Source organism: Novosphingobium sp. (assembly GCF_019748365.1).
Lineage (GTDB): Bacteria > Pseudomonadota > Alphaproteobacteria > Sphingomonadales > Sphingomonadaceae > Novosphingobium.
The window spans coordinates 1-45,070 of the sequence record NZ_JAIEPN010000101.1; the positions used below are offsets into that span (position 1 = coordinate 1).

Below are 45,070 nucleotides of genomic sequence, written 5' to 3' on the forward strand. Positions count from 1 at the left end.
TTGGTGACCAGCGAGATCGACTTGAACCCCGCCGCATTGAGCGCGCCCATCACCGCCACCACGCGGCCATAATCAAGGCTGCGGTCCGCGCGCAGCGTCACCACTGGCGGCTGCCCGCCCGGACCCGCGGTTGCCAGCCCGGTCAGCCGGTCAGACAGTTCGCCCGGCGCCAGTTCCTGATCATCAAGGAAAATGCGCCCCTCGCCGTCCATGCTGACGGTGATGGCTTTTTGATCGGTCTTGAGCGCCTCGGCCCGGCTGTCCGGCAAGTCGATCGGCACGCCCGCAGTGAGCATCGGCGCGGTCACCATGAAGATGATCAGCAGCACCAGCATCACGTCGACCAGCGGCGTCACGTTGATCTCGCTCATCGCCGCGCCGCGCCCACGCCCCCGCCGCCCGCGCCGGCCGCCTCCGCTGGAGCCCATGCTCATCGCCACGGCCTTACTGCTCCAGCTCGCGGCTCAAGGTTGCGTGAAAACGGTCCGCAAAGCGGAACAGCCGCGTCTCGAAGCGGTTCACCCGGTGCGAAAAGCGGTTGTAGGCAATCACTGCCGGGATCGCGGCGAACAGGCCGATGGCCGTGGCGAACAGCGCTTCCGAAATGCCCGGCGCCACCACCGCGAGCGAGGAATTCTGCTGCGCGCCGATGTTGAAGAAGCTGTCCATGATGCCCCACACCGTGCCGAACAGCCCGACGAACGGCGCCACCGAACCGACCGTAGCGAGGAAATTGAGCCGTCCTGCCAGCCGGTCCGCTTCTGCCGTCACCACGCTTTCCATCGCCGAATTGAGCCGCTGGCGGGTGCCTTCGCGGTCGATCGTCTTGCCCGAGGTGGAGCGCCGCCATTCCGCCAGCGCCGCCGTCACGATCCGTGCGCTCGGCACGTCCTTGCCGCCGTTTTCCTTGTGGAAGGTGTCGACATCGCGGGCTTCCCAGAACGCGGTCTCATACTTGTCGCACTTGCGCTCGGCCCCGCCCATGCGCAGCGAGAAGGAGACGATGATCATCCACACCCAGACCGAGGCAAGCACCAGCGCGCCCATCACCACCTGCACCACGATATCGGCGTGGAGGAACAGCGCGACCGGGTTGAGCCGGGTCGGCATGCCCGCGGTCGCCCCGGCGGCGACAGGCACGGCGGCAGCGGCAAGAACGGAAAGCATCATGGATGGACAAACCCTTCAGGGGGAGGCGCCAGGAGCGCCGTGAAAGCGGAATGGAACTGCGCGGGCAGCCGCCGCGCGCGGCCAAGCGGAGCGACAAACGCGACACGCACCCGGCCCTCGGCCAGCAGGTCTGCGCCGCGCCAGGCTTTCTGGGCCAGACTGCAGGTGACGCGTGTAACTTCGGAGACGGTGCTCTCGATCACCACATCGTCATCAAGCCGGGCCGGACGCAGATACTTGAGCGCGAGGTCCGTCACCGCAAAGGCGCCCTCCCCCGCTTCCTGCGCGGCGCGCTGGTCAATGCCGATCAGGCGCAACATGTCCGATCGCGCCCGTTCGAACCAGCGCAGGTAATTGGCGTGATAGACCACGCCCGAAAGATCGGTGTCCTCAAAGTAAACGCGTACCGCATAAAGATGGCGCGCGGCATCAAAACAGCCGGAGGGAGGGAGCGGATCGGGCATGGGCCGCCTGTCCTAGCCTTGCCGCGACTCGCGAGGCAAGATCAAACGCGGCAATTTGTTAACCCATTGCGGTGGAAGCCCACCCCCCAGCCCCTCCCGCAAGCGGGAGGGGAGCAAGTTGCGCCTTCAACTCCCCTCCCGCTTGCGGGAGGGGTCGGGGGTGGGCTCTCTCGTCAGTCCACCCGCGCCAGCAGCGGGCCAAGCTGCCGGCCCGCAAACACATGCACATGCAGATGCGGCACTTCCTGATGGGCATTCGTGCCGGTGTTCGCCAGCAGCCGATACCCCGGCGCGACCAGTCCCGCCGCGCGCGCGACATGGCCCACGGCCCGCACGAACCCGGTGATCTCGGCGTCCGAAGCCTTGGCCGAAAAGTCGTCCCAGCTCACATAGGCGCCCTTGGGGATCACCAGCACGTGCGTCGGCGATTGCGGGTTGATGTCGTGGAAGGCGAGGCTCCACTCGTCTTCATAGACCTTCCGGCACGGGATTTCCCCACGCAGGATTTTCGCGAAGACGTTCTGGTCGTCGTAAGGCTGGGTGGCATCGACCGCCATATCAAGAGCTCCTGCTGGCTTTCTCGGCAATCCCGGACGTACCCTCGCGCCGCTCCAGTTCCGCGGTCACCTGCTCAAGCGAAACCCCGCAATCGCCCATCAGCACCAGCAGATGAAACAGCAGGTCCGCCGCTTCGCCCACCAGCGCTTCCGGGCTGCCGGTCAGCGCGGCGATCACCACTTCGGTCGCTTCCTCGCCCACTTTCTGCGCGATCTTGCCGCGCCCCTTGGCGTGGAGACGGGCGACATAGCTGGCATCCGGGCCAGAAGCACCGGCGCGGCGCGCGGCGATGGTGGCTTCGAGCCGGGACAGGATGGTGGTTTCGTCCATGGGGCCGGGCATGGCGCGCCGCCCGGACGAGGTCAAGCGGGGACGCTCAGTCCTCTTTGCGCCGCGCGACCCGGCGACCGATGATCAGGCCGGCCAGCCCGATGGCGAACAGCGCGCCGTCGGTCGGTTCGGGAATGGCAACGCCGCCAGTCGCCTGCGCAAACGCGGTTCCGGCGCTGGTCGCAAGCGAGACAAAGGCAAAGGGAATAAAGCGGAGCACGCGGGGGATTTCCAAGACAGGACCTTGCCAAAAGGTTAATGCAATCCCTGTGCCAAGACCCCGAAAATCAAGGAAATAAGCGCAACTGACTGGTTAACGCAGGCGGCGCCCACACAGCGTTTGTCAAGAATTCCGACAGTTTCGCGCCTTAGCCGCGCGCCGGAATCCCCGCAGCGCGCAAGGCCGCATGCGCCTCGGCAATCGAGTGCGTGCCGAAGTGGAAGATCGAGGCCGCCAGCACCGCGCTCGCATGCCCCTCGCGCACACCGGCGACGAGGTGATCGAGGTTGCCGACACCGCCGCTGGCAATCACCGGCACCGGCACCGCATCGGCAATCCGCCGCGTCAGTTCGATGTCATAGCCGGCCTGCGTGCCGTCCCCATCCATCGAGGTTACAAGCAGTTCGCCCGCCCCCAGCTTTGCCAGGTTCTCCGCATGCGCCAGCGCATCGATCCCCGTCGATTTCCGCCCGCCGTGGGTGAAGATTTCCCACGTGCCGGGGCCAGTCCGCCGCGCATCGACCGAGCCGACCACGCACTGCGCGCCAAACCGCTCGGCAATATCGCGCACCAGTTCGGGCCGCGCCACGGCTGCGGAATTGACCGCCACCTTGTCCGCCCCCGCCAGCAGCAGCGCCCGCGCATCCTCTGGCGTCCGCACGCCGCCGCCCACCGTCAGCGGCATGAAGCACACCTCGGCCGTGCGCGCGACAACATCGAGCAGCGTCCCGCGCCCCTCATGCGTCGCCGAGATATCGAGAAAACACAGCTCGTCCGCACCCGCCTTGTCATAAGCCCGCGCCTGCTCGACCGGATCGCCCGCATCGCGCAGATCGACAAAATTCACACCCTTGACCACGCGCCCATCGCGCACATCAAGGCAGGGAATGACGCGGACGCGAACGGTCATAGCATTCCTCCCCGGCACGGGGAGGGGGACCACCGAAGGTGGTGGAGGGGTCGATAGCGTGGCGCCGCCATCACGCCTCAGCCATCGCAATCGCCGCAGCCAGATCCAGCCGCCCCTCGAACAGCGCGCGGCCTGTAATCACGCCCTCGATCCCGTCCGCCTCGTGGATCTTGAGCATCCGGATATCGTCGATGCCCTTCACCCCGCCGCTGGCAATCACCGGCAGCCGCGTCGCGCGCACAAGGTCCAGCGTCGCGTCGATATTGCAGCCCTTGAGCAAGCCGTCGCGCCCCACGTCGGTAAACAGGATCGAGGCCACCCCCGCATCCTCGAACCGCCGCGCCATATCCACAATCGAAACGTCGGAAACTTCGGCCCAACCCTCGGTCGCGACCATCCCATCACGCGCATCAACCGCAACCACGATTCCACCCGGATATGCCTTGGCCATATCCTTCACGAACTGCGGGTCCTTCAGCGCCGCCGTGCCGATCACAACGCGGCTCACGCCCAGATCGAACCAGCCATCGACGGCAATCGGATTGCGAATGCCGCCGCCCAGCTGCACGTGCCCCGGAAACACCTTGAGAATGCCCTCGACCGCAGTCCGGTTCACCGCCTCGCCGGCAAAAGCCCCATCCAGATCAACGACATGAAGGTACTGCGAACCCGCCTCGGCAAACAGCATCGCCTGCGCCGCCGGATCATCGCCATAAACCGTCGCGCGCGCCATATCGCCCTCGGCCAGCCGCACGACCTGCCCGCCCTTGAGGTCAATTGCCGGAAAAACGATCATCGAACAGCACCACCCACCGACAGAAGCCTCGAAAGCCCCTCCCCGTTGGGGAGGGGTTGGGGAGGGGTATCCCCCGCCCGCGTCGCAGCACGGCTGATCACGGCTTCCACTCCAGAAAACGCCCCAGCAAGGAGAGCCCGTAGTCCTGGCTCTTCTCCGGGTGAAACTGCACGCCCAGCACATTGTCCCGCCCCACCGCCGCGACCAGTCCGCCGCCATGGTCGGTCATCGCCGCGATGCTCGCGCCCTCTTCCGGCACGAAGTGGTAGGAATGCAGGAAATAGGCCTCGCCCGGCACGATCAGTTCATTGTGGTGCATCGGGGCGACATCGTTCCAGCCCATATGCGGCACCTTGATGCTCGCGTCGCCGGGTTCAATCGCCCGCACCTCGCCGCCGATCCAGCCCAACCCCTCGGTCACGCCGAATTCGATGCCGCGGTCCGCCAGCAGCTGCATCCCCACGCAAATGCCCAGAAACGGCGCGCCGCCCACCAAGACGCGCTCGCTCATCGCCTCGACAAGGCCCGGCACGCCCCGCAGCGCCTCGATGCAGGCCTTGAAGGCGCCGACACCCGGCAACACGATCCGGTCCGCCGCGCGCACCACATTGGGGTCCGCCGTCACGGAAACGCCCTCTGCCCCCGCCGCCTTCAGCGCATTGGCGACCGAGCGCAGGTTCCCCGCGCCGTAGTCGACCAAGGCAATCACTTCAGCCACCGAGGATACCCTTGGTGCTCGGCACGGCATCGCCCTTGCGCGGATCGATCTCCACCGCGCTGCGCATCGCCCGGGCAAAGCCCTTGTAGATGCCCTCGATGATATGGTGGTTGTTCGAGCCGTAGAGGCATTCGATGTGCAGCGTGATGCCCGCGGCCTGGCTGATCGACTGGAACCAGTGTTCGAACAGCTCGGTATCCATCTCGCCCAGGCGTGGCTGGGTAAACTGCGCCTTCCACACCAGCACCGGCCGCCCCGAGATATCGAGCGCCACACGGGCCAGCGCCTCGTCCATCGGCGAATAGGCCGTGCCGTAGCGGGTGATGCCCTTCTTGTCGCCAAGCGCCTGCGCAATCGCCTGCCCCAGCGCGATCGCGCTGTCCTCGGTCGTGTGGTGCTGGTCGACGTGGAGGTCGCCCTTCACGTGGCACGTCACGTCGATCAGCGAGTGGCGGCTGAACTGCTCGATCATGTGATCGAGAAAGCCGATCCCCGTGCTGACGTCGAAAGTGCCGGTGCCGTCGAGATTCACCGAAACCTGAATGTCGGTTTCGTGTGTGGTGCGGGCGATCGATCCGGTGCGCATGAACGCCGCCTATAGGCCACTTCCGGGCAGAATCAATTGCCTGCACCTCGCACCCTCTTGACCGGCGCGCGCTGCCAAGCCACCCTAGCAAGGATGAGTGATGCACCCGACAGCCTGATCCCCTACGATGAAATCGTGCAGGAAGCCCTGCGCGCGGTGGTCGGCCGTGTCCTCGGCCAGGTGGAAAGCTCGGGCGGCAACCTCCCCGGCGCGCATCATTTCTATATCACCTTCAAGACCGGCGCGCCCGGCGTGGCGATCCCGCCGCGCCTGAAGGAACGTTTTCCGGACGAGATGACCATCGTGCTCCAGAACAAGTTCTGGGATTTGAAGGTCACCCCTGAAGGCTTCAGCGTCGGCCTCTCGTTCAACCAGATCCCCTCCACGCTGGTGATCCCGTTCAGCGCGATCACCGCCTTTGTCGATCCGGCGGTCGATTTCGGCCTCCAGTTCCAGACGACGGGCGAGAACGAGGACGAAGACGAAACGCCGCACGATGCGGAAAACGATTCGCCCGATGGCAGCGGCCCTGCGGCCCCGGATGATGGCTCGAACGTCGTCACCGTGGATTTCGGCCGGAAGAAATGACCGTCCCCGCCGAAAAGGCGCCGGAAACCCCAGCAAGCGAACCCGCCGCTGATTCGCCGTCCGATCCGGTCGGCCCCGTCACCCGCGCGATCCTTGCCGGCGTCGCCATGCGCACCGGCTCCACCCTGCTGAAGCGCAGCGTCGATCGCGGCATCCTCGGCGCGGCACCCGAAGCGCTCAAGGCCGCCGCGAAAGCCGCCGGTGCCAAGGCCGCAAAGGCCGCCAAGCCCAAGCGCAGCCTAGGCGCCCGGCTCGTCACGGCCGCCGCCACGCGGATCGCCACGCGCTCGGTACCCGGCGCGATCATCGTCGGCGGCGCGCTGCTGGCGAAAACCCTCCACGAGCACCGCAAGAACCGCAAGACTTGACCATTCGGCCCCCCATGCGCCAACAGCGCGCATGGTCCAGCCGAGTCTCCCATCGTCCGACGCGCTCCATCGCCGCGGCCTGATGTTCATCCTGTCCTCGCCCTCGGGCGCGGGCAAGACGACGATCTCGCGCATGCTGCTCGAAGGCGATCCCGCGATCCGCCTCTCGGTCTCCGCCACCACGCGCCCGATGCGCCCCGGCGAGGTCGACGGGAAGGACTACCACTTCGTCACCCAGGCCCGGTTCGACGAGATGGTCGAGCAGGAAGAATTCCTCGAGTGGGCGCACGTCTTCGGCCACAGCTACGGCACGCCCAAGGCGCAGGTGAAGGCAGGCCTGCGCGCCGGTGAGGATTTCCTCTTCGACATCGACTGGCAGGGCACCCAGCAGCTCTACCAGAAGATGGAAACCGACGTCGTCCGCGTGTTCCTGCTCCCCCCCAGCATTGACGAACTGCGCCGCCGCCTGACCGGACGCGGCACCGACTCCGCAGACGTCATCGCCGCCCGCATGGAGCGCGCGCGCGCCGAGATCAGCCACTGGGACGGGTATGACTACGTGGTGGTCAACGACGATATCGACCAGTGCTTCGCCAAGGTGCGCGAAATCCTCCACGCCGAACGCATGAAGCGCGCCCGCCAGACCGGCCTGATCGGCTTCGTCCGCGAACTGATGCGGCCTTAGGGCGCAACTCCATTCAGCTGGAATCGTCGGCCCGTGCTTGACACGGGCCTTGGCTTTTCTTGCCCCAACGCCGCGCCACAAAAGCAGCCGAACCCCGTGTCAAGCACGGGGTGACGGATAAGGGATCAAGGCAGGTGCCTCAGGTCCTCAGGGCAACCCCGCCCGGCCCGCATCCACTTCGGCCACCAGCACCACGCCCTTGGCGGCACTCCGCGCCACCTCGGCATCGCTGCTCGGCGCGCAGAGCATGAACAGGTGCCGTCCATCCGGCCCGCCCAGCATGCAGGCATAGCAGGGCATTTCACCAGTCGAGACGACTTCCAGCACTTCGCCGCCCTCGGCAATCCGCGCGCATTCGGGCGCAATCGGGTTGGCGATCCACACCGCGCCTTCGGCATCGAGCGCAATCCCGTCCGGCACGCGCGGCATGGTATCCGCCCACAAGCGCCGCCGAGAGAGCGCCCCACCTTCACCGATATCAAACGCCGTCAGCCGCCCGCCCAAGGTCTCACCGATGATCAAAGTCTTGCCATCGGGCGTGATCACCGTCCCATTGGGAAAGCTCATGTCGGGGGAGGCGACCGAGACGCTGCCATCGGCCTGCACCAGCACCAGATTGGCCCTGGGATGATCGGCCAGCACCGCTGGCACACCCCGCGCCCGCAGTTCTTGATCAAGATCGAACCCGAAGTTGCCGACGTAGGCCCGCCCCTCGGCATCGACCACCATATCGTTGCACAGATGCGCGGTCAGGTCCGCAAGATCGGCATGCATCGCCAGCCTTCCATCCGGCCAGCGCCGCCACACCTGCCGCTTGCGCATGGAAACATAGATCAGCGCGCCATCGGGCATCCAGCCCAGCCCCGAAGGCTGGTCATCCACTTCCAGCTCGATCCGGTGATTCCCCGCAAGGTCCACCGAACGGATCGTGTGGCTGTAGAAGTCGCTGAACCACAGCCGTCCCTCATGCCAGCGCGGCCCCTCGCCGAAATGGAACCCATCGGCGAGTTGGCGGACCGCGCGGCTCATGGCTTTACTCCCCGAGCGGGTTGATATGGTTTTCGGGGATATAGGCGTTCACGATGCCGCCATCGATCGGCAGCGGCGTGCCGATCACGTAATCGCCCGCGCGGCTCGCAAGGAAGATCGCGCCGCCCGCCATGTCTTCCAGATTGCCAATGCGCTTCAAGGGGATACCCTTCGCTGAAGCCTCGGGGTTCTTCGCCGCTGCCTTGTTCATTTCCGAAGCAAACGCGCCCGGGCAGATCGCATTGACGATGATGTTGTCCTTCACCAGCCGCGCCGCCATGCGCCGCGTCAGGTGCACCAGCGCCGCTTTCGAGGCCTGATAGCTGTAGGTTTCCCACGGGTTGACGCGCAGGCCATCGATTGAGGCGATGTTGATCACCTTCGCCGCCTGATCCACCGCGCCCGCTTTGAGCAGGCCGTGCAGCTTCTGCGTCAGAAAGAAGGGCGTCTTGACGTTAAGGTTCATCACCTTGTCCCAACCCATTTCCGGGAAATCGTCGAAGTCCGCGCCCCAGGCCACCCCGGCATTGTTGACGAGGATATCGATCCGGCTCTCGCGCTGCGCCAGATCCTCGGCCAGCGCCTCGATGCCTGCGAATGACGAGATATCGCCCGGCAGCGCGATGCAGCGCGGCCCGAGTTCGGCGGCGGTCTCTTCCACCACTGCGGCCTTGCGCGCCGTGATATAGACGCGCTCGCAGCCCGCCGCGATGAAGCCCTCGGCGATCATCCGCCCGATCCCGCGCGAACCGCCCGTCACCACCGCAACGCGGCCTTCGAGGCTGAAAAGCTTGGCAAAATCCATCTGTCTGATCCTCAGTAACCGCTGAGCTGCGCAACGCGCTCGGCATGGTAATTGGCATCGCCCATGAACTCGGTCAGCGCGCGCTCGCGCTTCATGTAGAGCCCGATGTCGTATTCGTCGGTCATGCCCACGCCGCCGTGCATCTGCACGCCTTCGCGCACCGCAAGGTTGCACGCCCGCGCCGCCTTGGCCTTGGCGACCGAGACCATCAGCTCGGCCCGCTCGGACCCGCCGTCGAGCAGCTGCTGCGCCTTGATCACCACCGCCTCGGCAATCTCAAGCTCGGAATAGAGGTGCGCCGCGCGGTGCTGCAGCGCCTGGAACTCCCCGATCAGCTTGCCGAACTGCTTGCGCGTCTTGAGGTAGCCCGTCGTCATCGCGAAGGCCCCGCCGGCAACGCCGGTCTGCTCCGCCGCCGCGCCGATACGGCCCGCGCTCAGCACCTTGCTCAGCACTGCGCGCCCGCCATCGACTTCGCCGATCACGCTCGAACCATCGAGCTCCACGCCATCGAAGCGCACATGACTCGCGATAGAGCTATCCACCAGCCGCACCGCATTGTGCCCGATGCCCGCCGCATCCTTCGGCACGGCAAACAGCGTCACGCCATCGGCATCGCTGTCGCTGCCCGAAGTGCGCGCCGCGACGATGATCGCGTCCGCTGAGGTGCCATGAATGACGAAATCCTTGGCACCCGTCAGGCGGAAGCCGTTGCCCGCCTTCTCGGCACGGCAGGCGATTTTTTCGGGCTTGTGCTTGGCGCCTTCATCGATGGCCATGGCCAGCACCGTCTCGCCCGCGATGATGCCCGGCAGCCAGCGCCCGCGCAGATCGTCGGAAGCCTCGTTCAGTGCCGTCACGCCCATCACCGAGGTCGTCAGAAACGGCGACGGCGTAAGGTTGCGCCCGATCTCGGCCAGCACGATCCCCGCCTCGACATGGCCCATGGAGAGCCCGCCATCGGCTTCCGCCGCCAGCATCCCGGTGAGGCCCATCTCGGCGAACTGCTTCCACAGGGCGTGCCCGAAACCGTCCTTGCAGTTGGTGTCGCGCCAGTGGCGCAGCTGCTTCTTGATCCCGCCTTCATCGGCCATGAAGCCGGTGACGCTTTCGGCCAGCATGGCCTGATCTTCGGTATGGTACAGCGGCATGGGATCAGGCCCCCGGCAGTTCGAGAATGCGCTTGGCGACGACGTTGAGCATGACCTCGCTCGTGCCGCCCTCGATCGAGTTGGCCTTGGTGCGCAGCCACGAACGTGCCGGCGCTCCGCCGCGCGTTTCCTCGCTTTCCCACTCCAGCGCCGTGCTGCCGCCGGCCGCCATCAGCAGTTCATGCCGCCGCTTGTTGAGCTCGGTCCCGGCGTACTTCATCATGTTGGGCTTGGCCGGATGCGCCTTGCCCACCTTGATCTCGTCAAGGAACTTCTCGCCGCACGCGGCAAACGCCAGCGCGTCGATATCGAACTGCGCCAGCTCCGCCCGCAGCATCGGATCATCAAGACCATTGCGCGTCAGCACCTTGCCGATCGTGCTGGTCTGCTCGCCGCCGCCCGCGCCCGAGATCATCTCGCGCTCGTGGCCGAGGAGGTACTTCGCCACGTCCCAGCCGCGATTGAGCTGGCCGACGATCTGGTGCTTGGGCACCACCACGTTGTCGAAGAACGTCTCGCAGAACGGCGAATTGCCGCTGATCAGCTTGATCGGCTTCGTCGTCACGCCCGGCGTGGTCATGTCGAACAGCAGGAACGAAATCCCCTGATAGACATTGGTCTTGTCGGTGCGGACGAGGCAGAAGATCCAGTCGGCCTTGTCGGCATACGAAGTCCAGATCTTCTGGCCGTTGACCACCCAGTGGTCGCCCTTGTCCTCGCCATAGGTCTGCAAGGACACGAGGTCGGAACCCGAACCCGGTTCCGAATAGCCCTGGCACCAGCGGATCTCGCCGCGCGCGATCTGGTTCAGATAGAGCACCTTCTGCTCTTCGGTGCCGAACTTGAGCAGCGCGGGCCCCAGCATCCAGATACCGAAGCTCGAAAGCGGCGGCCGCGCCCCGGCGCGCGCCAATTCTTCGCGCCAGACCTTGGCTTCCTGCGGGCTCATCCCCGCGCCGCCATAGGGCTTGGGCCAATCAGGCACGGTGTAACCCTTGGCCGCACAGACCTCCATCCACTGCTTCTGCGCCGCGCTCTTGAACACGAAATTGCGCCCGCCCCAGCAGATGTCGTCCTCGCCCTGCACGGGCCTACGCATCTCTTCCGGGCAGTTCGCTTCAATCCACGCGCGGATTTCCGCGCGGAAGGTCTCCAGCTCTGACATGGCTTTTGCTCCTCTCTTAATCGAGAGGTTAAGGCGAGTCGGCGCACGCTGGCAAGCGCCGATTTTGTCACGGTTTTCCGCCAATCGCGCGATCCCATGCATGCCGTAGCGTAAAGCCGTTCGGCATTGACGGAGCGCCGCTTGGGCCTAAGCTCGCGCCAAAATCAGAACAACGGAGAGGTTCCCATGCGATTCCACAACAAGACCGTCGTCGTCACCGGCGCCGCCTCCGGCATTGGGCGGAGCGCGGCGATCCTGTTCGCTGCCGAGGGCGCGAAAGTCTACGCCGCCGATATCGACGAAGCAGGCCTCGCCGCCACGGCTGCCGAATCCAACGGCGAAGTCCACACCGTGCGCTGCGACGTTTGCGTCACCGAGGATATCAAGGCGCTGATGGACCGCGCCGCCGCCGAAACCGGCGGGATCGACGCCGTGTTCAACAACGCGGGCGCAGGCGGCGACATGGCCAAGATCGACGAGATCGAGCCCGAGGGCTGGGACCGCACGATGCACTTGCTGCTTCGCTCGGTCGCCTTCGGCATCCGCTATGCCGTGCCGCACATGATCGGCCGTGCGGGCGCCGCCATCGTCAACACTTCGTCCGTTGCCGCCGTCGGCCCCGGCTACTCGCCCAATGCCTATGCCGTCGCCAAGGCTGGCGTGCTCCACCTCACCAAGACCAGCGCTGCCGATCTCGCCCGCCACCAGATCCGCGTGAACGCCGTCCAGCCGGGCTTCATCAACACCAACATCTTCACCACCTCGCTCGATGTGCCCGCCGAACTCGAAGCCCAGGCCAAGGGCGCCATCGCGATGATGAGCCAGGCCGCCCAGCCCGTCGCCCGCGGCGGCCAGCCGCGCGATATCGCCGAGGCGGTGCTCTTCCTCTGCAGCGAGGCGGCCAGCTTCGTGAACGGCACCTCGCTCATCGTCGATGGCGGCCTCACCATCGGCCCACGCCATTCGTGGGATCCGGAAATGCCGGACATGTTCGAAGCGCTGCGCCAGATGAAGGCCGCCGCCGAAGCGCAGGCCTGAAAATCGAGCCAGATCAAACTGCACGCTTGATCTGGCGCAAGGTTTAACCGACAGATTAAATCAAGAGACAAGAACGGTGCCACCAAGCCGCACCGCAGGAGAGCCAACATGGATTTCGAACCCACCGAACGGCAGGTCTACTGGCGCAATCGCGTCCGCGATTTCATCGAGACCAACGTGCGCCCGCGCCACAAGGACTACAAGGCCGAGCAGGCCAGCGGCGGCCGCTGGAAGGTGCTGCAGGTGGTCGAGGAAGAGAAGGCCAAGGCCAAGGCCGCGGGCATCTGGAACCTGTTCATGCCCCCGCGCAACGCCGGGCACCACCATGTCGATGATACCTTCGAGTTCGAAGGCCCCGGCCTCACCAACCTCGAATATGCGCTCTGCGCCGAGGAAATGGGCCGCATCTCGTGGGCCAGCGAAGTGTTCAATTGCTCCGCGCCCGATACCGGCAACATGGAAGTGTTCCACCGCTACGGCACGCGCGAGCAGAAGGAGCAGTGGCTGCGCCCGCTGATGAATGGCGAAATCCGCTCCGCCTTCCTGATGACCGAACCGCTCGTTGCCTCCTCGGACGCGACCAACATCGAAACGCGCATGGTCCGCGAAGGCGACGAATACGTCATCAACGGCCGCAAGTGGTGGTCTTCGGGCCTCGGCGATCCGCGCTGCAAGATCGCCATCGTCATGGGCAAGACCGACACCAGCGCCAAGCGCCACGCGCAGCAATCGCAGGTCCTCGTCCCGATGGACTCGCCGGGCGTCAACATCCTGCGCCACCTCCCCGTGTTCGGCTACGATGATGCCCCGCACGGCCACATGGAAGTGCTGCTCGAAAACGTCCGCGTGCCCGTCTCCAATGTAGTCCTCGGCGAAGGGCGCGGGTTCGAGATCGCGCAAGGGCGCCTCGGGCCGGGCCGAATCCACCACTGCATGCGCACCATCGGCGTCGCAGAAGAAGCGCTCGCCAAGATGGCCCGCCGCCTCCAGTCGCGCGTCGCTTTCGGCAAGCGGATTTCGGAGCAGTCGGTGTGGGAAGAGCGCATCGCCCGCGCCCGCATCGATATCGAAATGACCCGCCTGCTCTGCCTGAAAGCCGCAGACATGATGGACAAGGTCGGCAACAAGGCGGCCGCGCTCGAAATCGCGATGATCAAGGTGCAGGCCCCCAACATGGCGCTGCGCATCATCGATGATGCGATCCAGGCCCATGGCGGCGGCGGCGTCTCGGAAGGTTTCGGCCTCGCCGAAGCCTACGCCCACCAGCGCACGCTGCGCCTCGCGGATGGACCGGACGAAGTCCACGCCCGCGCCGTCGCCCGCATCGAATATGCGCGCCACACCGATCTCCCCAGCGACCCGGGCTTCACCTCGGGCGACATGGCGATCTCGCGGTAAGGCAACCTTCTCCCCTCCCGCTTGCGGGAGGGGTCGGGGGTGGGCCAACTGCAAGCGCACCCTTCAAACCCACCCCTAACCCCTCCCGCACGCGGGAGGGGAACTCGCAAGAGGACCCGACATGAAAGCCGCCATCCTCGAAGCCGCCGGCCAGCCGCTCGTCATCGACCAGCTCACCGTATCGAAGCCCGGCCCGCACGAAGTCCTCATCCGCACCGCCGCCTGCGGCCTTTGCCATTCGGACCTGCACTTCATCGATGGCGCCTATCCCCACCCGATGCCCTGCGTTGCGGGCCATGAAGCCGCCGGCATCGTCGAGGAAGTCGGCAGCGAAGTGCGCACGGTCAAGAAGGGCGATGCCGTCGTCACCTGCCTCTCGGCCTTCTGCGGCCACTGCGAATTCTGCGTCACGGGCCGTATGTCGCTCTGCCTCGGCGGCGATACCCGCCGCCGCCCCGGCGAGGCGCCGCGCCTCACGCGCAGCAGCGATGGCAGCGTCGTCAACCAGATGCTCAATCTTTCTGCCTTTGCCGAAATGATGCTGATCCACGAACACGCCTGCGTCGCGATCAATCCCGAGATGCCGCTCGACCGCGCCGCCGTCATCGGCTGCGCCGTCACCACTGGTGCGGGCACGATCTTCAACGCCTGCAAGGTCACGCCCGGTGAAACCGTCGCCGTCATCGGCTGCGGCGGCGTCGGCCTTGCCACCATCAACGCCGCCAAGATCGCGGGCGCAGGCCGCATCATCGCCGCCGATCCGATGCCCGAAAAGCGCGAACTCGCGATCAAGCTCGGCGCGACGGACGTGGTCGATGCCATGGCCCCCGATGCCGCCAAGCAGATCCAGGAAATGACCAAGGGCGGCGTCCACCACGCCATCGAAGCCGTCGGCCGTCCCGCCTCGGGCGATCTCGCCGTCGCCTCGCTGCGCCGCGGCGGCACCGCCACGATCCTCGGCATGATGCCGCTGAACCACAAGGTCGGCCTTTCCGCCATGGACCTCCTCTCGGGCAAGAAGCTGCAGGGCGCGATCATGGGCGGCAACCACTTCCCGGTCGATCTCCCGCGCCTCGTCGATTTCTACATGCGGGGCCTGCTCGATCTCGATTCGATCATCGCCGAGCGCATCCCCCTGGAAGGCATCAACGAGGGCTTCGAAAAGATGAAGGCCGGCCACTCCGCCCGCTCGGTCATCGTCTTCGACCAGTGAGGCCAGCATGACCGAACCCGTCATCGACGCTCAGGCCGCCTTCACCGGCACAGTCGCCCCCGAAGGCGCGGACAAGCTGGACGAAGGCAAGCTCACCGCATGGTTCGAGGCGAACGTTGCGGGCTTTCAGGGTCCGCTTACCGTCTCGAAGTTCAAGGGCGGCCAGTCGAACCCCACCTACAAGATCGACGCGCCCTCCGGCCCATATGTCCTGCGCCGCAAGCCCTTCGGCAAGCTGCTGCCCTCCGCCCACGCGGTGGACCGCGAATACAAGGTGCAGGCCGCGCTCGCCGGCACCGCCTTCCCAGTCGCTCCGCAATATGGCCTGTGCACCGATGACGATGTGGTCGGTAGCTGGTTCTATGTCATGGGCTGCGTCGATGGGCGCACGATCTGGGACGGCGCCATGCCCGGCGCCACGCCCGAGGACCGCCGCGCCACCTATTTCGCCATGGTCGATACCCTCGCCGCGCTCCACAGCGTCGATGTGGACTCCGTCGGCCTTTCCGATTTCGGCAAGCCCGGCAACTACTTCGGCCGCCAGGTCGATCGCTGGACCAAGCAGTACCGCCTCTCCGAAACCGAACGCATGGAGCCGATGGAGCGCCTGATCGAGTGGCTCCCGCGCACCCTGCCCGAACAGACCCGCGTCAGCGTCGTCCACGGCGATTACCGCATCGACAACATGATCTTCGCGCATGGCGAGCCCAAGCCTCTCGCCGTGCTCGATTGGGAGCTCTCGACGCTGGGCGATCCCCTCGCCGATTTCACCTACTTCGCGATGGCCTGGTCGACCGAGAACGGCGGCCGCAGCGGCGTCATGGACCTCGACCGCAAGGCGCTCGGCATCCCCGAACTCGATGAAGTGATCGCCCGCTACTGCGAGAAGACCAGCCGCGACGGCATCGCCGGCATGGACTGGTACCTCGCCTACAACTACTTCCGCCTCGCCGGCATCATCCAGGGCATCAAGAAGCGCTACCTCGATGGCACCGCGAGCAGCGCGCACGCCAAGACGATGTCAGACCGGGTGGGGCCGCTGGCAGACATGGCATGGGACTATGCGGTGAAGGCGGGGGCCTGAGGTCCTCCCCATTTTTGCAAACCACGAATGGGGAGCCCGAAGGGCTGACGGAGGGCTAATGGCAGGCACCAGATCCGCGAAAGGAAGAGGATGAACGAACCGGCAGTGCCCGCCTCAAGACCCCAGTCTCTGCGTCTCGTCCTCGCGGTCCTCCTCGTCGTCTACATCTTCAACTTTCTCGACCGCCAGATCGTCAATATCCTCGCCGAACCGATCCGCCGCGATCTTGGCCTCTCCGATACCCAGATCGGCCTGATGACGGGGATCGCGTTTGCCGCCTTCTACACTTTCCTCGGCATTCTCATCGCGCGCTATGCGGATCGGCCCTCGACCAACCGGGTCGGGCTGATTGCCGGGGCACTGGTGATCTGGTCCGGCATGACCGCGCTGTGCGGGCAGGCGCAGAACTTCGTGCAATTGCTGCTCGCCCGGATCGGTGTCGGCGTGGGGGAGGCCGGATGTTCGCCCGCCGCGCATTCGCTGATCGCCGATCTCGCCCCGCCAGACAAGCGCGCCTCGGCCCTGTCGATCTATGCGCTCGGCATTCCCATCGGCACGCTGCTCGGCATGCTGATCGGCGGCCAGCTGGCCGATGCCTATGGCTGGCGGGCAGCATTCGTCGTGGTGGGCGTGCCTGGCATCGCGCTGGCGGGCGCAGTCATGCTGCTGCTGCGCGATCCCCGCCGCTCGGGCGATGCTCTGCGTGCCGCAGCCGCAAGCCCGCCGCCCAAAGCCCTTACCAACCGCGAGGCATTGGCCGAGATCCTCACCTCGCGCGCCTATGTGCTGCTGCTTGCGGCAGGCTCCTCGGCGGCCTTCCTCAGCTATGGCAAGGCCACCTGGACGACCATCTTCTTCCAGCGCACCCACGGCCTCACCGCAGGCGAGACCGGTTTCTGGTTCGGCATCTGGGGCGGGGTGGCTGCGATCATCGGCACGCTCGCGGGGGGCTGGCTGGCCGATCGGTTCGGCAAGATCAACCGGCGCCACGTGATGACCGCGCCCGCGATCGGCTTTGCCCTCGCCGCGCCGCTTTCCATCGCGGCCTATTTCATGACCGACTGGCGCTGGGCCCTCGCGCTGCTGATGATCCCCACCGCGCTCAATTCGCTCTACTACGGCCCCTGCTTTTCCAGCGCACAAGGGCTGGTGAAGCCCGAGGCCCGCGCCATGGCAAGCGCGCTGCTGCTGTTCAGCCAGAACCTCATCGGGCTGGGCCTCGGGCCGCTCTTCTTCGGGATGCTTTCTGACTGGATCAAACCGATCGCCGGCGGAGAAAGCGTGCGCTGGGTGCTCTACGGCGCGGCCTTGATCGGCTTCGCCCCGGCCTTTTTCTTCTGGCGCACCTCGCTGCGGCTGAATGAAGAGCTCGACCGCAAGGGGACGTAAACTCCGGCGATCACTCTTGCCCAACCCTGCCAATGCGCTAACGCCGCGCGCATGGCCCTCACCGTCGCCGCGCTCTATCGGTTCGCCCGCTTCGATGACCCGGCAGCCCTGCGCGCGTCGCTGCTGGACGCCTCTGCTTCCGCCGGCATCAAGGGCACGCTCCTGCTCGCCCGCGAAGGCATCAACGGCACCATCGCAGGCAGCGCGAACGGGATCGCTGCCGTGCTCGCCCACATCCGTCAGCTCCCCGGCTGCGCCGATCTCGACGTCAAATACTCCAGCGCAGAGACGATGCCCTTCGGCCGCCTCAAGGTCCGCGTGAAGCGCGAGATCGTGACGATGGGCCAGCCGGACATCGACCCGCTCGCCAGCGTCGGCACCTACGTCGCCCCGCATGACTGGAACGCGCTGATCAGCGATCCCGACGTGATCGTGATCGACACCCGCAATGATTACGAAGTCGCCGTCGGCACCTTTGCGGGCGCGATCAACCCGGAAACCCGCTCGTTCCGCGAGTTCCCCGGCTGGTTCCGCCGCGAGCGCGAACGGCTATTAGGCACTGGCAAACCCCGCAAAGTCGCGATGTTCTGCACCGGCGGCATCCGCTGCGAGAAATCGACCGCCTTCCTCAAGGCCGAAGGCATCGAGGAGGTCTACCACCTCAAAGGCGGAATTCTGCGCTACCTCGAAGACGTGCCGGCCGGGCAGAGCCTGTGGCAGGGCGAATGCTTCGTCTTCGACGAACGCGTCGCCCTCGGCCATGGGCTGACTGAGGGCGAGCACGCGTTGTGCCGGGCTTGTGGCCGCGCCATCCCCGCAGGGGAAAGCTGCCGCTGCAGACAAAGCTGACCTGCCCCTCCCCCGCTCGGGGGAGGCTGGGTGGGGGTGCGCGGCGCTCGAATAGCAGGCGCCGTCCCCCATCCCCCAACCACTCCTCACCGGGGAGGGGCTTAACCCACCACAAACGTCAGCGCGCCGTCGCCCTCGTCGATCCGCACCGCACTGCCGTCGGGGATCTCACCCCCCAGCAGCCGCTCGGCGAGCGGATCCTGCACGTAGCGCTGCACCGCGCGCTTCAAGGGCCGCGCGCCATAGACCGGATCGTAGCCCACCCGGCCCAGCCAGCGCTTCGCCGCATCGGTGAGGTCGATCACGATCTTGCGGTCCTTCAGCAGCTGCTGCACCCGCGCCACCTGCAGATCGACGATCGGCGCCATGTGCTCGTGGCCCAGGCGGTGGAACAGGATGATCTCGTCCAGCCGGTTCAAAAACTCCGGCCGGAAGTGCCCGCGCACCACGTCCATCACCTGCGGCTCGACCATCGAGACGTCCTGCCCTTCCTCCAGATTCGCCAGATACTGGCTGCCAAGGTTCGACGTCAGCACGATCAGCGTGTTGGTAAAGTCCACCACGCGGCCCTGCCCGTCAGTCAGGCGGCCATCATCCAGCACCTGCAGCAGCACGTTGAACACATCCTGGTGCGCCTTCTCCACCTCGTCGAACAGCACGACCTGATAAGGCCGCCGCCGCACCGCCTCGGTCAGAACGCCGCCTTCATCATACCCCACATAGCCCGGAGGCGCGCCGATCAGGCGGCTCACGGAATGCTTCTCCATGAACTCCGACATGTCGATCCGCACCATCGCGTTGTCGTCGTCGAACAGGAAGCCCGCGAGCGCCTTGGTCAGCTCGGTCTTGCCCACGCCGGTGGGGCCGAGGAACAGGAACGAGCCCAGCGGCCGGTTCGGATCCTGCAAGCCCGCACGCGCGCGCCGTACTGCCTTGGAGACGGCCACCACCGCATCGCGCTGCCCAATCACCCGCTTGCCGATGGTCTCTTCCATCTTGAGCAGCTTCTCGCGCTCGCCCTGCAGCATCCGCTCGACCGGCACGCCGGTCCAGCGGCTGACCACGCCGGCGATATCGTCCGCGGTCACTTCCTCGCGCAGAAGCGCGTTCTCCGCCATGCCCTGTGCTTCGGCGAGCTGCTTCTCGAGTTCGGGAATCCGGCCATAGGCAAGCTCCCCCGCCTTGGCGAGATCGCCCTGCCGCTGCGCCTGCTCCAGCTCGATCCGCGCCGCATCGAGCGCTTCCTTGATCTTGCCTTCCGCAGCGATCTTGTCGCGCTCGTTCTGCCAGCGCGTCGTCAGCTCGCTCGATTGCTGCTCCAGATTGGCCAGCTCCTCGCGCAGCGCCGCCAGCCGGTCCTTCGAGGCTGCGTCGCTTTCCTTGGCGAGCGCCATTTCCTCGATCTTGAGCTGGATGATCCGCCGGTCGAGGTTCTCGATCTCCTCGGGCTTGCTCTCCACTTCCATGCGCAGCCGGCTCGCCGCCTCGTCCATGAGGTCGATCGCCTTGTCCGGCAGGAAGCGGTCCGCAATGTAGCGATTGCTGAGCGTCGCCGCCGCCACGATGGCGCCGTCGGTGATCCGCACGCCGTGGTGCAGCTCGTACTTCTCTTTCAGGCCGCGCAGGATCGAGATCGTGTCCTCCACGGTCGGCTCGCCCACGAACACCGGCTGGAACCGCCGCTGCAGCGCGGGGTCCTTCTCGACGTACTTCTGGTATTCATCCAGCGTCGTAGCCCCAATGCAGTGCAGCTCGCCGCGCGCCAGCGCGGGCTTGAGCAGGTTGCCCGCATCCATCGCGCCTTCGCTTTTGCCCGCGCCGATCAGCGTGTGCATCTCGTCGATGAACAGGATGATTTCGCCCTCGGCGCCCTTCACCTCGTCGAGCACGGCCTTCAAGCGTTCTTCGAACTCGCCGCGATACTTTGCGCCCGCGATCAGGCTGCCCATGTCGAGCGCCATCAGGCGGCGGTGCTTGAGGCTGTCGGGCACGTCGCCATTGGCGATGCGCAGCGCGAGGCCCTCCGCAATCGCGGTCTTGCCCACGCCCGGCTCGCCGATCAGCGCCGGGTTGTTCTTGGTCCGCCGCGCCAGGATCTGGATCGTCCGGCGGATTTCCTCGTCACGCCCGATCACGGGATCAAGCTTGCCCTCACGCGCGGCTTCCGTCAGGTCGCGGGCATACTTCTTCATCGCTTCATAGGCGTTCTCGGCCCCTGCGCTGTCTGCCGTCCGGCCTCCGCGCAGCGCGGTGATCGCCGCTTCCAGCGCCTGCGCCGTCACGTTCGCGGTCTTGAGCGCCTGCCCCGCCGCTGTGGTCGTCGCCAAAGTCAGCGCTACGAGCATGCGCTCGACCGTGACATAGGCATCGCCGCTCTTCGCCGCGATCTGCTCGGCGGAATCGAGCACGCGCACGGCATCGTTATCCAGCCCCGGCGTCTGCTGCGCCCCGCCGCCGGAAACCGCCGGGATCTTGGCCAGCGCCTTGTCCACTTCGGCCAGCGCAACGGAAGCCGTGCCCCCGGCGCGCTGGATCAGCCCCGATGCCATGCCCTCGCTGTCTTCCAGCAAGGCTTTCAGCACATGTTCGGGCGCGATCCGCTGGTGGCTATTGCGGATGGCAACGGTTTGCGCCGCCTGCAGAAAGCCCTTGGCGCGATCGGTGAATTTCTCGAGGTTCATGGTGTGGATTTCCTCCTGATGACCCAAAGGTAGTGTGTCATTTCGGCCACACAAGGACATGGGTCAAAATTCGCTGCGGCTTGGCGCCTGCGTACATGCCGGGCTTTCGCGCATCCGCCCGTTTTTCTCGGCGACCTTCCATCAGCGCCGCTCATGCGAAACGCCTGCTCGCGGTGCGCCTCTGAACCAGCCTTGTGGCACTCCCGTCGATGCACAGATGGCGTTCGTCGGGCACTGACTGTCCTACAGCCGGGCTCGGCGCTATGCTTGATCGGATGACCTCCGTCGCCGCCCCCACTCCCCGGCATCTGATCGATCCAGCCGATCAAAAATCCGCCAGTGATCGATTGCAATTATTCCCCAGGACAGTGTCAACCCTGTCAACCTCTCACCCATCGGGGCAGAGAATCGTCGTCGCCGATTTAGCTTCTGTTCAGCCAAGCCATGCTCTGAAGCGAGGCGATCAACCATCCCAGCGCGCCTGCCATCCGGCACGCCGCCCCAGCCGCAGGATCACCATGCCCCGTTCGCTAATGGCCTCGTTGCTCGCGCTTCCCGTCCTGCTCGCCGCCGTGCCCGCGCTCGCCGCCGATCCCGCCGCGCCCCCGGTTCCGGCACTTGCGCTCAAGGCCGCGCCGGTTGCCGAGCTCGTGAAAGCGGTCGACATTCCCTATGAGCGCTTCACGCTCCCCAACGGCCTCACCGTCCTCGTCCACACCGATCGCAAGGCCCCGGTCGTCGCCTTGTCCGTCTGGTACAAGGTCGGCTCCAAGAACGAGCCGCGCGGCAAGACGGGCTTTGCCCACCTCTTCGAACACCTGATGTTCAACGGCTCGGAAAACGCGCCGGACGATTTCTTCGGCCCGCTCAAGGAAGTCGGCGCGACCGATGCCAACGGCACGACCTGGTTCGACCGGACCAACTACTACGAGACCGTGCCCAAGGGCGCGCTCGACCGCGCGCTGATGCTCGAAAGCGACCGCATGGGCCACCTGCTCGGCGCGGTCACGCAGGAGAAGCTCGATAACCAGCGCGGCGTCGTCCAGAACGAGAAGCGCCAGGGCGACAATTCCCCCTTCGGCCTCGTCGAATACGAAGAGTACGAAACGCTCTATCCTGCCGGGCATCCTTATCACCACACCACCATCGGCTCGATGGCCGATCTCGACAGCGCCAGCCTCGATGACGTGAAGGGCTGGTTCCGCGATCACTACGGCCCCAACAACGCGATCCTTGTGCTCGCGGGCGATATCGATCTCGCCACCGCGAAGGCCAAGGTCGAAAAGTGGTTCGGCGCAATCCCGGCAGGGCCGGCCGTCCAGCCGGTCGCCGTCCCGGTGCCGACCCTGCCTGCGCCGATTGCCCGCACCTTGCAGGATCAGGTCGCCACCACCCGCGTCTACCGCATGTGGGCGATTCCCGGCCTCGACAATCCCGATTACCTGCCCCTCTCGGTCGGCGGCCTGATCCTTGGCGGGCTTGCCAGCTCGCGGCTCGATGATGCGCTGGTGCGCGGCGCGCAGACGGCTGTTTCGGCCTCCGCCCACGCCGATATCTTCGCGCAGGGCGGCCAGTTCATCATGCAAGCCGATGTGAAGCCCGGCGCGGACCCGGCCAAGGTCGGCGCCGCGCTCGACAGCGAACTCGCGCGACTGATGACCGAGGGGCCCACGCCCGACGAACTCGCCCGCGCCGCAACCACCTATGCCGCCAACGAGATCCGCTCGCTCGAATCCGTCGGCGGCAACGGCAAGGCGGCAACGCTGGCCGAGGGGCTGCTCTATTCGGGCGATCCCGCGCACTACCGCAAGGAACTCGAAGCTGCAGCGAAGCTCACGCCGACGGCGGTCCGCGATGCGCTGGCGAAGTGGCTGAAGCGCCCCGTCTTCGCGCTCACCGTTGTCCCCGGCCCGCGCACCGGCGGCGGCGAGGCGCGCGGCGGCGATCCCGCGCTGCCTCCGGCGGTTGCGGCAGCACCGGCCCCCGCTGTGGCCACGGCAACCGGCGCAGATGCCGACCGCAGCAAGATTCCGCCCGCCGGCGAGGTCCCCACGCTCGAATTCCCCGCGATCGAGCGCACCACCCTCAAGAACGGCATCAAGGTCGTGTTCGCCCGCCGCAGCGCGGTGCCGATCGTCTCGGTGCGCGTCTCCTTCGATGCGGGCTACGCCGCCGATCCCAAGGACGCGCGCGGTACCACCGCACTGCTGCTGCGCCTGATGAACGAAGGCACCACCAGCCTCGATTCCTCGGCGCTCGCCCGCGCCAAGGAAGCGCTCGGCGCCTCGATCACCGGCACCGGCCTTCCGGATTCCACCACGTTCGAGCTGGGTGCGCTGGTCCCCAACCTCGCCCCATCGCTCGATCTCCTCGCGGACTATGTGCGCCATCCGGCACTCGATCCCAAGGAGCTGGAGCGCGTGCGCGCCCAGCAGCTCTCCACGATCCAGTCCGAGCGCACCGATCCCTACTCGCTCGCCAGCCGCGTGCTCTATCCCGCGATCTACGGCCCCGCGCATCCTTATGGCTATGCCCCGAGCGGTACGGGCGAGGCGGATGTCGTCAAGAAGCTCACGCGCGCAGACTTGGCCGCCTTCCATGCCCGTTGGCTGCGGCCGGACCGCGCGACGATCTATGTCGTGGGTGATACCACGCTTGGCGAGGTCGTCCCGCAGCTTGAGAAGAGCTTCGGCAACTGGCCGTCAAACCGCATGGCCGCGCCGGTGAAGGACTTCTCCGCGCCGATCCCGACGCCCCGGTCCCGCATTGTCCTCATCGACCGGCCCGGCTCGCCGCAATCGATGATCCTCGGCGGCGAAGTGATCGGCGCGAAGGGCATCGACGATACGGTTACCCTGCGCACGGCAAACGACGTGCTGGGCGGCGATTTCCTCAGCCGGATGAACACCAACCTGCGCGAGACCAAAGGCTGGTCCTACGGCGTCAGCAGCTTCATCAACGACCGGGCGGAGAAGCTGATGTTCGCGATCTACGCGCCGGTGCAGACCGATCAGACCGGCCCCTCGATCCGCGAACTGCAGGGCGAGATGACGCGCTACCTCGGCCCCAAGGGGACCACGCCCGAAGAAACCGCGCTCGCCACGCAAGGCAGCGCGCGCGAGTTGCCCGGCATGTTCGAAACCTCGGGCGCAGTGCTCGATGGCATCGCCAAGATCGAGACCTACAAGCGGCCGGACACCTACTTCGCCGCGCTTCCCGCCCGCTACCGCGCGATGACCCCCGCCGTTCTCGACGCCGCCGCAAGGGCGACGATCGACCCGGCCAAGCTTGTCTGGGTGGTGGTCGGCGATGCGGCCAAGGTGAAGCCGCAGCTCGACGGACTGGGCCTGCCGGTAGAGGTGGTGAAGGGGGAGTAGGGCTGCCGCTGTTTCGGTTGCAATTGCGCTGGCAAGCGGCCCGATGCTTGGCTATCTTGTTGGCACTTGGCCTCTCCGGCCGTGATGGAGCCTTCGGGGGGAGGCGCAGATGGCGAGAATTGCGGCCTTTCTTTTGGCCATCATGCTCGCCGCGCCTGCCCTGGCGCAAGATCTGCGAAGTGCTGATACTCTCGCTCGCCCCGCCTGCGAGCTCCATGTCTGGCCCAGCGCCGGGCTGTCCGTCATGCGGGCGCATGCGCACGACAATTTCGTCTGGAGCGCGGGCGATGGTCAGCGCGGCATTGTCGGGCTGGTCTCACATTCTGCAGCGGCCTCGGGCCCCAACGTGAACGACAACTTCACAACCGAGCATTACGGCCCCCGCCAGAACGGCCCGCTCACCCCATCACGCCAGATCGCACTCATGCAGGCGCTCCCGCTTGCCGAAATGCTTGGCCTGCCGGGCTACCGACCCGTGTTCCACACCGGGAGCATGACCCTTGCCGATGTGCGAAAGCCGGCACGACTGAGCGCGGATGGCCCGGCCTGCCATGCCGAACTGCTGCTGACCGACCTCACCTACGCGCGGGTCTACGCGCATGGCCACAATCTCAAAGCATTCTGGGTCCTGCGCGATTTCGGCTCCGATCCCACGCTCAAGCGGCGTGCGGGCCTGCCGGAAGAAGATCCGCTCACGGTTCCCACCGACGAGACGAAGCGGACCGACGACGCCTTCTTCGCAGACCTCGAACGGGCCTTCACTTCAACACTCCAGCATTTTGGCCGTGACCTGCAGCGGAAAGCAAAACCATGAAGAGAGCCGGTTTCGTAAAGGTGTGCCGTGGCCTACTTGCCGGCGCATTCGCCGCCCTGGCCGGCTACACTGGCACGGCCGCCCATGCGCAGGAGCGCGCCTCGCAGCCCTCCCCCGCCTGCACGCTCCATGTCTGGCCCGGCAGTTCCCTGCGCTCCACCTATTCGGGCTGGCTCCACGGCGGCCTCGTCGATGGCGCGGTCAACGGGCGGGATGGCTATCGCAAGCTGCCCGAAAAACCCCTCGACACTGCGCGGCAGAAGCAGGTGCTGGAAGGCATCGACATCGCCGCTGCGCTGGGCCTTGCCGGATATACGGTCGTCGTTCACCCCGAAACGCTGGACAGCCGGACCTTGCGCACGACGCCGGGGCCGTGGCTCGCCGATGGCGGTGCGTGCCACGCCGAACTCGCGGTCGATGACGTCTTCTTTCAGGAAGACGTGTTCAGCGGACGATCGCTCAAGGTGATCTACCGCTATCGCAGCTTCCGGGGCGCCGCGACGCCCGAACGCACCTTTGGCCAGATCATCAGCGAGAAGCTGACCTTGTTTCCGCCGGCAAAACCGGAGGACGATCCAAGGCCCGGCTTCGACGAGCTGGCCGCCGCCATGGGCAAGAGCATCAAGGATTTCGGCGCGGTGCTGATGGCGCCGCCACGCAAGAAGCGCTGACGCCAGCCATCCATCCGGCAGTGAATTTCAAAAGGGGAGACAGACGTGAAGATGAAGTTGATGTTCCTGGGCGGAGCCATGCTGCTTGCCTGCGGATCGATGGCCGCAGCGCAGGAAGCAGCGCCTGCACCAGCTGACACGGCGACCACCGCCGCTCCCGCCCCTGCAGCGCCCAAGGGCCCCGAGACAGTGGTTCACGCCCCCACTGCGACGGCTGATGGCTGCGAACTCCATGTCTGGCCTGCCGAGCGCATGAACTCGATCACCACCGGCTGGCTCGGTGGCGGTCTGCTTGATGCGGCGATCCACGCCAACCGCGATTCCAGCAACAAGACGCTGATGGCCAGCGCGCTCGACAGCCCCAGCCAGCTCGATGCGCTGCTGTCGATGGACCTGCGCGGGCTGCTGAAGCTTTCGCCCGGCACGACAATCGTGACCCATGCGACGCCGATCGAGCGCAAGAGCATGAACGCGGTGAAGACCCGCCGTTCGGATTCCAAGGCGAAGTGCTATTCGGAACTGATCGTCGCTGACCTGTTCTACCAGAAGGCCGCGATCTACGGGCGTTCGCTGAAGACGCTGTTCCTGGTGCGCGACTTCGGATCGGACGACAAGATCGATTTCCAGTACAAGGCCTGGGGCGGCAATGGGCTCAAGTTGTTCCCGCCGAAGGAAGGCGAAGATGCCCTCGCCGCGCTCGATGAACTCGTCGGCGTGTTCAAGAAGAACTTCACCGAATACGCGGGCAACGAAGCCAAGGCGCCGCGCACGCCCGAAAAGCTCTGAATGAAGGAGGATGTGCTTCGCCCCGAGGGGCGAAGCACCTTCAGCCGAGCTTCGCCTTCAGCACTTCGTTGACGAGCTGCGGGTTGCCCTTGCCCTGCATCGCCTTCATCGTCTGGCCGACGAAGAAGCCGAACAGCGCTTCCTTGCCGCCCTTGTACTGGGCGACCTTGTCGGCATTCGCGGCAAGCACGGCATCGACCGCGGCCTCGATTGCGCCGGTGTCGGACGTCTGGGTCAGGCCCTCGCGCTCGACGATCACGCCCGGTGCATCGCCCGTCTCCAGCATCTTTTCGAGCACCTGCTTGGCGATCGAGCCCGAGATCGTGCCCTTGCCGACAAGCGCCAGCAGCTCGCCGCCCGCTTGCGCGCTGACCGGGCTTTCAAGCAGGCTCTTGCCCAGCTTGTTGAGCGCGCCGAACAGTTCGGAGGTCAGCCAGTTGGCCGCCTGCTTGGCGACTTCGCTCTCCGGCTTGCCCTGCTGCGTTGCCGTGGCTGCCAGCAGCGCCTCGAACCAGCGCGAAGTCTCGACCTCGGCGGTCAGCACGCCGGCATTGTAGGCGGAGAGGCCCAGCACCGTCTCATAGCGGTGGCGCTTCGCGTCCGGCAGCTCGGGCAGGCTGGCGCGGCATTCCTCGAGGAACGCGTCGTCGAGCTCGACCGGCAGCAGATCGGGATCGGGGAAGTAGCGGTAATCGTGCGCGTCTTCCTTGCTGCGCATCGAGCGGGTCTCGTTGCGGTCCGGATCGTAGAGCCGGGTTTCCTGCACGACCTTGCCGCCGTCCTCCAGCAGCGCGACCTGGCGCTTCGCTTCCTGCTCGACCACGGCCATCACGAAGCGCACCGAGTTGACGTTCTTCGTCTCGGTCCGCGTGCCGAAGGGCTCACCGGGACGGCGCACCGAGACGTTGACGTCCGCGCGCATCGAGCCCTGGTCCATGTTGCCATCGCACGAGCCGACATAGCGCAGGATCGTGCGCAGCTTGGAAAGGTAGGCCCCGGCTTCGGCGGGCGAACGCATGTCCGGCCGGCTGACGATTTCCATCAGCGCCACGCCCGAGCGGTTGAGGTCGACATAGGACATCGTCGGGTGCTGATCGTGCATCAGCTTGCCCGCATCCTGTTCGACATGGATGCGCTCGATGCCGATGGTCTTGGTGCTCTCGGGGTTCTTGTCGTCGAGCTGCACCTCGATCGCGCCCTCGCCCACGATGGGGTGGTAGAGCTGGCTGATCTGGTAGCCCTGCGGCAAGTCCGCGTAGAAGTAGTTCTTGCGGTCGAAGCGCGACCACTTGTTGATCTGCGCATTGATGGCAAGACCGGTGCGCACGGCCTGGCGGATGCACTCGCGGTTGGGCACCGGCAGCATGCCGGGCATCGCCGCATCGACGAGGCTGACCTGCGTGTTGGGCTCCGCCCCGAACGCGGTGGCGGCGCCCGAAAAGAGCTTCGCCTGCGTGCTGATCTGCGCATGGACTTCGAGGCCGATCACGACCTCCCATTCGCCGGTTGCGCCCTGGATACGGTATGCGGTGTCGGTCATGGTCAGTCTTCTGTCGGATCGATGATCTGGAGGCCCGGAAAGTAGCTCTGAAAGCCCTTACGGTCCCGCGTGACGAGAGGCCAGCCCCTGATTTCGGCCTGCGCACCGATCAGGAAGTCGGGGAGGATGGCAGTCCGCTCGCCGCCACGCCGCCGATACTCGGCGAAGGCTTGTCCGGCGCGAAACGCGTCCTCACGAGTGAGAGCAGTGAGCAGTATGTTCAGCCGGTCAAGCGCAGCTTCAAGTTCAGTCGCAGCCGGAAAACTGGGCGCAACTTCTGCGAAAATCACAAGGTTGATGTGGATCGTGCGCAGCGCCTGCCATTCAGCGAGGCGATCAAACATTTTCGGCTGTGCTTGCTGGAACAGTGCAATCAGCACGTTGCTATCGAGAATCACACCTCAGGCCCGTCACCGCGGATCCAGCGCTGGTACTCAAGGCCATCCATCCCGGCGAACGGATCCTGAAGTTTGAACTCGGCGCGCACCTCATTGAGGCGCTTCAACCAATCCGCCTTTTTCTTCTCGATGGACATGCGATCATCTGCTCGCAGGATGCGCGCATTGCCGTCAGCGTCCAGCTCGAACTCCACGACCTGCCCTGGTGCAAGGCCAAGGGCATCGCGGATATCCTTGGGCACAGTCACTTGGCCCTTGGAGGTCATGTTGGACTGGTAATACATCTTCTAGGTAATACCAAAACTGTAAGGAAGCGTCAATTACGCCCCAGCCCTCACCACCACTTTGCTGGACGCGCGGTGAACCCTGCGCGGGCTTCGATCGCGAGGCCCGCATCGAGCACGCCCTGTTCGTCGAACGGACGGCCGATCAGCTGGAGTCCGAGCGGCAGGCCCTGCCGGTCAAGGCCCGCAGGCACCGACATCGCGGGTAGTCCAGCCAGCGAGGCGGGCACGGCGAACACGTCGTTGAGGTACATTGCCAGCGGATCGCTGACCATCTCGCCAAGGCCGAAGGCGGCGGTCGGCGCAGTGGGGGCGAGGATCACGTCGACGGTCTGGAATGCGTCCATGAAGTCGCGGCTGATCAGCGTGCGGACCTTCTGCGCCTGCGTGTAATAGGCATCGTAGAAGCCCGCCGAGAGCACATACGTGCCGATGAGGATGCGGCGCTTCACTTCCGCACCAAAACCGGCGGCGCGGGTGGCGGCATACATGTCCTGCAGGCCAGCGCCCTGTGGCAGATCGCGCAGGCCGTAGCGCACGCCGTCATAGCGCGCGAGGTTGGACGAAGCTTCGGCGGGCGCGATGATGTAGTACGCAGGGAGCGCATACTTGGTGTGCGCCAGATTGATGTCGACAATCTCGGCGCCCGCGTCCTTGAGCCAGGCAATGCCTTCGTCCCACACGCGGGCGACGTCGGCGTCCATCCCGTCCATGCGGTATTCGCGCGGGATGCCGACCTTCTTGCCGCGCATGTCGGCGTTGAGGCTGGCTTCCCATTCCGGCACCGGCAGGTCGAGGCTGGTCGAATCCTTCGGATCGAACCCCGCCATCGCTTCCAGCATGATTGCGCAATCGCGCACGTCGCGCGCCATCGGTCCGGCCTGATCGAGACTGGAAGCAAAGGCGACGATGCCCCAGCGCGAGCAGCGGCCATAGGTCGGCTTGATGCCCGAAATGCCGGTGAAGGCGGCGGGCTGACGGATCGAACCGCCGGTGTCGGTGCCCGTTGCGGCAGGGGCGATGCGCGCGGAGACGGCAGCGGAGGAGCCGCCCGAAGAGCCGCCGGGTGCCAGCTGCGCATCGCTGCCTTCGCGCCGCCACGGCGAGATCACGTTGCCGAACGCGCTCGTCTCGTTGGACGAACCCATCGCGAACTGGTCAAGGTTGAGCTTGCCGAGCATGCCCGCGCCCGCATCCCACAGCTTCTGGCTGACGGTGGACTCATAGGGCGGCACGAAGTTGCCGAGGATGTTTGATGCGGCTGTGGTCTTGGTGCCCGTCGTCGCGAAGAGGTCCTTCATGCCGATCGGCACGCCAGCCATCTTGCCGAGCGCCTTGCCCGCCGCGCGGTTCGCATCGACGGCGGCGGCGGCTTCGAGTGCCTTCTCGGGCGTCAGCGTGATGAAGGCATTCAGCGCAGGCTGGGCGGCGACGACGGCAGCGTTGAACGCGCCAGCCACTTCAACGGCGGTAAACTCGCCCTTCGCCACGCCTTCGCGGATCGCAGCGACGCCAAGGTCAGTAAGGTCCGTCATCACTCGATCACCTTGGGCACGCCGAAGAAGCCGTGTTCACCGGCGGGTGCGTTGGAAAGCACCTTGTCCTGCACGTCGCCGCCGGTCAGCGGATCGGCGTTCACGACATCGTCGCGCAGGCGCTGCTTGTTGGGGATCACCGCCGTCATAGGCGCGATGCCTTCCACGTTCACTTCGCCGAGCTGTTCGACCCAGGCGAGGATGCCGTTGAGTTCGGGCACCATCGCCGCGATCTCCTCTTCGGTGACCTTGATACGGGCCAGCGAGGCAATCCTGGCCACCGTGGCAGTGTCTACGGACATGGCTGTCTCTCGAAAGTCTGGGGCCAGCAGCCGTGCCGCTGGCCGGGAACACAATCAGGGCTGCGGAGCGGACTCGGCGCCGCCCTTCGGCGCGCTGCCCATCTGCTGCTGCAATTGCTGAAGCATCTGGCGGCGCTGTTCGATCTCGGCCGCGCTCTTGAAATCGAGCAGTTCGACATCGAACGTCAGATCGCTGTTGGCCGGGATCACCACTTCGCCCGTAGAGGGGTTCTTCTGGTCCTGCGCGCCATAGGCGAGCGCGGCGGGGATGATCAGCTTGTACTTGCCCTTGCGCTGCATCTTCTGCAGCCCCTGGCTGAACCCGGGGATCACGCCTTCGACCGGCATGGCGACCTGCGAGCCCTTGTCGAATTCCTTGCCGCTGGCGAGATGGCCGACATAATTGACCAGCACGACGTCACCCACCGTCGGCGAAGGGCCGGAGCCCGCCGTGAGCGTTTCAACAACAAGGCCCTGATAGCGCGTGGCCCAGGCCGCCGTGGCGCCGATCAGCAGCGCGAGAATCACGCCGATCCAGATGCGGGTGAGCGATCCCTTGCCAACCGGCTGGAGCGGAACGCGGGTGATTTCCGACATGTCTTCCCCTTTTGCGGAGCCTGCGGGCTGGCTCCGATTCCATGCCCTGATGCCGCGCCGACAGGCGTCGGACAAGCGAAAGGGCGCCGCGAATACGGCGCCCTCTTGGCCCAGCCGGACCCTTATCGCAAGAGGCTAAGGGCGGCTTCGTGCCGCCCCAGAGCTTACGCCCCCAGCAGCTTACTTGCCGCCGTCGCGCTCAAGCCGCTTGCGCTCCATCTTGCGGGCGCGGCGGACAGCAGCGGCCTTTTCACGGGCGCGCTTTTCCGAGGGCTTTTCAAAGTGACGGCGCAGCTTCATCTCGCGGTACACGCCCTCACGCTGCAGCTTCTTCTTGAGCGCGCGAAGGGCCTGGTCGACATTGTTGTCGCGAACGAGAATCTGCATAAACCGCTACACCTCAATGCTGATGGCGAGAGCCCGCCCACGCGGGAGTCACCTTGAATTACAGAAATAGAAAGGGCGCCGAATCCGAACGGATCGGCTCTCACGCGGCGCCCGCTACCAAAAGAGCCCCCGCAAGGCAAGCAATCTCGTGCATTTGGCGCCCGCCTGCGTTAGGGGCTTGGCCGATGACATCACCTGCACCTTTGCTTGCCAGCGTTCCGCCCGGCCTTGCTGTCGCTGCCGGCGGCGCGCTCGGCGCATGGCTGCGCTACCAGACTGGCCGCCTGTTCATGGCCGCTATCGGGCCGGTTGCGGCCAGCGCTTTCCCCTGGGGCACCCTCACCGTCAACGTGCTGGGCAGCGCCGCCATGGGCCTGCTTATGGGCTGGCTGGCGCGGCACGGCACCGGCGGCGAGACATGGCGCCTGCTGCTCGGAGTCGGCGTTCTGGGCGGCTACACCACCTTTTCCTCGTTCGCGCTGGAATTCGCGGTGTTCGTCGAACGGGGCCAATTGGCGCTTGCGATGGGCTATGTGGCGATTTCGCTGGTGGCAGGTTTTGCCGCGCTGTTCGCCGGCCTCTGGCTGATGCGGGTGGCGGCATGAGCGATACTCAGGGAAATGCGGACGACGTCCGCCAGTTCACTGTCGGCAAGGACGACGACGGCGTTCGGCTCGACCGCTGGTTCAAGCGCAATCTGCCTGCGGTCGGCTTCGCCACCGTCTCGCGCTGGGCGCGCACCGGGCAGCTGCGCGTCGATGGCAAGCGCGCCGATGTCGATACGCGGCTCGAAAAGGGCCAGGTCCTGCGCGTGCCGCCGGGTGGCAGCGCGCCGGCCGGGATCAAGGGCACCCGGCCAAAGAAGCCGCTGACCGAAGACCAGATCGCGCTCGCCGAGAGCATGATCCTGACGCAGGATCGCGCCGCGATCGTGCTCAACAAGCCGCCGGGCCTTGCCACGCAGGGCGGCAGCGGCACGCATGAACATGTCGACGGCCTGCTCGATGCCTATGCCGACGAGAAGGGCCCGCGCCCGCGCCTCGTCCACCGGCTCGACAAGGATACCTCCGGCGTCCTCCTCATCGCGCGCACCCCGGGCAGCGCGGCGTTCTTTTCGAAGCGCTTTTCGGGGCGCAGCGCGCGCAAGATATACTGGGCGCTGATCACCGGCGTGCCCGATATCAAGGACGGCCTGATCGAACTGCCGCTCGCCAAGCAGCCGGGCACAGGCGGCGAGAAGATGATGGTCGACGAGAGCGAGCACGGCCAGTCCGCCCGCACGCGCTACCGGGTGATCGGCCGCGCAGGCAATGCGGCATGTTGGGTGGAACTGCAGCCGCTCACAGGCCGCACGCACCAGCTTCGCGTTCACATGGCGGCAATCGGGCATCCGATCGTGGGCGATGGCAAGTATGGCGGGCAGGCCGCGTTCCTCACCGGATCGATCAGCCGCAAGATGCACCTCCACGCGCGCCGCCTGCGGATCGAGCATCCGGAAGGCGACCTGCTCGACGTGACCGCGCCGCTGCCCGAGCACTTCGCGGCGAGCATGGCGCAGCTCGGCTTCGACGAAGCCGATGGCGAGCTGCCGCTGGAGCCGGTCAAGCTGATCCCCGACAAGGTGATCGAGAAGCGCGCCGCCAAGGCCCATGCCAAGGAATACCGCAAGGAACGCCGCGGCGAGCGCCGCAAGCGCATCGACGCCCCGCCGAGCGGTCGTGCCGCACCCAAGCCGCGCGCTGGCGTCAAGAAAGGTCCCGGCAGCAAGGCGCCCACCGGCACTGCGCTAGCCCGCGCCTCGGCGGGCCGCGCTTCTGCCGAACGCAATGCGGCAGAGCGCAGCGCCAATGGCGGCAAGCCGGTGCGCCGCGCGCCTGCAGCAGGCAAGAGCGCTGGCAGCAAGCCGAAAGCCCCAACCGGCGGAGCGCCGCGCCGTAGTCCGAGAGGCTGATGCATCCGAACCCGGCCTTCCGCACCGATGACCGAACGCTGTTTTCCGCGCTGATCGCGGAAGCCGGCTTCGGCATGGTGTTTTTGGGCACGCCTGACGGCCCGCGCGTCGCGCATGTGCCGCTGCTGCTGACCGAAGCAGGCACGCTGCGTTTTCATCTCGCGCTCGGCAATGCGCTCACCCGCCACCTCGATGGGGCGCGGGCGCTCGCCGTGGTCAACGGGCCGGATGGCTATATCTCGGCGCGCTGGTACAGCGATCCCGATCAGGTGCCGACCTGGAACTACCTCGCGCTTGAAATGGAAGGCCCCGTCCGGCGCATGGACCGCGACGGCCTCCTCGCGCTGCTGGAAGACGTCTCCGCCCATCACGAAGCGCGCGTCACCGCAGGCACGCCCTGGACCATGGACAAGATGGCCCGGATCAAGCGCGACCGCATGATGGACATGATCGTGGGTTTCGAGCTGACGGTCGAGGCGTGGCGGCCCACGGTGAAGCTTTCCCAGAACAAGCCTGCCGAAGAGCGCGCGCGGGTGATTGAGGGCCTCAAGAGCGAAGGCAAGCTCGCCCTCGCCGCGCTGATGGAGCAGCTGGCGAAATGACGATCAGGCTCGCCATCTTCGATTGCGACGGCACGCTGGTAGACAGCCAGGCCGACATATGCGCCGCGATGGACGCCGCCTTCTCCGCCGCCGGGCTGACCCCGCCCGACCGCAACGCCACGCGCCGTGTTGTCGGCCTTTCGCTGCCCGAGGCGATGCGCCGCCTCCGCCCCGATGGCACGAACGATGATCACACCCTGCTCGCCCAGCTCTACCGCGACGCCTTCCGCGAGCGGCGCATGGCAGGGCAGGTGGCGGAGCCGCTCTACGACGGCATCGCGGGGCTGATCGAGGAACTGGCAGGCGCCGGCTGGCTGCTCGGCGTCGCCACCGGCAAGAGCGACCGCGGCCTTGTCCATTGCCTCGAAACGCATGGCCTCACCGGGCACTTCATCACGCTGCAGACCGCGGACCGGCATCCCTCGAAGCCGCACCCGAGCATGATCGAGGCCTGCCTTGCCGAAAGCGGCGCGGCGGCCAGCGAGACCGCGATGATCGGCGATACCGCGTTCGACATGGCGATGGCCGTCAACGCCGGAGTCCGCGCCATCGGCGTCGACTGGGGCTACCACCACCCGCGTGAGCTGGTTGAGGCCGGCGCGGAGGCAGTCGCGGGATCGATCGCCGAACTGCGCCTGCTGCTGAAGGGCATGGAATGAGCGAGACGACGGGGAAGGATCCCGCTGCCGCGCGCTTTGCGGTGCTGCAACTCGTACGGCTTTCGGGCGCGCTGCTCGCCTTTGCGGGGGTGCTGATCATATCCGGCAAGGTGAGTTGGCTGCCGAAGCTGCCCGAGGCGGCGGGCTACGCACTGCTTGGCGCGGGTCTGGTCGATTTCTTCGCCGGGCCCATGCTCCTCGCACGGCGCTGGAAGAGCCGTCCGTGAAGCGGTTCTACAAGGCCGTGACGGTTGCCGTGGAGGGAACGGGCTTCCGGGTCATGCTCGATGGCCGGCCCTTGCGCACGGTTGGCGGCCGCGCGCAGATCGTGCCCACCGCCCCGCTGGCCGAAGCGCTTGCCGCCGAATGGTCGGGACAGGGCGACGAAATCGATCCCGCGCGCTTCGTGTTCCGCGATCTTGCCGATTACGCCATCGATGTGATCGTACCCGGCAAGGCTGCGGTGGTCGAGGAACTCATCCCCTACGCCGAAACCGACACGCTCTGCTACCGCGCCGAGCCAGACGAAGCGCTCGGCATCCGCCAGCGCGCGGTGTGGGATCCGCTGCTGGCGGCGGCAGAAGAACGCTGGCAGGCGCGCTTCGTCCGTGTCGCCGGGATCATGCACCGCCCGCAGCCCGATGAAACGCTGGCCCGCCTGCGCGCAGACCTCGAAAGCCGCGACGGCTTCACGCTCGCTGCCGTGAAGACCACAGCCTCGCTCGCCGCCTCGCTGGTGCTGGGCCTGATGGCCGTCGAGCCCGGCGCCGATATCGACGCGCTGTGGGATGCCGCCAATCTCGAGGAGGACTGGCAGGCCGAACTCTGGGGCAAGGACGAAGAAGCCCAGGCCCGCCGCGCCCGCCGCCACGCCGCGTTTGCGGCTGCCGCGCAGTTTGCCGTTATGGCGCGGGGCTAACCCACCCAGTCGGCGATTTCGCCCGCGACCTTGTTGGCGGCGCGGTTCAGCGCAGGGCCGATCTCGTCCGGCTCGGGATCGACGCCGGACACCGTGCTTTCAAAGCGCCGCGTCTCGATCTTGCCGTCCGGCAGCCACTTCATCGCATCGAAGCGCACCACGGCGGAGTGGGTCGGCACATCGAAGCCCATCGCGAGCAGGCGGCCGCCGACGCGGGTGCCGCTGGTGTTGCGGTCGGCCTCGACCACCAGCCCCTTGCCGCGCGCGCGCAGTGTTTCGGCGATGAGGTGCTGGAAGGCGCGGCTCGGCCGCTCGACCCATTGCGTGCCCTTGATATAGGCCACATTGGCCGCATTGATCTGCACCGGGATCCGCAAGACCGAAACCGGCGCTGCTGCTGCGGGCTCGAGCACCACAGTCGCATCCGCCAGCGTGCCACTGCTGCTGGCTCCGGCGGCGGGTTCGGCCTCCGGGGTAAGGCTCAGCAGGGTGCCCGGCGGCTTTGCCCCGATGCTCACGCAGCCGCTCAGCGCAGCCAGCAAGACAAGCGACGCGGCGAAGGTTCGGGTCATGCGGGCGCTCATGGCTTGTAATCCGGCAGTTTGGGGCTTCCCACGGCACTGCTGATGCCGCGGTCGCTGATCTGGTCGGTCAGCGCGCGGATCGAGCGCGAGGTGGCCTCGATATCACGCAGCGCCGCTTCGAAAGCCGGCAGGGTGCGGTCGTTGAATTGCTTCGCGGCGGGCTTCGTCTCGTCCATCGTCGCCTGCAGCGAATCCGCCGCGGCCTGCGCGGACTTGAGCGTGGCGCGCAGCTGTTTGGCCAGGCCGTTCGAGGGATCGTTGATCGAAGCGTCGGTCGAGGTGGCCAGCTTGTCCACCGTGGCAAGCGTAGTGGTTGCCTGCTGCAAGGTGAGTTGCAGCTCGGCCAGCGATTTCTTCACCTCGGGCGAAGCGCTCGCGAGATTGCCGGTCAGCTGGTCGGTATGCGCCAGAATGTTGGCAAAGGCCTTCTGGTTCTGATCCGAAAGTACCATGGTCAGCCGCTCGGACAAGGTCGCCAGACGTTCCAGCAGCAGTGGCGCGTTCGAGAGGATTTCGCCGAGACCGCTGCGCTTGGTCGGGATCACTGGCGCACCGGCAGGGCCTGGTTCGTCGATTTCCGGCGCATCCTTGATCGCACCGGTCAGTTGGATCGTCGAGACGCCGGTAAAGCTGCCCTGCAGGCTGGCGGTAGTGCCCTGCAACAGCTTCACATCACGATCGACCTTGATTCGCACGCGCACGAAGCTCGGGTCTTTCTCCCAGAGCGTGATGTCCTTCACCTGCCCAACCGGCACGCCGGAATAGGACACTTCCGACCCCTTGGCGACGCCGTCGACCGACTGCTTGAAGAAGATGTCGAAGTCCTTCTGCTCGTGCTGGCTCAGCCGCGCGATCCAGATCAGCAGCGCGGCCAGCCCTGCCAGGAGGAGGATGGTGACGATCCCCACCCAGATATGATTGGCACGCGTTTCCATCGGCTATCCCTATGCCTGAACACCGGCAGTGCCAAGAGCACCGTTGCGCTCGTTTGCCGCACTTGCGGCGCGGCCGCGCGGGCCGTTGAAGTAGGACTTGATCCACGGATGATCGGTCGCGATCAGCTCGGGGATCGTGCCCACTGCGATCACCCGCTTGTCGGCGATCACCGCCACCCGATCACAGATCTCGTAGAGCGTATCGAGATCGTGGGTAATGAGGAACACGGTGAGGCCAAGTGTCTGCTGCAGGCTGCGAATCAGCTGGTCGAAGCCCGCCGCACCGATGGGATCGAGGCCTGCCGTGGGCTCGTCGAGGAACAGGAGTTCGGGATCGAGCGCAAGCGCGCGGGCGAGCCCGGCGCGCTTCTTCATCCCGCCCGAAAGCTCGCTCGGATACTTGCTCGTCGCCTCTGCCGGCAGGCCCGAAAGCAGCACCTTGTAGCGCGCGATTTCATGGCGCAGCTCGTCGCTGATCTCGGGATAGAATTCGCGCAGCGGAACCTCGACATTCTCCGCCACGGTCAGCGTGGAAAACAGCGCGCCGCCCTGAAACAGGATGCCCCAGCGGCAGCGGATATCGATGTCGTCATCGTCGCGCGCATCGGTGATCGGGCTGCCGAGCACTTCGATGGTGCCTTCCTCGGGAATCTGCAGCCCGATGATCGAGCGCATCAGCACCGACTTGCCCGTACCCGATCCGCCGACCACGCCAAGGATCTCCCCTCGCCGGACATCGAGATCGAGGTTCTCGTGGATCACATGCTCGCCGAACGCATTCTTCAGACCGCGGACGCGGATCGGGAACAGGTCCGCCTCGCTCCCCGGCGGAGGCGGCACGGCGCAGGCAGTCAGCAGGCCCCCCTCGTCGCTCATCCCCAGCCCACTTCCGAGAAGAACACGGCAAAGAACGCGTCGAGCACGATCACCATGAAGATCGCCATGACCACCGCCGCCGTCGTGCGCGTGCCGACCTCTTCGGCATCGCTCTTCACCTGCAGCCCCTGAAAGCAGCCCGATGTGGCGACAATCAGGCCGAACACCGGGCCCTTGATCAGGCCGACCCAGACATCGTGCACCGGCACCACTTCCTGAATGCGCGCGAGGAAGGTGAAGAAGGGGATGCCCAGGGTGAGCGCCGAAAGCGCCGCGCCGCCGATGATCCCGATCGCCGCGGAATAGGTGCCGAGCAGCGGCATCATCAGCATGGTCGCCAGTAGGCGCGGGATCACCAGCGCCTCGATCGGGGAAACGCCGATGGTGCGCATCGCGTCGATTTCCTCGGTCAGCTTCATCGTGCCGAGCTGCGCGGCAAAAGCCGAACCCGAACGGCCCGCGACCATGATCGCCGTCATCAGGATGCCAAGCTCCCGCAAGGAAAGCCGCCCGACGAGGTTGACCGTGTAGATCTCGGCGCCGAATTGCCTAAGCTGCACCGCACCCTGCTGCGCGATGACGATGCCGACAAGAAAGCTCATCAGGCCGATGATGGCGAGCGCATTGACCCCCATCAGCTCCATCTGGTGGATCAGCGCGCGCAGGCGGAAGCGGCTCGGATGGCGCAGCAGCACCCCGCTCGCCAGCACGATCTGCCCCAGGAAGCCGAGCACGAGCAGCATGCCCTGCCCTAGCCCGGTCATCACCTCACCGACATGTGCGGGCACGCGCAGCAGGATCGGCAAGCGGTGCGCCTCGACCGAAGCCCGGTTGTCATCGACCGCGCTGATGGCCGCGATCAGCCGTTCCGCCTCGGGCGAGGCCCCGATGATCGGCGCGCCAAGGCGCTGCGAAAGGCTCCACGCGGTCCACGCGCCCACGGTATCGATGCGCGTGGCATGGCTGAGATCGATGGCCGCGATCGGGCCTTCCAGCGCGCGCAGCCGCGGATCGACTGCGCCGAGCGCGGAAACGATCAGCGGGCCGGAAAACACCAGCGTTGTCGCCCCTTCGGCGCTCTGCTCGGTGGAAAAATCGGCTGAAGCCCGCATGGTAGAGGCTACATGCGGGAAATCGGCCCCCGCCGCAAGCACGCCGCATGGCAGGTTCGCACCCGGCTTGCTCCCGCGAACGCTTGCAGCGCCGTCCCTGCGATGGCAAGGCCCCGGATCATGAGCGATACGACCAATCCTGAAGCCAGCGAGGCCGGAACCCTCGCCAAGACGTTCGAGCCAGCGGGGCTCGAGGCCAAGTGGTATGCCCACTGGGAAGCGAACGGGCTGTTCCGCCCCGAGCGCCCCGATGCCGCGCCTTTCACCATCGTGAACCCGCCGCCGAACGTGACCGGCTCGCTCCATATCGGCCACGCGCTCGACAATACGCTGCAGGACGTGGTGATCCGCTACGAACGCCTGCGCGGCAAGGATGCGTTGTGGGTGGTCGGCACCGACCATGCGGGCATCGCCACGCAGATGGTGGTCGAACGCCAGATGGAAGCGCGGCAGGACAAACGCACCAACTACACGCGCGAGCAGTTCGTGGAGAAGGTGTGGGAGTGGAAGGCCGAAAGCGGCGGCACGATCACCGGCCAGCTGCGCCGCCTCGGCTGCTCGATGGACTGGAGCCGCGAGCAGTTCACGATGGACCCGCATTTCACCAAGGCGGTGGTGAAGGTCTTCGTCGACCTCTACAATCAGGGCCTGATCTACCGCGACAAGCGGCTGGTGAACTGGGATCCCAAGCTCAAGACCGCGATCTCCGACCTTGAGGTCGAGACGCGCGAGGTGAAGGGCTCGTTCTGGCGCTTCCAGTATCCGCTGGCAGACGGCGCGGTGCGGGATGACGGGCTGGACTACATCGAGGTCGCCACCACCCGGCCCGAGACGATGCTGGCCGATATGCTGGTGGCGGTGAACGCCGATGATCCACGCTACAAGGCGGTGATCGGCCAGTATGTCGTGCAGCCGCTGACCGGTCGTCGCCTGCAGATCGTGGCCGACGAGCACGCCGATCCGGAGCTCGGTTCGGGCGCGGTGAAGATCACGCCGGGCCACGATTTCAACGACTTCGAGGTTGGCCGCCGCGCCGGGATCAAGGCGGCGGACATGCTCAACATGTTCGATGCCGAAGCCCGCGTGGTGCAGACGGCGGACGGGTTGGTGCCTGCCGAATTCGTGGGGCTCGACCGCTTCGATGCGCGCGCGCTGATCGTGCAGCGGATGAAGGAAGCGGGCCGCCTTGTGCCGCATGTGACGCGCGACAAGGAAGGTCTTGAGACCGAACACGACGCCGAACCGCGCACGATCCAGACGCCCTATGGCGATCGCGGCGGCGTGGTGATCGAGCCGTGGCTGACCGACCAGTGGTACGTCGATGCCGAAAAGCTAGCCGTCGCGCCGATGGAAGCCGTGCGTTCGGGCGCGATCGAGATCGTGCCGAAGACCTGGGAGAAGACCTTCTTCAACTGGATGGAGAATATCCAGCCGTGGTGCGTGAGCCGCCAGCTTTGGTGGGGGCATAGGATTCCGGCTTGGTATGGGCCGAGCTTGGACAACCCTGACGGCTTCAGAGCACCAACGTCTGCCCGAACCCAACCAACGACTTTTCGGGCCTTTGTCGCAGAAGACAGCGAAACAGCGCGAGCGCTTGCCCAAGATTACTATGGCGAAGAGGTCGATGTTGTTCTCCCGAGCGAGGGAGAGGGGTTCAATCAGTTCTCGTCCAATGGCGACCGTTTGACGTCAGTCACGCTCACCCGCGATCCCGACGTCCTCGACACCTGGTTCTCCTCCGCGCTCTGGCCCTTCGCTACGCTGGGCTGGCCCGAAGATCCTCCCCTGGAAGGGGAGGTGGCAGCGCGCAGCGCTGACGGAGGGGTAGCGGGCGAACACCACCCCTCCACCGCCTTCGGCGGTCCCCCTCCCCTTGCAGGGGAGGATAAGCGTGGTTCCCTCCTCGCCAAGCACTACCCCAACGACTTGCTCATTTCCGGGTTCGACATCCTGTTCTTCTGGGATGCGCGCATGGCGATGCAGGGCATTCACTTCATGAAAGAGGTGCCGTGGAAGCGGCTCTACCTGCATGGGCTGGTGCGCGCCGCCGATGGCGCGAAGATGTCCAAGTCCAAGGGCAACGTGGTCGATCCGCTGGGCCTCATCGACAAGTACGGCGCGGATGCGCTGCGCTTCTTCATGTGCGCCATGGAAAGCCAAGGCCGCGACGTGAAGATGGATGAGCGCCGCGTCGAGGGCTACCGCAACTTCGCCACCAAGCTGTGGAACGCCGCGCGCTTCTGCCAGAGCAATGGGATCGTCGGAGCTATCGGCGATCACACTGGCCCGGGCTTCGAACCCGTCTCGGCGGTCAACCGCTGGATCATCGGCGAAGTGGTCGAAACGGTCGCAGCGCTGGATCAGGCGATGGCCGACTTGCGTTTCGATGCCGCCGCCAATGCGATCTACCACTTCGTGTGGGACCAGTTCTGCGACTGGTATATCGAGCTCATCAAGGGCAACTTCGACGACGAGACCCGCGCCGTCGCCGGCTGGGTGCTCGACCAGATTCTCGTCATGCTCCACCCGTTCATGCCCTTCGTGACCGAAGAGCTGTGGCATGCGTTGGGGACGCGCGAGAACGAGTTAATCGTGGCGCAATGGCCTGCCCCGCATGCGAACGTCGATCCCGAGGCAAAAAGTGATTTAGCTTGGCTCGTCAACTTGATCGGTGAAATTCGCCGAGTTCGTACAGAAACAAACGTGCCACCTGGTGCAAGGACTGAACTCTGGCTTGAAGCGCCGCAGGAGCTCAAGAATCTTGAGTTTAAGGTAATAACGGTGGTCCCTGATACAACCATACGGCGCCTGCAGAAGTTTGGGCCTGCAGTCGCCCGACTTGCGCGTTGCACAATCCTGCAAGTGCTCAACACAGGTCAGGCATTCGAACTTGCAACTGGGGTTACCATCGACAGAACACAGCACTCTGCCGACGTAAACGGGGCCGCAGCGCTTGTCATCCAAGGTGATAGCTACCTGCTGCCATTGAAAGATGTCATCGACATCGCCGCCGAAAAGGCCCGCCTCGAGAAGGCGCTCGCTGCTGCGCAGAAGGAAGCCAAGTCGCTCGAAGGCCGTCTTTCCAACCCGGCCTTTGCCGAAAAGGCCAAGCCCGAAGCGGTCGAAAAGGCCCGCGCCGACCATGCCCACCACAGCGCCGAGGCCGCGCGCCTCGCCGCTGCACTGGCGAGGCTGGGATGAGCCTGACGCTCGCGACCACCACGCCCGGCGAGCCGGAAATCTTCCCCTCGTTGCAGGGCGAGGGCCCCTCGGCGGGGCGCCCTTGCGTGTTCGTGCGCCTCTCGCGCTGCAACCTCGCCTGCCGCTGGTGCGACACGGCCTATACCTGGCGCTTTACCGGCGATATCCGCCCGCACCGCGACGATGTGACCTTCGAGCGGATCGAGAACCAGATCACGCTCGAGGTTCGCGAAGTGGCGATGCGCATTCTGGCGCTCAGGCCGACGCGCCTCGTCATCACCGGCGGCGAGCCGCTGTTGCAGGCCCCGGCGCTCGTCAAGCTGATCCCGATGCTCAAGGAAGCGGTCCCTGCGCTCGAAGTCGAGATCGAGACCAACGGCAGCGTCCCGCCGCCCCACGCGATCACCCAAATGGTCGATCAGTTCAACGTCAGCCCCAAGCTCTCGCATTCCGGCAATGCCGAGAGCCTCGCGCTGGTGCCCGAATTGCTGCGCGAATGGTCAGCCAGCCCCAAGGCGTGGTTCAAGTTCGTCGTGGCGGAGATTGATGACCTGAACGAAGTCGCCGAACTGCAGGCCATCTACCGCATCCCGGCAGAGCGGCTGTTTGTAATGCCCGAGGGCACGTCCAGCGAAGTTCTGCGCGAGCGCTCAAAATGGCTCGCGGGCGCCGCGCTCACGCACGGCTGGCGCTTTACCGACCGGCTGCACATCCACCTTTACGGCGATACGCGCGGGACCTGATCAAAACGGGATATCGTCGTCGAGATCGTCGCCAAAGCCGCCGCCACCGCCGCCCTGATTCCAGCCGCCGCCCGACGAAGCCCCGCCCGCACGGCCACCGCCGCCCGAGGAACCACCTTCGTTCCAGCCGCCGCCCGAGCGCTGGCCGCCACCACCGCCCATGCCGCCACCAGAGCCGCCCTGCGGACCGTCCAGCATCGTCAGCGAACCGCCGACCCCGACCGAAATCTCGGTCGTGTAGCGGTCATTGCCCGACTGGTCCTGCCACTTGCGGGTGCGCAAGCTTCCTTCGATGTAGACCTTGCTGCCCTTCTTCAGATAGCGCTCGGCGACGCCGACCAGCCCGTCTGACTGGAGCACGACGGAGTGCCACTCGGTGCGCTCCTTGCGCTCGCCGGTGGCCTTGTCCTTCCACTGTTCGCTGGTCGCGATGCGCAGGTTGGCGATGCGCCCGCCGTTCTGGAAGCTCTTCACCTCGGGGTCCTGCCCGAGATTGCCGATCAGAATGACCTTGTTGACGCTGCCTGCCATTGATTCGTGATCCTGTACCGTGTGAGGCCAAGACCTAGCCCCTGGCGCCGGTCAGAGCGAGTCTGACTGCCTCCATTTCCCACACCTAACCCAGCCAAACTAACCGAGTCCGCAGGCCACCGCGATCCAGTAGGTGATCCCCGCTGCCGCATAGGCAAGGCCGAACAGGTAGGCGAGCATGAACGCGGGCCACGTCCACCCGTTGGTTTCGCGCCGCGTCACCGCGATGGTCGACATGCATTGCGGCGCGAAGACGAACCACGCGAGGAAGGCCAGTGCTGTCGCAAGGCTCCAGTGCGTCTTGAGCTGTTCGCCCAGTGCCTTGCCTTGCGCCTCGTCATCGCTTGCGCCGACGGCATATGTCGTCGCCAGCGCACTGACCGCCACTTCGCGCGCGGCCATTGCCGGGATCAGCGCCAGCGCGATATCGCGGTTGAAGCCGATCGGTTCGATCACCACGGCAAGGCCGTTGGCGATGTGGCCCGCGATCGAAGCGTTGACCTGATCCTGCGGGTTGTCGGCGCGCGGCAGATTGAGTAGCAGCCACAGCACCACGGTCACGCTCAGGATCATGGTCCCCGCGCGGCGCAGGAACACATAGGCGCGCTGCCACAGCCCGAGCGCCAAGTCCTTCACTGTCGGCAGCTGGTACTTGGGCATTTCCATGATGAAGCCCGAAGCCGCGCCCCTGGTCACCGTGCGCCGCAGCAGCAGCGCCGCGCCCATCGCGCCGAGCACGCCGAAGACATAGAGCCCGAACAGCACGAGGCCCTGCTGGCCGACACCCGGCAGAACCCGGGCGTTGGGCACGAAGGCGGCGATGATCACGGTGTAGACCGGCAGGCGCGCCGAGCAGGTCATCAACGGTGCAATCAGGATCGTGGTCAACCGGTCCTTGGGATCGGTGATGCTGCGCGTCGCCATGATACCGGGCACCGCACAGGCGAAGCTCGACAGCAGCGGAATGAAGCTGCGGCCCGAAAGGCCGACACCCGCCATCGCGCGGTCCATCAGGAAGGCGGCGCGGGCCATGTAGCCGGTCGCTTCCATCGTCAGGATGAAGAAGAACAG

The 45,070-nt window shown here is 65.9% G+C and carries 49 protein-coding genes; 21 read left to right on the forward strand and 28 right to left on the reverse strand.

Annotated elements, in window-relative coordinates; translation table 11 throughout:
- The 10 genes from K5Q19_RS12805 to hisB form a co-directional block, all read right to left on the reverse strand.
- On the reverse strand, positions 1-434 hold a 434-nt coding region (locus K5Q19_RS12805), incomplete at its 3' end, for an ExbD/TolR family protein (RefSeq protein WP_292945770.1).
- Between the two features lie 10 nt (positions 435-444).
- Positions 445-1,170 (reverse strand): protein TolQ, encoded by a 726-nt coding sequence (tolQ, locus tag K5Q19_RS12810; protein ID WP_292945772.1) that lies wholly within the window; start codon positions 1,168-1,170, stop codon positions 445-447.
- Positions 1,167-1,634 (reverse strand): YbgC/FadM family acyl-CoA thioesterase, encoded by a 468-nt coding sequence (locus K5Q19_RS12815; protein WP_292945774.1) that lies wholly within the window; start codon positions 1,632-1,634, stop codon positions 1,167-1,169. Before K5Q19_RS12815 ends, tolQ begins: the two co-directional genes overlap by 4 nt.
- Positions 1,635-1,807: 173 nt before the next feature.
- Positions 1,808-2,191 carry a histidine triad nucleotide-binding protein gene (locus tag K5Q19_RS12820; RefSeq protein WP_292945776.1) on the reverse strand — a complete coding sequence of 128 codons (384 nt, stop codon included), beginning with the start codon at positions 2,189-2,191 and terminating at the stop codon, positions 1,808-1,810.
- A 1-nt stretch (position 2,192) separates the two neighbouring features.
- Positions 2,193-2,522: a phosphoribosyl-ATP diphosphatase gene (locus K5Q19_RS12825; protein WP_292945778.1), complete on the reverse strand. Its 330-nt coding sequence runs from the start codon at positions 2,520-2,522 to the stop codon at positions 2,193-2,195.
- Between the two features lie 46 nt (positions 2,523-2,568).
- Complete coding sequence (locus K5Q19_RS12830) at positions 2,569-2,742, reverse strand: PEP-CTERM sorting domain-containing protein (RefSeq protein ID WP_292945779.1); 174 nt, start codon at positions 2,740-2,742, stop codon at positions 2,569-2,571.
- 148 nt (positions 2,743-2,890) lie between these two features.
- Positions 2,891-3,652, reverse strand: coding sequence for an imidazole glycerol phosphate synthase subunit HisF (hisF, locus tag K5Q19_RS12835; RefSeq protein ID WP_292945780.1), 762 nt, complete (start codon positions 3,650-3,652; stop codon positions 2,891-2,893).
- Between the two features lie 70 nt (positions 3,653-3,722).
- The gene (hisA, locus tag K5Q19_RS12840; protein ID WP_292945781.1) at positions 3,723-4,448 is read right to left on the reverse strand and encodes a 1-(5-phosphoribosyl)-5-[(5-phosphoribosylamino)methylideneamino]imidazole-4-carboxamide isomerase; all 726 of its coding nucleotides are present in this window, start codon (positions 4,446-4,448) and stop codon (positions 3,723-3,725) included.
- Between the two features lie 97 nt (positions 4,449-4,545).
- Entirely contained in the window at positions 4,546-5,166 is a 621-nt protein-coding gene (hisH, locus tag K5Q19_RS12845; protein WP_292945782.1) for an imidazole glycerol phosphate synthase subunit HisH, read from the reverse strand.
- The gene (hisB, locus tag K5Q19_RS12850) at positions 5,159-5,752 is read right to left on the reverse strand and encodes an imidazoleglycerol-phosphate dehydratase HisB (protein ID WP_292945783.1); all 594 of its coding nucleotides are present in this window, start codon (positions 5,750-5,752) and stop codon (positions 5,159-5,161) included. Before hisB ends, hisH begins: the two co-directional genes overlap by 8 nt.
- A gap of 93 nt (positions 5,753-5,845) precedes the next feature.
- Here hisB and K5Q19_RS12855 point away from each other — a divergent pair, with 93 nt between their 5' ends.
- The 3 genes from K5Q19_RS12855 to gmk are packed head-to-tail and all read left to right on the forward strand — an operon-like array spanning position 5,846 to position 7,393.
- Entirely contained in the window at positions 5,846-6,340 is a 495-nt protein-coding gene (locus tag K5Q19_RS12855) for a ClpXP protease specificity-enhancing factor SspB (RefSeq protein WP_292945784.1), read from the forward strand.
- The gene (locus K5Q19_RS12860) at positions 6,337-6,708 is read left to right on the forward strand and encodes a hypothetical protein (protein ID WP_292945785.1); all 372 of its coding nucleotides are present in this window, start codon (positions 6,337-6,339) and stop codon (positions 6,706-6,708) included. The genes K5Q19_RS12855 and K5Q19_RS12860 overlap by 4 nt, the downstream gene beginning before the upstream one ends.
- 31 nt (positions 6,709-6,739) lie before the next feature.
- The gene (gene gmk, locus K5Q19_RS12865) at positions 6,740-7,393 is read left to right on the forward strand and encodes a guanylate kinase (RefSeq protein WP_292945786.1); all 654 of its coding nucleotides are present in this window, start codon (positions 6,740-6,742) and stop codon (positions 7,391-7,393) included.
- Between the two features lie 147 nt (positions 7,394-7,540).
- Here the strand turns inward: gmk and K5Q19_RS12870 are convergent, their stop codons facing one another.
- From K5Q19_RS12870 to K5Q19_RS12885, 4 genes are read right to left on the reverse strand one after another with little or no spacing between them, the layout of a single operon-like run.
- On the reverse strand, positions 7,541-8,422 hold the full coding sequence (locus tag K5Q19_RS12870; RefSeq protein ID WP_292945787.1) for an SMP-30/gluconolactonase/LRE family protein: 882 nt from the start codon (positions 8,420-8,422) through the stop codon (positions 7,541-7,543).
- A 4-nt stretch (positions 8,423-8,426) separates the two neighbouring features.
- On the reverse strand, positions 8,427-9,227 hold the full coding sequence (locus K5Q19_RS12875; protein WP_292945788.1) for an SDR family oxidoreductase: 801 nt from the start codon (positions 9,225-9,227) through the stop codon (positions 8,427-8,429).
- Between the two features lie 11 nt (positions 9,228-9,238).
- Entirely contained in the window at positions 9,239-10,378 is a 1,140-nt protein-coding gene (locus tag K5Q19_RS12880) for an acyl-CoA dehydrogenase family protein (protein WP_292945789.1), read from the reverse strand.
- Positions 10,379-10,382: 4 nt separating this feature from the next.
- Entirely contained in the window at positions 10,383-11,543 is a 1,161-nt protein-coding gene (locus K5Q19_RS12885; RefSeq protein WP_292945790.1) for an acyl-CoA dehydrogenase family protein, read from the reverse strand.
- Positions 11,544-11,729: 186 nt separating this feature from the next.
- On the opposite strand from K5Q19_RS12885, the gene K5Q19_RS12890 reads away from it, so the two are divergent.
- The 6 genes from K5Q19_RS12890 (at position 11,730) to K5Q19_RS12915 (ending at position 18,514) form a co-directional block, all read left to right on the forward strand.
- Positions 11,730-12,581: an SDR family oxidoreductase gene (locus K5Q19_RS12890; RefSeq protein ID WP_292945791.1), complete on the forward strand. Its 852-nt coding sequence runs from the start codon at positions 11,730-11,732 to the stop codon at positions 12,579-12,581.
- Between the two features lie 108 nt (positions 12,582-12,689).
- Positions 12,690-13,979, forward strand: a complete 1,290-nt coding sequence (locus K5Q19_RS12895; RefSeq protein WP_292945792.1) for an acyl-CoA dehydrogenase family protein — start codon at positions 12,690-12,692, stop codon at positions 13,977-13,979.
- Between the two features lie 121 nt (positions 13,980-14,100).
- Positions 14,101-15,192: a Zn-dependent alcohol dehydrogenase gene (locus K5Q19_RS12900; RefSeq protein ID WP_292945793.1), complete on the forward strand. Its 1,092-nt coding sequence runs from the start codon at positions 14,101-14,103 to the stop codon at positions 15,190-15,192.
- Between the two features lie 7 nt (positions 15,193-15,199).
- On the forward strand, positions 15,200-16,276 hold the full coding sequence (locus K5Q19_RS12905) for a phosphotransferase family protein (RefSeq protein ID WP_292945794.1): 1,077 nt from the start codon (positions 15,200-15,202) through the stop codon (positions 16,274-16,276).
- A gap of 90 nt (positions 16,277-16,366) precedes the next feature.
- Positions 16,367-17,665 carry an MFS transporter gene (locus tag K5Q19_RS12910; RefSeq protein ID WP_292945795.1) on the forward strand — a complete coding sequence of 433 codons (1,299 nt, stop codon included), beginning with the start codon at positions 16,367-16,369 and terminating at the stop codon, positions 17,663-17,665.
- Between the two features lie 51 nt (positions 17,666-17,716).
- Positions 17,717-18,514, forward strand: a complete 798-nt coding sequence (locus K5Q19_RS12915) for a rhodanese-related sulfurtransferase (protein WP_292945796.1) — start codon at positions 17,717-17,719, stop codon at positions 18,512-18,514.
- A 101-nt stretch (positions 18,515-18,615) separates the two neighbouring features.
- Here K5Q19_RS12915 and clpB read toward each other — a convergent pair whose 3' ends face one another.
- On the reverse strand, positions 18,616-21,195 hold the full coding sequence (gene clpB, locus K5Q19_RS12920; RefSeq protein ID WP_292945797.1) for an ATP-dependent chaperone ClpB: 2,580 nt from the start codon (positions 21,193-21,195) through the stop codon (positions 18,616-18,618).
- 518 nt (positions 21,196-21,713) lie between these two features.
- On the opposite strand from clpB, the gene K5Q19_RS12925 reads away from it, so the two are divergent.
- The 4 genes from K5Q19_RS12925 (at position 21,714) to K5Q19_RS12940 (ending at position 26,843) form a co-directional block, all read left to right on the forward strand.
- Positions 21,714-24,572 (forward strand): pitrilysin family protein, encoded by a 2,859-nt coding sequence (locus tag K5Q19_RS12925; protein ID WP_292945798.1) that lies wholly within the window; start codon positions 21,714-21,716, stop codon positions 24,570-24,572.
- Between the two features lie 109 nt (positions 24,573-24,681).
- Positions 24,682-25,386 carry a hypothetical protein gene (locus K5Q19_RS12930; protein WP_292945799.1) on the forward strand — a complete coding sequence of 235 codons (705 nt, stop codon included), beginning with the start codon at positions 24,682-24,684 and terminating at the stop codon, positions 25,384-25,386.
- Entirely contained in the window at positions 25,383-26,057 is a 675-nt protein-coding gene (locus tag K5Q19_RS12935; protein ID WP_292945800.1) for a hypothetical protein, read from the forward strand. Before K5Q19_RS12930 ends, K5Q19_RS12935 begins: the two co-directional genes overlap by 4 nt.
- A gap of 45 nt (positions 26,058-26,102) precedes the next feature.
- Entirely contained in the window at positions 26,103-26,843 is a 741-nt protein-coding gene (locus tag K5Q19_RS12940; protein ID WP_292945801.1) for a hypothetical protein, read from the forward strand.
- Positions 26,844-26,883: 40 nt separating this feature from the next.
- On the opposite strand, the gene gatB is transcribed toward K5Q19_RS12940, so the two are convergent.
- The 7 genes from gatB to rpsU all read right to left on the reverse strand — a co-directional run bounded on the left by gatB (position 26,884) and on the right by rpsU (position 31,886).
- Positions 26,884-28,383 (reverse strand): Asp-tRNA(Asn)/Glu-tRNA(Gln) amidotransferase subunit GatB, encoded by a 1,500-nt coding sequence (gatB, locus tag K5Q19_RS12945; protein WP_292945802.1) that lies wholly within the window; start codon positions 28,381-28,383, stop codon positions 26,884-26,886.
- Between the two features lie 2 nt (positions 28,384-28,385).
- Positions 28,386-28,781, reverse strand: coding sequence for a PIN domain-containing protein (locus K5Q19_RS12950; RefSeq protein ID WP_292945803.1), 396 nt, complete (start codon positions 28,779-28,781; stop codon positions 28,386-28,388).
- Positions 28,778-29,065 (reverse strand): AbrB/MazE/SpoVT family DNA-binding domain-containing protein, encoded by a 288-nt coding sequence (locus K5Q19_RS12955; protein ID WP_292945804.1) that lies wholly within the window; start codon positions 29,063-29,065, stop codon positions 28,778-28,780. Before K5Q19_RS12955 ends, K5Q19_RS12950 begins: the two co-directional genes overlap by 4 nt.
- Positions 29,066-29,115: 50 nt before the next feature.
- Positions 29,116-30,600: an Asp-tRNA(Asn)/Glu-tRNA(Gln) amidotransferase subunit GatA gene (gene gatA / locus K5Q19_RS12960; RefSeq protein ID WP_292945805.1), complete on the reverse strand. Its 1,485-nt coding sequence runs from the start codon at positions 30,598-30,600 to the stop codon at positions 29,116-29,118.
- Positions 30,600-30,902, reverse strand: coding sequence for an Asp-tRNA(Asn)/Glu-tRNA(Gln) amidotransferase subunit GatC (gene gatC, locus K5Q19_RS12965; protein ID WP_292945807.1), 303 nt, complete (start codon positions 30,900-30,902; stop codon positions 30,600-30,602). Before gatC ends, gatA begins: the two co-directional genes overlap by 1 nt.
- A 54-nt stretch (positions 30,903-30,956) precedes the next feature.
- Positions 30,957-31,499 carry an FKBP-type peptidyl-prolyl cis-trans isomerase gene (locus tag K5Q19_RS12970; protein WP_292945809.1) on the reverse strand — a complete coding sequence of 181 codons (543 nt, stop codon included), beginning with the start codon at positions 31,497-31,499 and terminating at the stop codon, positions 30,957-30,959.
- A 180-nt stretch (positions 31,500-31,679) separates the two neighbouring features.
- The gene (gene rpsU, locus K5Q19_RS12975) at positions 31,680-31,886 is read right to left on the reverse strand and encodes a 30S ribosomal protein S21 (protein ID WP_054121618.1); all 207 of its coding nucleotides are present in this window, start codon (positions 31,884-31,886) and stop codon (positions 31,680-31,682) included.
- A 185-nt stretch (positions 31,887-32,071) separates the two neighbouring features.
- On the opposite strand from rpsU, the gene crcB reads away from it, so the two are divergent.
- From crcB to K5Q19_RS13005, 6 genes are read left to right on the forward strand one after another with little or no spacing between them, the layout of a single operon-like run.
- Positions 32,072-32,491, forward strand: coding sequence for a fluoride efflux transporter CrcB (gene crcB / locus K5Q19_RS12980; RefSeq protein WP_292945811.1), 420 nt, complete (start codon positions 32,072-32,074; stop codon positions 32,489-32,491).
- Positions 32,488-33,837: an RluA family pseudouridine synthase gene (locus K5Q19_RS12985; protein WP_292945813.1), complete on the forward strand. Its 1,350-nt coding sequence runs from the start codon at positions 32,488-32,490 to the stop codon at positions 33,835-33,837. The genes crcB and K5Q19_RS12985 overlap by 4 nt, the downstream gene beginning before the upstream one ends.
- Positions 33,837-34,439, forward strand: coding sequence for an FMN-binding negative transcriptional regulator (locus K5Q19_RS12990; protein WP_292945815.1), 603 nt, complete (start codon positions 33,837-33,839; stop codon positions 34,437-34,439). Before K5Q19_RS12985 ends, K5Q19_RS12990 begins: the two co-directional genes overlap by 1 nt.
- Positions 34,436-35,098 (forward strand): HAD-IA family hydrolase, encoded by a 663-nt coding sequence (locus K5Q19_RS12995; protein ID WP_292945817.1) that lies wholly within the window; start codon positions 34,436-34,438, stop codon positions 35,096-35,098. Before K5Q19_RS12990 ends, K5Q19_RS12995 begins: the two co-directional genes overlap by 4 nt.
- The gene (locus K5Q19_RS13000) at positions 35,095-35,325 is read left to right on the forward strand and encodes a hypothetical protein (RefSeq protein WP_292945819.1); all 231 of its coding nucleotides are present in this window, start codon (positions 35,095-35,097) and stop codon (positions 35,323-35,325) included. The genes K5Q19_RS12995 and K5Q19_RS13000 overlap by 4 nt, the downstream gene beginning before the upstream one ends.
- Entirely contained in the window at positions 35,322-36,017 is a 696-nt protein-coding gene (locus tag K5Q19_RS13005; protein ID WP_292945821.1) for an ATP12 family protein, read from the forward strand. The genes K5Q19_RS13000 and K5Q19_RS13005 overlap by 4 nt, the downstream gene beginning before the upstream one ends.
- Here K5Q19_RS13005 and K5Q19_RS13010 read toward each other — a convergent pair.
- Genes K5Q19_RS13010 through K5Q19_RS13025 form a run of 4 tightly spaced genes read right to left on the reverse strand, consistent with a single transcriptional unit; the run spans position 36,014 to position 39,524 of the window.
- Positions 36,014-36,589 carry an ABC-type transport auxiliary lipoprotein family protein gene (locus tag K5Q19_RS13010; protein WP_292945823.1) on the reverse strand — a complete coding sequence of 192 codons (576 nt, stop codon included), beginning with the start codon at positions 36,587-36,589 and terminating at the stop codon, positions 36,014-36,016. The genes K5Q19_RS13005 and K5Q19_RS13010 overlap by 4 nt on opposite strands.
- Positions 36,590-36,597: 8 nt before the next feature.
- Positions 36,598-37,536 (reverse strand): MlaD family protein, encoded by a 939-nt coding sequence (locus K5Q19_RS13015; protein ID WP_292945825.1) that lies wholly within the window; start codon positions 37,534-37,536, stop codon positions 36,598-36,600.
- A gap of 9 nt (positions 37,537-37,545) precedes the next feature.
- Entirely contained in the window at positions 37,546-38,412 is an 867-nt protein-coding gene (locus K5Q19_RS13020; RefSeq protein ID WP_292945827.1) for an ATP-binding cassette domain-containing protein, read from the reverse strand.
- Positions 38,409-39,524, reverse strand: coding sequence for an ABC transporter permease (locus tag K5Q19_RS13025; protein ID WP_292945829.1), 1,116 nt, complete (start codon positions 39,522-39,524; stop codon positions 38,409-38,411). The genes K5Q19_RS13020 and K5Q19_RS13025 overlap by 4 nt, the downstream gene beginning before the upstream one ends.
- A 120-nt stretch (positions 39,525-39,644) precedes the next feature.
- On the opposite strand from K5Q19_RS13025, the gene K5Q19_RS13030 reads away from it, so the two are divergent.
- Both K5Q19_RS13030 and K5Q19_RS13035 read left to right on the forward strand, forming a co-directional pair.
- Positions 39,645-42,725, forward strand: a complete 3,081-nt coding sequence (locus tag K5Q19_RS13030) for a valine--tRNA ligase (protein ID WP_292945831.1) — start codon at positions 39,645-39,647, stop codon at positions 42,723-42,725.
- Positions 42,722-43,468, forward strand: a complete 747-nt coding sequence (locus tag K5Q19_RS13035; protein WP_292945833.1) for a 7-carboxy-7-deazaguanine synthase QueE — start codon at positions 42,722-42,724, stop codon at positions 43,466-43,468. The genes K5Q19_RS13030 and K5Q19_RS13035 overlap by 4 nt, the downstream gene beginning before the upstream one ends.
- Here K5Q19_RS13035 and ssb read toward each other — a convergent pair whose 3' ends face one another.
- Positions 43,469-43,999 (reverse strand): single-stranded DNA-binding protein, encoded by a 531-nt coding sequence (gene ssb, locus K5Q19_RS13040; RefSeq protein WP_292945835.1) that lies wholly within the window; start codon positions 43,997-43,999, stop codon positions 43,469-43,471. It lies immediately after the preceding gene.
- A gap of 99 nt (positions 44,000-44,098) precedes the next feature.
- A partial coding sequence (locus K5Q19_RS13045; protein ID WP_292945837.1) for a ferrous iron transporter B occupies positions 44,099-45,070 on the reverse strand: 972 nt, incomplete at its 5' end.

Coding starts and splice junctions, on each gene's coding strand:
- tolQ (WP_292945772.1), bottom strand. CDS start 1,170: ATGATGCTTTCCGTTCTTGCCGCTGCCGCCGTGCCTGTCGCCGCCGGG.
- K5Q19_RS12815 (WP_292945774.1), bottom strand. CDS start 1,634: ATGCCCGATCCGCTCCCTCCCTCCGGCTGTTTTGATGCCGCGCGCCAT.
- K5Q19_RS12820 (WP_292945776.1), bottom strand. CDS start 2,191: ATGGCGGTCGATGCCACCCAGCCTTACGACGACCAGAACGTCTTCGCG.
- K5Q19_RS12825 (WP_292945778.1), bottom strand. CDS start 2,522: ATGGACGAAACCACCATCCTGTCCCGGCTCGAAGCCACCATCGCCGCG.
- hisF (WP_292945780.1), bottom strand. CDS start 3,652: ATGACCGTTCGCGTCCGCGTCATTCCCTGCCTTGATGTGCGCGATGGG.
- hisA (WP_292945781.1), bottom strand. CDS start 4,448: ATGATCGTTTTTCCGGCAATTGACCTCAAGGGCGGGCAGGTCGTGCGG.
- hisB (WP_292945783.1), bottom strand. CDS start 5,752: ATGCGCACCGGATCGATCGCCCGCACCACACACGAAACCGACATTCAG.
- K5Q19_RS12855 (WP_292945784.1), top strand. CDS start 5,846: ATGAGTGATGCACCCGACAGCCTGATCCCCTACGATGAAATCGTGCAG.
- K5Q19_RS12860 (WP_292945785.1), top strand. CDS start 6,337: ATGACCGTCCCCGCCGAAAAGGCGCCGGAAACCCCAGCAAGCGAACCC.
- gmk (WP_292945786.1), top strand. CDS start 6,740: ATGGTCCAGCCGAGTCTCCCATCGTCCGACGCGCTCCATCGCCGCGGC.
- K5Q19_RS12870 (WP_292945787.1), bottom strand. CDS start 8,422: ATGAGCCGCGCGGTCCGCCAACTCGCCGATGGGTTCCATTTCGGCGAG.
- K5Q19_RS12875 (WP_292945788.1), bottom strand. CDS start 9,227: ATGGATTTTGCCAAGCTTTTCAGCCTCGAAGGCCGCGTTGCGGTGGTG.
- K5Q19_RS12880 (WP_292945789.1), bottom strand. CDS start 10,378: ATGCCGCTGTACCATACCGAAGATCAGGCCATGCTGGCCGAAAGCGTC.
- K5Q19_RS12885 (WP_292945790.1), bottom strand. CDS start 11,543: ATGTCAGAGCTGGAGACCTTCCGCGCGGAAATCCGCGCGTGGATTGAA.
- K5Q19_RS12890 (WP_292945791.1), top strand. CDS start 11,730: ATGCGATTCCACAACAAGACCGTCGTCGTCACCGGCGCCGCCTCCGGC.
- K5Q19_RS12895 (WP_292945792.1), top strand. CDS start 12,690: ATGGATTTCGAACCCACCGAACGGCAGGTCTACTGGCGCAATCGCGTC.
- K5Q19_RS12900 (WP_292945793.1), top strand. CDS start 14,101: ATGAAAGCCGCCATCCTCGAAGCCGCCGGCCAGCCGCTCGTCATCGAC.
- K5Q19_RS12905 (WP_292945794.1), top strand. CDS start 15,200: ATGACCGAACCCGTCATCGACGCTCAGGCCGCCTTCACCGGCACAGTC.
- K5Q19_RS12910 (WP_292945795.1), top strand. CDS start 16,367: ATGAACGAACCGGCAGTGCCCGCCTCAAGACCCCAGTCTCTGCGTCTC.
- K5Q19_RS12915 (WP_292945796.1), top strand. CDS start 17,717: ATGGCCCTCACCGTCGCCGCGCTCTATCGGTTCGCCCGCTTCGATGAC.
- clpB (WP_292945797.1), bottom strand. CDS start 21,195: ATGAACCTCGAGAAATTCACCGATCGCGCCAAGGGCTTTCTGCAGGCG.
- K5Q19_RS12925 (WP_292945798.1), top strand. CDS start 21,714: ATGCCCCGTTCGCTAATGGCCTCGTTGCTCGCGCTTCCCGTCCTGCTC.
- K5Q19_RS12930 (WP_292945799.1), top strand. CDS start 24,682: ATGGCGAGAATTGCGGCCTTTCTTTTGGCCATCATGCTCGCCGCGCCT.
- K5Q19_RS12935 (WP_292945800.1), top strand. CDS start 25,383: ATGAAGAGAGCCGGTTTCGTAAAGGTGTGCCGTGGCCTACTTGCCGGC.
- gatB (WP_292945802.1), bottom strand. CDS start 28,383: ATGACCGACACCGCATACCGTATCCAGGGCGCAACCGGCGAATGGGAG.
- K5Q19_RS12955 (WP_292945804.1), bottom strand. CDS start 29,065: ATGTATTACCAGTCCAACATGACCTCCAAGGGCCAAGTGACTGTGCCC.
- gatA (WP_292945805.1), bottom strand. CDS start 30,600: ATGACGGACCTTACTGACCTTGGCGTCGCTGCGATCCGCGAAGGCGTG.
- gatC (WP_292945807.1), bottom strand. CDS start 30,902: ATGTCCGTAGACACTGCCACGGTGGCCAGGATTGCCTCGCTGGCCCGT.
- K5Q19_RS12970 (WP_292945809.1), bottom strand. CDS start 31,499: ATGTCGGAAATCACCCGCGTTCCGCTCCAGCCGGTTGGCAAGGGATCG.
- rpsU (WP_054121618.1), bottom strand. CDS start 31,886: ATGCAGATTCTCGTTCGCGACAACAATGTCGACCAGGCCCTTCGCGCG.
- crcB (WP_292945811.1), top strand. CDS start 32,072: ATGACATCACCTGCACCTTTGCTTGCCAGCGTTCCGCCCGGCCTTGCT.
- K5Q19_RS12985 (WP_292945813.1), top strand. CDS start 32,488: ATGAGCGATACTCAGGGAAATGCGGACGACGTCCGCCAGTTCACTGTC.
- K5Q19_RS12990 (WP_292945815.1), top strand. CDS start 33,837: ATGCATCCGAACCCGGCCTTCCGCACCGATGACCGAACGCTGTTTTCC.
- K5Q19_RS12995 (WP_292945817.1), top strand. CDS start 34,436: ATGACGATCAGGCTCGCCATCTTCGATTGCGACGGCACGCTGGTAGAC.
- K5Q19_RS13000 (WP_292945819.1), top strand. CDS start 35,095: ATGAGCGAGACGACGGGGAAGGATCCCGCTGCCGCGCGCTTTGCGGTG.
- K5Q19_RS13010 (WP_292945823.1), bottom strand. CDS start 36,589: ATGACCCGAACCTTCGCCGCGTCGCTTGTCTTGCTGGCTGCGCTGAGC.
- K5Q19_RS13015 (WP_292945825.1), bottom strand. CDS start 37,536: ATGGAAACGCGTGCCAATCATATCTGGGTGGGGATCGTCACCATCCTC.
- K5Q19_RS13020 (WP_292945827.1), bottom strand. CDS start 38,412: ATGAGCGACGAGGGGGGCCTGCTGACTGCCTGCGCCGTGCCGCCTCCG.
- K5Q19_RS13025 (WP_292945829.1), bottom strand. CDS start 39,524: ATGCGGGCTTCAGCCGATTTTTCCACCGAGCAGAGCGCCGAAGGGGCG.
- K5Q19_RS13030 (WP_292945831.1), top strand. CDS start 39,645: ATGAGCGATACGACCAATCCTGAAGCCAGCGAGGCCGGAACCCTCGCC.
- K5Q19_RS13035 (WP_292945833.1), top strand. CDS start 42,722: ATGAGCCTGACGCTCGCGACCACCACGCCCGGCGAGCCGGAAATCTTC.
- ssb (WP_292945835.1), bottom strand. CDS start 43,999: ATGGCAGGCAGCGTCAACAAGGTCATTCTGATCGGCAATCTCGGGCAG.